Annotated in this window: 46 protein-coding genes and 1 pseudogene (1 of these 47 running past the window's edge); 14 read left to right on the top strand and 33 right to left on the bottom strand. The window is 43.8% G+C overall.

Features of this window, described 5'->3' with window-relative positions:
- Window positions 1-539 precede the first annotated feature (539 nt).
- The 8 genes from P0M11_RS12915 to P0M11_RS12950 all read right to left on the bottom strand — a co-directional run bounded on the left by P0M11_RS12915 (window position 540) and on the right by P0M11_RS12950 (window position 12,963).
- On the bottom strand, window positions 540-830 hold the full coding sequence (locus tag P0M11_RS12915) for a VanZ family protein (protein WP_345774367.1): 291 nt from the start codon (window positions 828-830) through the stop codon (window positions 540-542).
- A 55-nt stretch (window positions 831-885) separates the two neighbouring features.
- A complete protein-coding gene (gcvH, locus tag P0M11_RS12920) occupies window positions 886-1,263 on the bottom strand; it encodes a glycine cleavage system protein GcvH (RefSeq protein ID WP_275626031.1) in 378 nt (125 codons plus the stop codon).
- A gap of 116 nt (window positions 1,264-1,379) precedes the next feature.
- Window positions 1,380-8,396: a cell surface protein SprA gene (gene sprA / locus P0M11_RS12925; protein WP_275626032.1), complete on the bottom strand. Its 7,017-nt coding sequence runs from the start codon at window positions 8,394-8,396 to the stop codon at window positions 1,380-1,382.
- A 22-nt stretch (window positions 8,397-8,418) separates the two neighbouring features.
- Window positions 8,419-9,003, bottom strand: a complete 585-nt coding sequence (gene ruvA / locus P0M11_RS12930; RefSeq protein WP_275626033.1) for a Holliday junction branch migration protein RuvA — start codon at window positions 9,001-9,003, stop codon at window positions 8,419-8,421.
- A 110-nt stretch (window positions 9,004-9,113) separates the two neighbouring features.
- Complete coding sequence (locus P0M11_RS12935; protein WP_275626034.1) at window positions 9,114-9,389, bottom strand: hypothetical protein; 276 nt, start codon at window positions 9,387-9,389, stop codon at window positions 9,114-9,116.
- Between the two features lie 78 nt (window positions 9,390-9,467).
- Window positions 9,468-11,753 carry an NADP-dependent malic enzyme gene (locus P0M11_RS12940; protein WP_275626035.1) on the bottom strand — a complete coding sequence of 762 codons (2,286 nt, stop codon included), beginning with the start codon at window positions 11,751-11,753 and terminating at the stop codon, window positions 9,468-9,470.
- A gap of 21 nt (window positions 11,754-11,774) precedes the next feature.
- Entirely contained in the window at window positions 11,775-12,638 is an 864-nt protein-coding gene (locus P0M11_RS12945) for a BadF/BadG/BcrA/BcrD ATPase family protein (protein WP_275626036.1), read from the bottom strand.
- 82 nt (window positions 12,639-12,720) lie between these two features.
- Entirely contained in the window at window positions 12,721-12,963 is a 243-nt protein-coding gene (locus P0M11_RS12950; protein ID WP_275626037.1) for a hypothetical protein, read from the bottom strand.
- A gap of 210 nt (window positions 12,964-13,173) precedes the next feature.
- Between P0M11_RS12950 and P0M11_RS12955 the strand changes: the two genes are divergently transcribed.
- From P0M11_RS12955 to P0M11_RS12970, 4 genes are read left to right on the top strand one after another with little or no spacing between them, the layout of a single operon-like run.
- Window positions 13,174-13,632 (top strand): GtrA family protein, encoded by a 459-nt coding sequence (locus P0M11_RS12955; RefSeq protein WP_275626073.1) that lies wholly within the window; start codon window positions 13,174-13,176, stop codon window positions 13,630-13,632.
- A 31-nt stretch (window positions 13,633-13,663) separates the two neighbouring features.
- Window positions 13,664-14,395: a lysophospholipid acyltransferase family protein gene (locus tag P0M11_RS12960; protein ID WP_275626038.1), complete on the top strand. Its 732-nt coding sequence runs from the start codon at window positions 13,664-13,666 to the stop codon at window positions 14,393-14,395.
- A gap of 33 nt (window positions 14,396-14,428) precedes the next feature.
- A complete protein-coding gene (locus P0M11_RS12965) occupies window positions 14,429-16,198 on the top strand; it encodes an MFS transporter (RefSeq protein ID WP_275626039.1) in 1,770 nt (589 codons plus the stop codon).
- On the top strand, window positions 16,170-17,261 hold the full coding sequence (locus P0M11_RS12970; protein ID WP_275626040.1) for a DUF3810 domain-containing protein: 1,092 nt from the start codon (window positions 16,170-16,172) through the stop codon (window positions 17,259-17,261). Before P0M11_RS12965 ends, P0M11_RS12970 begins: the two co-directional genes overlap by 29 nt.
- A 386-nt stretch (window positions 17,262-17,647) precedes the next feature.
- Here P0M11_RS12970 and P0M11_RS12975 read toward each other — a convergent pair whose 3' ends face one another.
- From P0M11_RS12975 to truA, 4 genes are read right to left on the bottom strand one after another with little or no spacing between them, the layout of a single operon-like run.
- Complete coding sequence (locus P0M11_RS12975; protein WP_275626041.1) at window positions 17,648-17,866, bottom strand: hypothetical protein; 219 nt, start codon at window positions 17,864-17,866, stop codon at window positions 17,648-17,650.
- Entirely contained in the window at window positions 17,859-19,619 is a 1,761-nt protein-coding gene (locus tag P0M11_RS12980; protein WP_275626042.1) for an ABC transporter ATP-binding protein, read from the bottom strand. The genes P0M11_RS12975 and P0M11_RS12980 overlap by 8 nt, the downstream gene beginning before the upstream one ends.
- Window position 19,620: 1 nt before the next feature.
- Entirely contained in the window at window positions 19,621-19,959 is a 339-nt protein-coding gene (locus tag P0M11_RS12985; protein ID WP_275626043.1) for a hypothetical protein, read from the bottom strand.
- Window positions 19,960-19,962: 3 nt separating this feature from the next.
- Entirely contained in the window at window positions 19,963-20,703 is a 741-nt protein-coding gene (truA, locus tag P0M11_RS12990) for a tRNA pseudouridine(38-40) synthase TruA (protein ID WP_275626074.1), read from the bottom strand.
- Window positions 20,704-20,808: 105 nt separating this feature from the next.
- Between truA and lpxK the strand changes: the two genes are divergently transcribed.
- The 4 genes from lpxK (at window position 20,809) to P0M11_RS13010 (ending at window position 30,890) form a co-directional block, all read left to right on the top strand.
- Window positions 20,809-21,837 carry a tetraacyldisaccharide 4'-kinase gene (gene lpxK, locus P0M11_RS12995; RefSeq protein ID WP_275626044.1) on the top strand — a complete coding sequence of 343 codons (1,029 nt, stop codon included), beginning with the start codon at window positions 20,809-20,811 and terminating at the stop codon, window positions 21,835-21,837.
- A gap of 413 nt (window positions 21,838-22,250) precedes the next feature.
- On the top strand, window positions 22,251-26,087 hold the full coding sequence (gene rpoB, locus P0M11_RS13000; protein WP_158063368.1) for a DNA-directed RNA polymerase subunit beta: 3,837 nt from the start codon (window positions 22,251-22,253) through the stop codon (window positions 26,085-26,087).
- A 95-nt stretch (window positions 26,088-26,182) separates the two neighbouring features.
- Entirely contained in the window at window positions 26,183-30,448 is a 4,266-nt protein-coding gene (gene rpoC / locus P0M11_RS13005; protein ID WP_275626045.1) for a DNA-directed RNA polymerase subunit beta', read from the top strand.
- Between the two features lie 127 nt (window positions 30,449-30,575).
- Complete coding sequence (locus P0M11_RS13010) at window positions 30,576-30,890, top strand: DUF3467 domain-containing protein (protein ID WP_158063366.1); 315 nt, start codon at window positions 30,576-30,578, stop codon at window positions 30,888-30,890.
- Window positions 30,891-32,730: 1,840 nt separating this feature from the next.
- Here the strand turns inward: P0M11_RS13010 and P0M11_RS13015 are convergent.
- The 14 genes and pseudogenes from P0M11_RS13015 to dinB all read right to left on the bottom strand — a co-directional run bounded on the left by P0M11_RS13015 (window position 32,731) and on the right by dinB (window position 48,185).
- The gene (locus P0M11_RS13015) at window positions 32,731-33,045 is read right to left on the bottom strand and encodes a GIY-YIG nuclease family protein (RefSeq protein WP_275626046.1); all 315 of its coding nucleotides are present in this window, start codon (window positions 33,043-33,045) and stop codon (window positions 32,731-32,733) included.
- 456 nt (window positions 33,046-33,501) lie between these two features.
- Window positions 33,502-33,627: a hypothetical protein gene (locus tag P0M11_RS13020; RefSeq protein WP_275626047.1), complete on the bottom strand. Its 126-nt coding sequence runs from the start codon at window positions 33,625-33,627 to the stop codon at window positions 33,502-33,504.
- A 702-nt stretch (window positions 33,628-34,329) separates the two neighbouring features.
- Window positions 34,330-34,905, bottom strand: a complete 576-nt coding sequence (locus P0M11_RS13025) for a hypothetical protein (RefSeq protein ID WP_275626048.1) — start codon at window positions 34,903-34,905, stop codon at window positions 34,330-34,332.
- Window positions 34,906-35,121: 216 nt separating this feature from the next.
- Window positions 35,122-36,192, bottom strand: coding sequence for an NAD(P)-dependent alcohol dehydrogenase (locus tag P0M11_RS13030; protein ID WP_275626049.1), 1,071 nt, complete (start codon window positions 36,190-36,192; stop codon window positions 35,122-35,124).
- Between the two features lie 107 nt (window positions 36,193-36,299).
- Window positions 36,300-37,064 carry a TIGR03915 family putative DNA repair protein gene (locus P0M11_RS13035; protein ID WP_275626050.1) on the bottom strand — a complete coding sequence of 255 codons (765 nt, stop codon included), beginning with the start codon at window positions 37,062-37,064 and terminating at the stop codon, window positions 36,300-36,302.
- 3 nt (window positions 37,065-37,067) lie between these two features.
- A complete protein-coding gene (locus tag P0M11_RS13040) occupies window positions 37,068-38,324 on the bottom strand; it encodes a putative DNA modification/repair radical SAM protein (protein WP_275626051.1) in 1,257 nt (418 codons plus the stop codon).
- 136 nt (window positions 38,325-38,460) lie between these two features.
- Window positions 38,461-39,936 (bottom strand): alpha-amylase, encoded by a 1,476-nt coding sequence (locus P0M11_RS13045; RefSeq protein ID WP_275626052.1) that lies wholly within the window; start codon window positions 39,934-39,936, stop codon window positions 38,461-38,463.
- Window positions 39,937-40,009: 73 nt separating this feature from the next.
- Window positions 40,010-42,733, bottom strand: coding sequence for a hypothetical protein (locus P0M11_RS13050; protein ID WP_275626053.1), 2,724 nt, complete (start codon window positions 42,731-42,733; stop codon window positions 40,010-40,012).
- 79 nt (window positions 42,734-42,812) lie between these two features.
- Window positions 42,813-43,502: a hypothetical protein gene (locus P0M11_RS13055; protein WP_275626054.1), complete on the bottom strand. Its 690-nt coding sequence runs from the start codon at window positions 43,500-43,502 to the stop codon at window positions 42,813-42,815.
- Window positions 43,503-43,815: 313 nt separating this feature from the next.
- Window positions 43,816-44,613, bottom strand: a complete 798-nt coding sequence (locus P0M11_RS13060; RefSeq protein ID WP_275626055.1) for a molecular chaperone — start codon at window positions 44,611-44,613, stop codon at window positions 43,816-43,818.
- A gap of 61 nt (window positions 44,614-44,674) precedes the next feature.
- A complete protein-coding gene (locus P0M11_RS13065) occupies window positions 44,675-45,214 on the bottom strand; it encodes a hypothetical protein (RefSeq protein ID WP_275626056.1) in 540 nt (179 codons plus the stop codon).
- Between the two features lie 376 nt (window positions 45,215-45,590).
- Complete coding sequence (locus P0M11_RS13070; protein ID WP_275626057.1) at window positions 45,591-46,136, bottom strand: hypothetical protein; 546 nt, start codon at window positions 46,134-46,136, stop codon at window positions 45,591-45,593.
- Between the two features lie 21 nt (window positions 46,137-46,157).
- A complete protein-coding gene (locus tag P0M11_RS13075) occupies window positions 46,158-47,003 on the bottom strand; it encodes a helix-turn-helix domain-containing protein (protein WP_275626058.1) in 846 nt (281 codons plus the stop codon).
- Window positions 47,004-47,094: 91 nt separating this feature from the next.
- Window positions 47,095-48,185 (bottom strand): annotated as a pseudogene (dinB, locus tag P0M11_RS13080) (DNA polymerase IV).
- Window positions 48,186-48,303: 118 nt separating this feature from the next.
- Here dinB and P0M11_RS13085 point away from each other — a divergent pair.
- From P0M11_RS13085 to P0M11_RS13110, 6 genes are all read left to right on the top strand, one after another.
- Window positions 48,304-48,939 (top strand): Crp/Fnr family transcriptional regulator, encoded by a 636-nt coding sequence (locus P0M11_RS13085; protein ID WP_275626059.1) that lies wholly within the window; start codon window positions 48,304-48,306, stop codon window positions 48,937-48,939.
- Window positions 48,940-49,040: 101 nt separating this feature from the next.
- Complete coding sequence (locus P0M11_RS13090) at window positions 49,041-49,883, top strand: DUF5777 family beta-barrel protein (protein ID WP_275626060.1); 843 nt, start codon at window positions 49,041-49,043, stop codon at window positions 49,881-49,883.
- A gap of 6 nt (window positions 49,884-49,889) precedes the next feature.
- Complete coding sequence (locus P0M11_RS13095) at window positions 49,890-50,243, top strand: hypothetical protein (RefSeq protein WP_275626061.1); 354 nt, start codon at window positions 49,890-49,892, stop codon at window positions 50,241-50,243.
- Window positions 50,244-50,254: 11 nt separating this feature from the next.
- On the top strand, window positions 50,255-50,797 hold the full coding sequence (locus P0M11_RS13100; RefSeq protein ID WP_275626062.1) for a YceI family protein: 543 nt from the start codon (window positions 50,255-50,257) through the stop codon (window positions 50,795-50,797).
- Window positions 50,794-51,318 carry an ankyrin repeat domain-containing protein gene (locus tag P0M11_RS13105; RefSeq protein WP_275626063.1) on the top strand — a complete coding sequence of 175 codons (525 nt, stop codon included), beginning with the start codon at window positions 50,794-50,796 and terminating at the stop codon, window positions 51,316-51,318. The genes P0M11_RS13100 and P0M11_RS13105 overlap by 4 nt, the downstream gene beginning before the upstream one ends.
- A gap of 1 nt (window position 51,319) precedes the next feature.
- On the top strand, window positions 51,320-52,081 hold the full coding sequence (locus P0M11_RS13110) for a T9SS type A sorting domain-containing protein (protein WP_275626064.1): 762 nt from the start codon (window positions 51,320-51,322) through the stop codon (window positions 52,079-52,081).
- 99 nt (window positions 52,082-52,180) lie between these two features.
- Here P0M11_RS13110 and pyk read toward each other — a convergent pair whose 3' ends face one another.
- The 7 genes from pyk to dnaE all read right to left on the bottom strand — a co-directional run.
- Complete coding sequence (pyk, locus tag P0M11_RS13115; RefSeq protein ID WP_275626065.1) at window positions 52,181-53,623, bottom strand: pyruvate kinase; 1,443 nt, start codon at window positions 53,621-53,623, stop codon at window positions 52,181-52,183.
- Complete coding sequence (locus P0M11_RS13120) at window positions 53,616-54,086, bottom strand: IPExxxVDY family protein (RefSeq protein ID WP_275626066.1); 471 nt, start codon at window positions 54,084-54,086, stop codon at window positions 53,616-53,618. Before P0M11_RS13120 ends, pyk begins: the two co-directional genes overlap by 8 nt.
- The gene (gene rnc, locus P0M11_RS13125) at window positions 54,061-54,822 is read right to left on the bottom strand and encodes a ribonuclease III (RefSeq protein ID WP_275626067.1); all 762 of its coding nucleotides are present in this window, start codon (window positions 54,820-54,822) and stop codon (window positions 54,061-54,063) included. The genes P0M11_RS13120 and rnc overlap by 26 nt, the downstream gene beginning before the upstream one ends.
- A 9-nt stretch (window positions 54,823-54,831) precedes the next feature.
- Window positions 54,832-56,076 carry a beta-ketoacyl-ACP synthase II gene (gene fabF, locus P0M11_RS13130; RefSeq protein ID WP_158063350.1) on the bottom strand — a complete coding sequence of 415 codons (1,245 nt, stop codon included), beginning with the start codon at window positions 56,074-56,076 and terminating at the stop codon, window positions 54,832-54,834.
- A gap of 28 nt (window positions 56,077-56,104) precedes the next feature.
- Window positions 56,105-56,344, bottom strand: coding sequence for an acyl carrier protein (locus tag P0M11_RS13135; protein WP_002976354.1), 240 nt, complete (start codon window positions 56,342-56,344; stop codon window positions 56,105-56,107).
- Window positions 56,345-56,651: 307 nt separating this feature from the next.
- A complete protein-coding gene (locus P0M11_RS13140) occupies window positions 56,652-56,915 on the bottom strand; it encodes a hypothetical protein (RefSeq protein WP_158063349.1) in 264 nt (87 codons plus the stop codon).
- Window positions 56,916-57,059: 144 nt separating this feature from the next.
- On the bottom strand, window positions 57,060-57,671 hold the final stretch of the coding sequence (gene dnaE / locus P0M11_RS13145) for a DNA polymerase III subunit alpha (protein ID WP_275626068.1). 2,442 nt of this gene lie beyond the right edge of the window; 612 of the gene's 3,054 nt are visible here — the last part of the coding sequence; its start codon lies off the right edge, out of view; its stop codon occupies window positions 57,060-57,062.

The following is a 57,671-nucleotide window of genomic DNA, read 5'->3' on the forward strand; positions in this document are numbered from 1 at the left end:
CATCTTCTGTCGTTGTGCCTCTGAATTGCGAGTGCAAAAGTATAAACTATTTTTTAAATGACCAAATCTTTTTTAAGAAATTTTTAAGTCCGGATATTCACTGTATTGTTCAGCAAACCCCCTTCTTAACTAACCTCCTCTCTCAGATCTAACCCTTAAGTCTCTCCTGCGCTTCCCCCTTTCTCGTTACCTCGAATTGGGACTGCAAAAGTACAACTTAATTTTAACTACACAAGAAAAATATTAAATATTTTTTAACCCTGTATATTTATACTACTTCTGCTCCACTGTTAAGTGACTGCAAAGATATGGTAACAAAATCCCACTTTGCAAATAAATTAACAACATGAGACCGAATTGTGGATAAATATTTTCATTAAAAGCTTATATACAGACCTTTACAACATCGCAACAGTTTTCCACAAAGTGTAAATGGACTCATAACTTTAAAATTAACCTCTTAAAACCCCTTTAAATCCGCCCTCAGCAGATATAGATAACTATAAAAAATTCCGGCTGGAGCCGGAATCGCGTTATATCTAAAACTGTTTGGTTTTATTGAAGAGCAGCCGCCCGAGCAATACGCCCGCCGTGTCAGCGAGAAGATCATAAAGCTCCATAGACCTGCCCAGGTTCATCTGATCCTGCAGTATCTCTGTAAGCACTGCATAAATAAACATAATCATAAGGAAGTTACTGAACCTGGTTTTTGGAAAGGCTGCCATGAAGCTAAATCCCAGAACAATAAAGGTGGACAGATGAATGATTTTATCTATTCCCTGAAATACAAACCAGTAATCCACGTTCTGACTGCCCGGTCTTAAAAGCATATAAGTAAGAAATGCCCAATAAATGGGCAAAATCTTAACAAATATCTTTGAAACCTTATCCAAGTGTCGCCTGGTATTCCTCTGCTGTGATCAGAGAAGACTGATCCGCATCTCCGTCAATCTGAACTTTTATAATCCAGCCCTCACCATAAGGATCTGTATTAAGAAGTTCAGGCTGGTCTTCCAGGGCACTGTTGAACTCAGTTACCATACCGGAAACCGGCATATAAAGATCCGAAACCGTTTTAACTGCCTCTACACTGCCAAAAACATCACCGGAGCTCAATTCATCATCCACAGTATCAACATCAACGAAAACAATATCGCCTAGTTCGCCCTGTGCAAAATCTGTAATCCCAATGGTACAGGTATTACCTTCAATTCTAACCCATTCATGGTCTTTGGTGTACTTTAATTCAGCTGGTGTGTTCATCTTAAAAATTATTTCTCCAAAATTAATTAAAGATATTGAGAGCGGCAAGCAAAATCACAATAGCTGCAACGCAGGCAGGTGGACACCGCCCACCCGAACTCCTGCACACGCACCGATTAAAATCCGCCGGCGCCATCAAAAGTAAAGGTAGCCCGTATACCCGCACGTACCGTGGATAGCGGAAATGCGGTGGAAATCTTATACTTTGTCATCATCTGGTCGTAGAACAGCATCAGGTTAAGATTCTGCGAGGCATTATAGTCTGCTGTGATCTTAATGCTGAAGAGTCTCTGCCCGCCAGTGATCTGCGAATCATTCAAAAGAATATTGCTTATTCTGGTTCTGTTGTCCCTAAGCTGGAAATCGCCGCGGATATTAAGATCGGTATTCAGTTTTGATGCACCGCGACGGCGAACCGGTGGGCCACCCAAACGGAAATCTTTAATGATGTATCCAAAACCTACCACATAGTCTGTACCGGAATCTTCGGTCATGGTGTTATTCACCAATCCCAGCATAAACATACGGTCCCGGTTGTAATGCGCCCGTAACTGAATATTATTCCGCATGGTTAAATCTACCCCGATCAGTGGGGCAAACCTTTCCTCGTAACCAACCTGCGCAAATGTAAAAGGATTGACAAAGTTACCGTTCACGTCCCTTTGGGTTGGATCGTTAAAATAATCAATATTGGACTGGATACCCGTGGAAACCTGGGTCGCATTATAAGAATGAAGGATATCAAATTTAGCAAAATAGGAATTGATAAGGGGGAAATTGCGCAAACCGGAATACACCAGTCTCCAGTTAGGGAGCGGGAAACCGGATTTACGGGCATCACCCAACAAGCCGTCAGGGTTTCTTCCTTCTACAGCGGCCTGGAATGCCGGAATCAATACGTAGGCGTTTCCTAAACCATAACCGTCTTTAAATCCATCTGCAACAATTGGTGTGTTCATTTGCTGGGAAATGGCGCGTGCATTGGCGATCATGTTCCGGTAAATTTCATCTCCGGCCATAAAGGAAGTGTTAAACAATAATGCTGAATTACTGTAGGTGATAAAGTCATTCGCAAAAGCATAATCATGATATTGCCTTGTCAGATTTTGCGGGTCGTTAAATCCGGCCTGCGTAAAGTTACGCGTATAGTTATGTAATACGTTAAAATCTATACGCAGGTCACTAACCGGCATGAGCTGAAGATTGGCGGTGATATTCCGGTTACGCATCTGTATATATGGATCCGTCATATAACTGGATGTGCTGATCCAGCCGTTTTCCAAAGCGATCCTTCTGATGTCTGCCTGTGAACCCAAAAGGAAACCTGCTGTAGGTCCACCAAGTGTCTGGCCATAACCATACCAGTTTGGAGCAGAAAGCAGTCCTGGTAAAACAGTTCCGCTGTTCTCGTTGTAGCTGAAATCCAACTGTCTGATGGATGCCAGACCATATGCCAGACTTTGGCCTATATTAAGTTTGTTTTTGAATTTGTAATCCTTATACCTGAATCTCCTTTTCTCCCACTGGGCAGTATAGACGGTGTTTAGGGAATCAATTTCACGTCTTCTTTTCTGCATTGTAGTATTGATGTCGCGGAAGTATTTCAGTTTACTGAAGAGTTTAGGAAAATCCGCTGAGGCCGTGGCAACAACTGTATTGGTATTCTGGCCAATGGTGCCCAGACTCCCCTCGGGACTTGTTAGTAATGCAGTAGAGCGTGAGTTCCAGTTGTAGGTCATGCCATATCCAAGTTCGGCGTCAATGAAGTCAATGAAAGGCAAATATTCAAAAGGTAAACGGTAATTGGCCTGAATCCGGTGGTTGTAAAGAACAGGCCGGCCTGCGCGGAACATATTCTGAAAGATGGATTTATTATCCATTTGATTAACATCCAGATTATCATTCAGGGTACGCATCACTGAGTTCACTTCGAGTTTGAGAGATTTGGTAAAATTCCAACCCAGACCATACTGCCAGCCGAAATAGAAATTCCGGTTTTTCAGCACATCAAAATCGCTGCCCAGATTACCGTTCAGCAAAGCCTCAATATTCCTGAATTCAAGTTCATTGTAATTACGGTCAATGTCTGTACGGAATGACAGTCTAGTTGGAACAGGATTTATGTTGAATTCCTTCACCCATCTTAAATATTTGGCAGACTTAGCTGTATCACTGATCATCTTTTGGAACGGCCTCAGAACCCACGGTTTGAAATTGTAATTGTAGTCCAGATTTCCGCGCAGGTATTGTCTGTAATTATTCTTAGTATATATATCGCGGAAGTAATCGTCATTATAAACCATGGTAAGCGAGAGGTTCTCCACATCATACGGTCTTGGTTTCCGCTGTGGATTCATCCTTTCCTTACGCATATTCACGACACCTAAACTCCGCTGCTGAGTATAGGTGCGCGCAACATCCTTAAGCTGTTCCCTGTTTGCAGCTTTACTGAATTCCACATCATTGTCGAGCGGATTGTACTTCGGATCTTCAATGGTTTGGGAATAGGAATAATTAACCGGAATCTTGATACCCGTTTTTTCCGGAAGGAATTTATCCACGTTTACAGACGCATTAACATTGAATGCCGACTGGGTAGACTGTGTCCTTTCGGCGGGACGTGAATCTATATTACCAAAACCAATTGTAGAATAGGCAGCATTCGTATTCACCAGGGCAAAATCACCCAGGTTGAAATTCAAACTTGCATTTCCGGCATAGCCACCTTTATTCTCAATATCCGAAAGGCGGATTTCATTAACCCATAGGATAAGGTCTTTGCCTGTTCCCCTGATTTCATTACGCACACCGACCATAATAGTGGTAATTCCGCCCAAAGTCGGACGTCCTTTGATGAAGATTTTCTTATACTCATCTCCGTACTGCATGTACTGGTAACGGTCCATGATCTGTGCACCCGATTTGTCACGCAGGATCTTTGCATCCACAAAATTCTGCACCTCAAGATCCACTTCGTTTTCGGTGGGCCAAATATCCAGGGGTGAAACCGCTGTCTTAGGCGTGTACTTCAGCGATGCTTCATATTCATAGTAGTTGTCTGTAGCATCACTACCCATACGGATAAAGAACTTCGTGTTGGGATCCACTGTATTCTGGAAGGGATCTGCATCGTTCAGGTTCTGGGCATGAACAAAAAGTTTCAGCTTCTTGAACCTTCTAAGGTCCAGACTTGTATTTTTGAATACACCACGAGATTCATTGGAAAGACCTTTTACCTTCATATAAAGTGAGCCTTCGTTCTGACGCTGTGCACCTGCGTTACCGCTCAGCACCTGGCGGTCAATTCCCGGAGGCAATACGTAAGGTGGCTGGTTCAGTCCGTTTTCCTCCAGATTTACACTCCCAACTTCAAAGTTGGAATTGTTTACAAGTGTTGTTCCCTCATCGGTTCCGCCTCCGGTTAAAGTAGGGAAGATATTCTTGGTATACTTTCTCCAGTCCGAGCGGATCAGGTCAAACGTCCCCAACCTTATTGTGGAAGTCTCATCGAAACCGGTAAGCAGAAGTCTGGCAAAACGTACATTGTTGAGTACGGAAGGGTCATTATCACCGGCTGTACTCACATAGTCCGCTACAGGAATTCTCACGAGGTACCATTTTACATCGCTTGTAGTTCCGTTCTCAAAAGTAACGGGAACTGTTTTCTCGTCTACAATATGATTGGTCTGCCCGGCAGCAAGGCTGGCAGGATCCAGATTTACTTCGTATTGGTTGTAATACTCACTTTGGTCCAGGTTGAAATCACGGTTTACATCTTCCGCATCCGGTGTTTGGGAGGCTACTTCCAGTGAATTGCTTCTGGAATTCCCTTCAGGATTTCTGAAATACCGGTAACGTTCCCGAACGGACGATGCCAGGTTACCCGGAAACTGGTCATTAAGGTAGAAAACAAAATCGTCGGCAGCCGGATCCGGAAGGTTGGTCACAGGATTTATAAACGACGTCCCGAACATCAGTGATTCAGCACCGGCATCCAGGCCGTCCAGGCCTAAATCCTGCTGCGTTCTTTCAGTACCTTCTGTTGAAAAGGCATAAAGGATAGGCGGTTGCTTAGGCTGAACACCCAGATTTGAATTGGAAACGGTTGTGGGTGCAGATGGTGTAGGCAAACCATTTTCATACTGCATAAGGCCGTCTTTCAGTACATCTTCGGAAACGTTACCCAATTGCAGTAACATTTTGGGGTTTGCACCAAGATTATTGCCGTCGGCATAAGGGTCCATCATCCAGAATTCAACATATTCGATATTTGAGTTGATGAAATTGGAGACAGAAATGGGACGCATCAGTCCACCCCAGCGCTGCTGTGTGGTTTCGGGATTCGGATTGGCATTATAAGGTCCGCGTTCCTGTGGATAATAAGTGATGTCGAAAGTATTGGTGAAAACCTGCTCGCCGGCAACAAGATCTTTACTGTTAAAAAGTTCCTGTACACGCACGCGACGCGACGCATGGTTGGAAACTGCCTGGGCATCTATGCCGTTTGGAGCATCGCCACCCACTCCCCAGAATCTTGGATCTATATTGTACCACGTAACCAGACCTCTGCCGTACCCATTAAGCAACGTATTATTCTGTCCGGCGCCGGCAAAAACCGGATCCAGCTGATTCTTTTCAGGCTTTGAAGCCAGGGACCATGCTGAAGGTTCCTTTAAAGAAATTCTTGATGTGGTTTGTTCAAAATCGTCAATATAAGACTGGTTGTTTATGGCATTGTTCAGACCCGGAATAAGATAGGCCCCTTCCATTTTGAAGTTAAGGTTGGACGGAGCTTCAGTATTGACCAGAGGAATTTTATCGGCAAGTCGGGTGAGGAAAGGCAGCTGATTATTGTACATCAGATTAATGCCTGCCATTGTATTGTTCACGGCTTCCTGACCAAAATTGACCTTTTGGGTAAGTGGCGCTTCGGAATAATTCACTACCGTACCGCCCAGGATGAAGTTGTCGCTGAATCTTCTTTCCAAATTCAGTCCCAGGAAACGTTTGCGCTGGGTATTGAAAGTAAGCTGGTTCTCCAGTGAGATATTGATGGCCTGACCGCTTTGTTTAACCTGTTCGTTGATGATGGTTACCTGTCCGAGCATATAATCCACAGTATAGTCCGCCCCTTCTGTAAGCTGTACGCCATTGGCAGTAACTTTTACCGAACCCTGCGGCACATTTATAGCACCAAGTGAAATTCCCTGTCCCTGCGAACCCTTATATCTTCCTTCCATGGTATAACGCAGTGCCAGATTGCTTTGCGATGCTACCTGCTTTTGCTGTGTATACAGGTCGGTGAAAACATACTGAGGATCGTTGCTGCCCAGGACAGACGCAAGGTGGCTACCGAAAGGCTGCACCTTTGTAAAGATAACCCGCCCATCTTCCGGACGGATGGTGATATTGGGCACAAAATCGAAGATACCGTCGCCCAGCTGACCATTGCTGGACTGTAAATCGTTATTCAGGTTCAGCCGGTCCCAATTCATAAGTTTCAGCAGGTTGATGTCCTGAACCGGAGTATTGGGAAGATAGTTAACTTTTCCACCTGTCTGCGTGTCACGGTAGTAGATGTTCAGCATGAAATTGTCCGGGTCTACCTGCATACTTTCCAGCGAATACATGTTCTTCATCATCAGGTCCCACATTGGTGATGTTGTTTTCACATTGGTATTCGGCTTCAGCACTTTGGTAATCACCACGGGACTCTCCTCGGAGAATTCACCAACTTTATAAACCTGGTTGGAGCCGCTTACAGTATAGGAATAAGAGACAGCGAGAAGCTGATTGTCATTAAGTTTTTGATTTAACGAAACGTAACCCAACTGAGGATGGTAACGGAATTCGTTTTCGGACAGTCGGCGGGCTTTACGGTTAAAGATGAAATGCTCACCGTCCTGATAAGTTTCTGTGCCACCTGCGGCGTTTGGCAAGGCCTGACCGTTTATGGTATTGTAAGCAGTATTAACGTCTCTAAGACCCGGCCCAAGTCCGTTCACTGCCTGGTAAAGGTTGTTTTGTGAATTATCCGGCAGTCCGGAAATTCCATCTCCCAGGTCACGGATTCCCACGATACTTTTCTGATAGGACAGGTTGCCGTTGCCCTGATCCAATACCCAGGCTTCAATACGGTTGATGTTGATCCGGGAATTGATTTGCGGGTAATTCAGTAGGGCCTGATCATAGTCATTCAGGAAATAATGCCCCAGGAAATAGTGCTGGTTATCCTCATAATCAATCGCATTGATTTTAAATGTGCTCATTACACCACCGCCCTGTACAACGATATTACGTGCCTCGCCCTGCTGCTGGGAAAAGACCACGGTTCCGTAGGTCTTGCCGGCCTGGAATTCAGTTTTAATACCAAAAAGTGACTCTGACCCACGGATAAGACTGGTGGAAAGCGGCATATTCACATTACCGAACTCAACTCTTTTTATAAACTTATCTTCACCACCTGTAGTAGGATCATTCAATCCTTTGCTCTGCAGGTCTTTCCAGGTGCCTTTGGCCTGCCAAACAAGGTTCATCCTGTTCTCGAACGCAAAGCCGCTCTGGGTGTCATAGTTAGCCTTAAGCTGCAGGTTTTCACCTACTTTCCCCAGCAATCCCAGCTGTATACGCTGCTCAATGTCAAAAGCGAAACTGGTCCTGTTTTGAGGCAGAATCAGCGGATTATCAATTTTTTGGTAGAGGCCGCCCAAATCAAAAGAGGCGAAACCGGAAGGAATGATTTCAATCTTGTTTCCGCCAAAAATACTTTCGAAAATCTTATTCCGTACACTCAGCGTAGGCAGAATTCCCTGCCGGCGTGCTTCGTCCACATCCTTGCGGAACATGAGGCTGTAACGGTCGGACTTGTCACGGTAGTAGTCTCGGGAAGCCTGCATCATCATGAAATCCTGGTATTCCTTTGGCGTCATTACAAACGGCGGTCCGGTTACGATATCACCAATTTTGGGATACACATAGTACATCCCCGTCTTAATATCGTAAAAACCTTCGTAAACGGTAGGGTCCGGAAGTTCATATTCCGTCCGCACTGAGGCTTCATTTTCAGGAGTTTGCTGCGCGTAGGTTGAGAGGGAGAAACACAGAAAAAATACGGCGAGCAGTTTATAGAGCAAGAGGCTGTTTTTTACCAAAATATTAAATGTTTTTTAAAATTTGTTTTACCAAATCTTCTACGGAAAGGTCGGGATTTTGCTTAAGTATACGGTCTGCAATTTTTTCACTCATCTTCTTTGGTATACCCAAAACCTCTAATGCAGATAACGACTCGTCCTTTACTTTATTATCTACAAATGTAGAAATATTTTCACCTGAAACGTTGAATTTTAATACCTTATCACGCAGGTCTACAATAATCCTTTCGGCGGTTTTGGCACCGATCCCTTTCACTTTCTGAAGCAGCACACTGTTACCACTTTGAATACCGTTTGCAATCTCTTCCAGGCTGAGCGAAGAAAGCATAATAAGCGCCGAGGCCGGACCTACGCCGGTTACAGAAATGAGCAGGTTAAAAAGTTCTTTTTCTTCCTTGGTATAGAAGCCAAAAAGCAGCTGTGCATCCTCGCGGATGATCTGCTGAATAAACAGCAAGGTTTCGGCACCCTGGGTCATGCGGTGTGAAGTCTGAAGGCTGATACCGGTATAGTAACCAACGCCTCCAACATCCAGAACAGCGTAAGTGGGGGTAAGCTCCTGTACTAAACCTTTTAAGGAGTAAATCATGTTAAAAATTGAAGTATCCAAATATAGGAAAATGGCGACAAAGTAAAAATGCAGCCTGTTAAGCTGCATTGATTGATAATTTGCGATGTACAAGTATGCTGACAGTAATACTACATCAACATAATCAGGACGAATAATCCTCCGGCGGTAAGGACAGTCAGAACACTGCTCAAAAGTTGCCGTTTCGGTCTGGATGTTTCATTTCCATAACGGACAACTCCATAAAGTGCCCAGAACGCATATACCAAATTAACAGCTGCCAATAAGATTAATAATTCCGTGAATTTAAAAGTTTCAATTCTCCTTACAAGGCCCTGCGCAATATAGAGCAGCAAAGTCGTGAACTGCGATGCCGAAGAATGCTTCTTTAAAGTTTCTATTTCCATATCTCTGTTATACTGATACTGACATATATTGACAAAGATACTGATAAATATAAATACAGCAACAGACCTTCAACCCAATTATTTCGCCTCTCTGCGCTGCGCATCCAGCACGGCAATGGTGGCAAGGTTGACAATCTCGTCTACACTGGCGCGCATCTGAAGTACATGCACCGGCTGTTTCAAGCCCATCAGTATTGGACCTACCACCTGAGCCACTTTCATTCCGCGGATAATCTTATAAGCGATATTGGCACTTTCGAGATTAGGGAAAACGAAGGTATTGGCAGGTGTACTACCAAGTTTGGAGAAAGGATAGTCGGCCAAATGATCTGCGTTCATCGCAAAATCCGGCTGGATTTCTCCGTCAACAATCATCTTGGGATATTTTTCGTGCAGGATAGAGACCGCTTTGGATACTTTACGGGAGGTTTCTGAAATGGAGGCAAAATTTTCGTACGCCAGCATTGCGATCCGTGGTTCAATAGCAAAAGATTTCACGGTTTTCTCCGACATCCGGGCAATATTTACCAGATCTTCTGCGCTTGGATTGGCCTGAACCGATGTATCTGCAAAGAAAATCGGCTTCTTGCCAGACAGGATCATCATCATAGACGCGATCTTCTCTACCCCATTTTCTTTTTCAATCACCTTAAGAACAGGTCTAAGGACCGAAGTGTAGTTTTTGGAAAAACCGACGATTAGAGCATCGGTATCGTTATGTTTAAGCATAAGCGGACCGAAATAATCGCGCTGCCTTACATACCGCTTTGCTTTATATTCGTTCATTCCCTTCCGCTGGCGCAACTTCCAGAGGGTCTCACGGTATTTAATACGGTTTTCCTTCTGGTCATCGTCTATCGGATCCACGATGGGGACATCGAGGTTGATCCCGTAGGTTTCCATCTGTTCCTTGATGAATTTCTTGTCACCAAGCAAAATTGGATGCGCAATGCCTTCCTCGTAAAGAATTTGCGCAGCTTTCAGCACATTATATTCCTCTGCATTGCCCAATGTAACACGTTTCGGATTGGACCTGGCGCGGGTTTGCATCATCCGGATCAGCTTTTCGTCGCGGCCCATGCGGTCCAGCAGGCTGGTCTCGTAGTCCTCAAAACTTGCAATAGGCCTGCCGGCAACACCACTTTCCATCGCGGCCTTCGCAACTGCGATTGAAACTGTGGTAATGAGGCGGTTATCAAAAGGTTTAGGTATGAAATAAGATCTGCCGAAACTTAAATTACGTGAATTATAGGCCAGCATAACGGCTTCAGGCACAGGCTCTTTAGCCAGTTCAGCAATCGCCAGCACCGCTGCCAGCTTCATCGCTTCATTAATGGTGGATGCCTGAACATCCAGCGCTCCCCGGAAAATATAAGGGAAACCCAGTACATTGTTCACCTGGTTAGGATAATCGCTGCGTCCAGTGGCCATTATGACATCCGGGCGGGTTTGCATGGCAAGATCGTAGTCGATCTCGGGTGTTGGATTGGCCAAACCAAAAACTATAGGATTTACGGCCATTGTATTCAGCATCGCGGGGGTCATCACATCACCTTTGGAAAGTCCGATAAAGACATCGGCACCAACTAGAGCTTCTTCCAGTGTGCGCAAGTTTGTATTGGCGATAAAATCCAGCTTTTCCGGCGTTAGATTCTGTCTGTCCTGATGGATCACACCTTTGCTGTCGCACATCAGTATATTCTCCTTCCTCAGGCCCAGTTCCAGATAGAGTTTGGTACAGGCAATAGCTGCGGCACCGGCCCCGTTTACCACCAGCCTTACCTCATCTATCTTCTTCCCGGCAATTTCGAGGGCGTTGATCAGAGCTGCGGCGGAAATGATGGCCGTTCCATGCTGGTCGTCGTGCATCAGTGGGATGTCCAACTCATCTTTCAGGCGCTGTTCTATATAAAAAGCCTCCGGAGCTTTAATATCTTCCAGGTTGATACCGCCGAATGTGGGTGCGATGCCTTTCACGATATCGATAAATTTATCGGGATCCTTTTCATTGATCTCAATATCAAAGACATTGATATCTGCAAATATCTTGAACAGCAGGCCCTTACCTTCCATGACAGGTTTAGACGCTTCGGCACCAATATCTCCAAGACCCAGAACGGCGGTACCGTTTGATATTACGGCTACAAGATTGCCTTTTCCGGTATAATCGTATACTGCCTGAGGATTCTTCTCAATTTCCAGACATGGAACCGCTACTCCGGGCGAGTAAGCCAACGATAAATCACGTGCGGAAGAATGTGGTTTGGAAGGGATTACTTCTATTTTCCCTTTAGGTTCTGCTCTATGGTAATCCAGGGCTGCCTGGTTAAAGTTTTTTTCGTCTCTGTTTGTTTTGATTGACATTCTGAAGATTTTAACAATATATTAATGAAGTTCCGGCAGAAGGTATTTTTTATGATACGCTACCAGACTTTCTATGGGTTTCTGCACCACGGTCCCTACCCTAAGATTAAGTTCGGCGGCGGCGGCGCGCAGGATATCCTCATAATAAAAGGCTATTGAACCTATGAAGTTAATCTCCGAACTGTTTGCCTCTTCGTAAGGCAGGACCTGGTAATCCAGAAAATTTTTCATTTCGTCGAAAACCATATTCTGGAAATAGGGATGTGATTTGTTTTCCACGACGAATTTGTTGAAATCAGCCAGATACGCATTAGCGCGCGGGCTGTGATACATATGTTTAAGCGCATCCTCAATGGTGAGTTGATAGCGTTCCGAAAACTTGATATGAAGGTCATGCGGGAGTTTTTTCATGAAGAAGCGCCTAAGCAGGTGCTTGCCCATTGCGCTGCCGCTGCCCTCATCACCAATCAGGAAGCCAAGGGAAGGCAATTCCCGCCTTACCACATTTCCGTCAAAGTAACAGGAGTTGGAACCCGTACCCAAAATACAGATAATCGCGGGCTTGCCGTTGTAGGCAGCATAGGCAGCTGCAGTGAGATCTTCCTTAACCACAATTTCAGCATTACGGAATACTTTCCGAAGCTCCCGGTCAACCACGGCGGCATTTTCGGCCACGCCGCAACCGGAGCCATAGAAAAAAACCTTCTGCATACTGTCTTTAACAGTGAGAAGGTTTTGGTTTCTCTCAATTTCCGGAACAATTAGTTCGGGACTGATTATATTCGGATTAAAGCCTGTAGTTTCGGTTTTCAGGAACAAGTTTCCAAATTTATCCAAAACGACCCAGTCGCATTTGGTAGAACCGCCATCAACAATAGCTATCATATTTCATCTTTTAGGAAAACGAAGCGCTAAAATAGGAATAAATTTATGATGTAGCAGTATATTGGATACCGAAGCGCCTACTTCATCCCGCGCGTTCCACCAACCATGACTCAATTTCATCTTCCAGAAAAGTTGTCTGCAGTTTAAAAGAATTAATGAAATCATCGGGAATACTGACACCTTCTGTAGTTTCATGCTTCCAGAGTTCTTCAGAAAGAAGTTCGTACTCATCGAACACTCTTTTGAAACGTGGATTGGTCTTTTCCAGCACAGCAATTTTGTCCTGCTGGCCCCGGAATTTTCTGTATGGATTGGGATTTTTCATTTCAGTCAGTCTTACTAAATTAATTAATGATGAAAGGGAGAGCCAAAGGCAGGCTTGGCACATGCTTTCAACACATTGAAAGCAAGCTTGTTACAAAGTACGCTCCATTATGAAAAAATAAAGTTAGAAAGAAATGGAACGCAAAAAAATAGTTTAACACAATTTTAAAACATTTAACATTATATGTAAATTTGTACTTTTCCAATTATGATGAAGCAACTGCTGTTGAAACAAAAACAGGTATTATCGTTTATTTTTGCAGGAGGGGCAAGTGCAGTTGTAGAAATCGGAAGTTTTAAGGTTTTCAGTCTTTTTCTGCCTCAAGTCCTGGCCTGGGAAGAGAATATTTTTGGCATCCACTACCCGCTCAGTAACATCCTCTCCACTACCTGCGGCATTTTCTTCAATTACTTTCTGAGTATATGGTTCGTGTTCGAAAGGGGTAAACATTCCAGGAGACGGGAGTTTGCTTATTTTATGTTTGTGTCCTTTTTCTCAACACTTCTCAGTTTAACAGTCTTCCAGATATTCTACTATTTTGTGTTCCGCGATAATCTGAATCTGGGCTTCTACACCCTCAGTCCTATTATGATCAGTAAGATTTCGGCTATTGGACTGGTATCCATCATCAACTATACCCTAAAAAAAAGGGTGATCTTCAACGGATAAAATTCCTATTTTTGACCCTTTACGCGAAATTATGACCCATATCCTCAATTATATATGGCGCGCCTGGTTTATCCTGCTGGCCTTTGTTTTCATCATCTTATTCTGCATCCCGGTTCTTCTGCTTTCCATCCGCGAAAAGGATTTTAAATATGCCTATGTATTTATCTGGCTTTTCTGCGTCATTGTCTTTTTCGGGATGGGCTTCCGCTACAGCCTCATCAGAAAAACAAGCGAAAAACTGGACAGAAACCGAAACTATATCTTCATTGCCAACCATACCTCAACTATTGACATCATGCTGATGACCGTACTGCACAAGCATCATCCGGTCTGTTTCATTGGCAAGGCGGAACTTGCAAAAATTCCCATTTTCGGAATTCTGTACAAACGGATCGCCATCCTGGTAGACAGAAAAAGTCCGAAAAGCCGCGCTGATGTCTACCGTCGCGCTGCCGAGAAGATGAGCCACGGCCAAAACATCGTTATTTTCCCGGAAGGCGGTGTAGCCGAAGATCCAAATATTCTGCTGGACGAATTTAAGGACGGTGCATTTATATTATCCACCAAACATGATTTCCCCATCGCAGTGTACACATTTGCCGGTTTAAAGGAAATGTTTCCCTTTGACAACGGAAAAGGGCATCCCGGTAAAGTAACTGTATATCTGAACAAGATTATGGAGCCAACCAGCGTGAATGAAATGAAGCCGGCCTGTTTCCGCGAAATTAAAAGCACCCTGGAGCAGCATTATTCCAAACAATAAAAAATTATATTTGTTAAAAGAAACCTTAACTCTATGTCTGCAAAAAACCAACCTACCAATTATCCAGCACTGTACACCCTGATTCTGGTGTTCTTTTTCTGGGGATTCATCGCTGCCGGAAACAGCATTTTCATTCCCTTCTGCAAGAACTATTTCTCGCTGGACCAGTTTCAGTCGCAGCTTATTGATTTTGCCTTCTATACCGCCTACTTTCTGGGCGCCCTTGTACTTTTCATAGGCAGCACACTGAAGGGTTTTGACATCATTGGACGGTGGGGTTTCAAAAACAGTATCGTGTATGGCCTTCTGCTTTCGGCAGTGGGTGCTGCTATTATGATATTTGCGGTGAAGAGTAATGTCTATTACGGTATGCTCATTGGTCTTTTTGTAGTTGCACTGGGATTTTCCATTCAGCAAACCGCTGCAAATCCATTTGCCATCTTACTGGGAGACCCTAAAACAGGTGCCAGCCGCCAAAATCTGGCGGGTGGGATCAATTCCTTCGGTACATCCATCGGTCCCATCATCGTAGGTCTGGCGCTCTTCGGCACCACCGCCACTGTAGATGACGACCAGATCAAACACCTGGCCCTGGATAAGGTAATCCTACTGTATACGGCCGTGGGTGCGCTTTTCCTGATCGCAGCCGGGATTTTTTACTTCTCAAAGAAGTTGCCTGCAGGAATCATCAATGAACCGATGGAGAACGCCGGAAAAGCCAGAACGAACCTCATCATTATGACTTTACTGGTGATTATCTGCTTTATCCCAGTTTTCGCAAGTTATAACTCAGATTCAGCAAAGAGAATTGAAGTACTTAACACCGAGATCACAACCCTGAACAGCAGCATTGCTGCACAGCCAAGCGGAGATGACCGGGAAGCCACAGCGAACGCGATTGCTGTAAAAACTGCTGAGATGGAAGCGATCAAACATCCGCTGGAAAGAACCAGGATGATTTACCTGACAGGGGCGCTGCTGGCTGTGGTACTTTGCCTTGTTTTTGCCAATGTAAAGTCCAAAAAGCAACCCGAGGGCTGGGGCGCAATGAAATACCCACAACTTGTTTTGGGTATGCTTGGAATTCTGGCGTATGTGGGAGTTGAGGTGGCGATAGGAAGTAATTTGGGAGAACTGTTAAGTTTGCCGGAATTCGGCGGACATCAGTCTTCAGATCTGGCGCCCTACATTTCCATGTATTGGGGAAGTTTAATGATCGGCCGGTGGACCGGAGCTATAAGTGTATTCAACTTAACCAAGCAGCAGCAAATCGCTGCTACCATCGTAGTCCCGCTGATTGCCTTTCTGGTAATCATTGGCATCAATACCATTGCCGAAAAGGATATGTCGCACCTGTATTATTATGTCATCTGCGTATTTATACAAATAGTCCTTTTCCTGCTTACCAAAAATAAACCTGCACTAACTCTGATCATATTCGGTGCATTCGGTATAACAGCTATGCTTATCGGGTTGTTTACCACGGGTAATATAGCCATCTATGCGTTCCTGTCGGGCGGACTGGCCTGCAGCATCATGTGGCCCTCCATCTTTGCACTGGCCATTACAGGACTTGGCAAATACACAGCACAGGGTTCCGCATTTTTAGTAATGATGATCCTGGGTGGCGGTATCATTCCACCGCTGCAGGGTAAACTTTCCGACATCATCGGTATTCACAGCTCCTACATTATCCCGGTTTTATGCTTTGTCTATATTACCGTCTTCGCCTATCTGGCTAAGAAAGCACTGCACAAACAGGGTATAGATGTTGATGATCTGGAAACAGAACGTGCGCACTGACAGCAGAAAGACATATCATAAAAAAAGGTTCTGGGCAGGTATTTTACTTGCCCAGGCTGTTCTGTTTTACCTGCTTTCGAAGTCAGACAGGATGGTTTCACTGTTCGAGCGGTTTTTTGCCTGGCAAAAGGATGTCCATCAGCGGATTTTTGCAGGTGCAGGATTTTCAGTAGGCGATGCATTATATATTACCCTTGTAATAGCGTTTGGGCTGATCCTGTATGGTCTTGGCCGGAGAAGGCTGAGAAATCGTTCAGTGCTGTCCCTGCTTATACTGCTCAATCTACTTTACTTCACCTATCATATATGGTGGGGCATGCTTTACTTCCAGAAGCCCATCAGCGACCAATTACCGGAAGTGGAAATCACAGATGAAAAACTTAAGAAGTTAGCTTTACGGTATCTTGAACTTTCCCGCGAAAGCAAGCTTGAAGTAAAAGAAGACCGGAATGGTGTTTTTAAGATTTACGACCCCGTAAAAATTCAGCATACAATTGTTAAATTTCAAAATGAAGGCGTGCTATATAATATGGTGAATAATGGGGATTCAGTCTTATCCTTTAAGCCCAGTCTCTTCAGCCGCATAATAAGTTATACGGGAATTCAGGGATATTACAACCCCTTCACAGCCGAAGCTCAGTATAATCCGGAACTGCCTTCCACCTACCTTCCATTTACGCTGGCACACGAGCATGCCCATCAAACCGGATTTGCTCGCGAACAGGAGGCCAACTTCATAGCCTTCCTGACGGGAAAGCACTCCGGTGATCCCAACCTTAGATACAGTACTTATTATTATGTGCTGAAGTCTTTGCTGAATGCCCTGGTGGAATCCGATCCGGAATTTGTGAAAGAGGTCTTGCGGAATTATTCTCCCGGTATGAAACGCGACCGTATGGCAGAACTGATGTTCAGGAAAAAACATGAAGGCTGGCTGGAGGAATTCTTTGGGATGACCAATGACCTGTTTCTTAAATCGAACCGACAGGATGGTGCCGTAACCTATTCCTATTTTGTGAATTTGCTGGTACGTTATGAAGAAACGAACGCGCTTAAACGCTAAAAAAAGAACCGCTTCTTGCGAAGCGGTTCAAAAAACACAAATGATGAAAAAAAATTTATTGCCTCTTCGGAGTACAAGCCTCCTGAAAGCCCTGTAAAAGTATAACTATTTGTGTAATCCACCAACTTTTATTTAATTGATTTTTGCTTTTGTTTAACATCCCACTATCTATCAATCAATTACGGTAGCTGTATTTTTTGGGAAAATGCATTTTTGTTGTTTAAACATTACTTACAGTTCTAAAACACATAAAAAAGGATAAAAAAACCTAAATTTTTTTTGATTGAATGTAATTTCGAAAAAATTGCAAATTTTAGGACGAACAGTTCCTGGGTTCAGAAGAAGCCAAAGAACCACAACCGAATAAATACAGAGTGTAGAGTACCCTACTTATTATACGCCTCCTTAAACTGCTGAAGCAGTTCCTCCAGCCTGTGCCTGTGCATAAAGACTTTTTTTACCTCATCATAACGTGGTGAGCGGTATTGGATCTCATGAAAATCCATGCTGCCATTACCTACTTTTACAATGTTCAGGACTTCAATATTGAGTTTTTTAAGTTCGTTTTTGAATTCCTGGAATTCATCAAAAATACTTTTATCCATCTTCTGATCTTTCTATTTCTTCTATTTCGTGCTTCAGCTGGGATTTGTAAAGTGTCGCGTAATAACCATTCTGACGAAGCAAATCCATATGTTTTCCTTCTTCCACAATTCGTCCGCCATCCATCACGATAATTTTATCGGCCTTTTCTATTGTCGACAGACGGTGTGCAATAATGATGGAGGTCCGGTTTTGGGTAATTTTTTCTGTAGCCCGCTGTATCAACTTCTCACTTTCGTGGTCTATGGATGAGGTAGCTTCGTCCAGAATAAGGATTTTCGGATCGGACAAATAGGCCCGGACAAAAGACAGCAATTGCCGCTGACCTAATGAGATCGAAGAGCCACGTTCGCTAACTACATAATCATAACCACCAGGCAGGCTTTCAATGAAGTCGTGCACGCCTACTTCTTCAGCCACCTTGCGGATCTGCTCCATTGTTATGGTATCATCGCCAAAGGAAAGGTTTTCGAAAATACTGCCGTGGAAAAGGAAAACATCCTGAAGTACCACTCCCACATGACTCCTCAGGTTATAAAGTTCGTATTCTTTCAGTTCAATATCATCAAGCAGAATCTTACCGGAATTGATATCATAGAGCCGTGTGATCAGGCTGATAATTGTTGATTTACCAGCACCGGTGGCGCCTACAATGGCAACGGTATCGCCGGGATTTACTTTAAAGCTGATACCCTTCAGGACTTCCTGTTTATCGTCATAAGAAAAATGAACATTCTGAAATTCAATGCGTCCATCAAAATGATCTTTGGACACCTTACCCTCATTGGGCATCGCATCATCTTCATCCATAATTCCCAGAACCCTTTCGGCACCCACTATTCCGCGCTGGATATTGTTGAACCTGTCGGCGATCTGCCGAAGTGGGCGTATCAGCATGGAGATAAACTGTATAAAAGCGATTACCTTACCCGCTGTAATGGTTACATAACCACCATAGAAAAGGATAAAACCAATGAAAAGTGAAGAAATAAGTTCCACCACAGGGAAAAAGAGCGAGAATATAAATACCGTCCGGAGCAGCGCAGCTTTTAGAGTGATGTTGATTTCGTCAAATTTCTTAAACTCGGCTTCCTGACGGTTAAAGACCTGAACCAGCGTCATTCCGCTAAGTCTTTCCTGCACAAAGGAATTCTGGTTGGAGGTCCAGGTGCGCTCATCGCCAAAGGCTTTCTTCAGTCTTTTCTGAAAAAACCGGGTAATTACCACCATCAGAGGAAGAATGGCCAGCGAGATATAACTCAGATTAACATCAACCTGAAACATCATGAACAGTACAAATACAATCCGGAGTATATCTCCAAAAACCATCAGGAAACCGTCTGTGTACACGGTAGCAATAGTTTCCACATCGCCCACTGCACGGGTTACGAGCTGTCCAATAGGCGTCCTGTCGAAAAAGGCAGTACGAAAGTAAATCAGCTTTTCATAAAGCCGCTCCCGGATATCGCGAATGACATTCTGGGAAATGAAATTGGAGAAATAAACCAAAAAGAAATTGAGTAGGGATTCACCAAATACCAAAGCAATCAGGATGTAAATATGCTTCATCATCTGCTCCCGGTCGCCCAGGGCAATGATGTCAGTATCTACGATTTGCATAGTTAGGTATGGCCGGTAGGTAGAAATTACCGACAGGACTACCGAGATAATCAGTGTGATGATAAACCACGACCGAAACTTCATCCCGATCCGGAACAGTCGCTGTATGATTTGCCACGTGGTCTGCTTCTTCATTTTATGCCTCAGACTTACCAATTTCGTTAATTTCGGACATAGGTGCCGCCCTCTCTTTTCTAAACTTTTTCTCTAACAATAAATAGACACCGTACACAGCTCCTATGGATATAATCCAGCCCACAAAATCCACCAAAGTATAACTTGTAAAGGTATTTTCATAAACGGTGTCTGGATATGCAATAGCCATGTATAGTCCATACACAAAGCCAATGACGAACTGCGATCCTATATACACACCAATGCCCAGAAGACCATAGTGCCACTTTACTTTTTTGAATTTTCCCGCCAGTGAGGAATAAAAACGGTAGGCAGCGAAAATAATTAAGATTCCAAGCATTTATTAATTTTTGAAGTTATAACCCACCTCTACCAGGAAAAGTCCCTGTGGCGGTGCGGATGTTCCGGCCAAATTACGGCTTTTGCCATCTATAATCTTATGAAGTTCCTGTGGCGGAATTTTACCGGCACCAATCTCGACCATGGTACCCACGATAGCACGCACCATATTTCTTAAAAACCGGTCGGCCGAAACCGTGAATTTAAGTCCTGAACCATTCTGTTCCCAGAATGCCTTAAATATTTTGCAGTTATTGGTCTTATTGTCGGTATGCAGTTTCGCAAAACTTGTAAAATCTTCGTACTCGAAAAGAATTTTGCAGGCTTCATTCATTGGTTCAATATCAAGTCTGCGTCGCCACAATTGCCAGGCGGAATCCTGCGTGAAGGGATCTTTTTCTGAAGCAATATAGTATTCATAGGTTCGGTACGTAGCACTGAACCGGGCATGAAGGTCATCTGCTACGGGGAAAATCCTTTTTACTGAAATATCCGGTGCCAGAAAACTGTTGAGCCGGTAAGGCAGGTCGGCTGGAATTATACTTTCGGTATTAAAATGTGCAAACATCTGCTTTGCGTGCACTCCCGTATCCGTTCGGCCGGCACCTGTGGTTTTTACCGGTTCACGCAGCATGGTACTCAGTGCTTTTTCAAGTTCCTGCTGAACTGAAATTTCATTTGGCTGGATCTGATAACCGAAAAAGTTTTTACCGTTATAGGCGAACTCAATAAAATACCTCAAAATCTAAAATTACGATGCAAAAATATAGAAATCATTCTAAATCATATACGGCAAAAGTCATGGGTTAATTAGTTAAAGAACTCTTAAAATTGTCTATTTTTGCCCGGTATGAAAAGATGGTACCTCTACCCTTTTTCCCTGCTTTACCACCTTGGTACGGGAATCCGCAATACCTTATATAATATAGGCCTCAAAAAGTCGACACGCTTCCGCACTCCTATCATCAATGTAGGCAACCTGTCTGTAGGCGGCAGCGGGAAATCACCTATGGTAATGTATCTGGCCGATTTGCTTGCCAAAAACTACCGCACCGGAGTACTGTCACGCGGATATGGGCGGGTGACCAAAGGTTACGCCATCGTAAATTACGAAAGCAATTATAAAATGGTGGGTGATGAGGCCATGCAGCTTTTCGAACGTTTCAGGAACCGTTTTGTAATAGGTGTTTCGGAAGAGCGCGTTCCCGGCGCAAAGAAGATCATTGAGGACATGGACCTTGAAGTGCTGGTCCTGGACGATGCCTACCAGCACCGCGCCATCAAAGCAGGTTTCAATATTCTGATGACGGATTATAATGACCCTTATTTCAAAGATTATATCCTGCCGGCTGGCGACCTGCGCGAAAGCCGAAGTGGAGCATCCCGGGCGCAGATCATAATTGTTTCCAAATGCCCAGCTGAACTCACCGACGAAAAAAGGCAGTATTACATCTCCAGAATCCGCCCTCAGCATTATCAAAAGGTATTTTTTTCATCCATCTCGTATGATGAGCAGGTATTTTCACTGAATAAGTCGATTCCTGATAACAACCTGGCTTATTACGACATACTACTGATTACAGGTATTGCCAATCCGAAACCACTGACCGAACATTTGGCTAAATTTTCACAGCGGGTAACCCATCTTAAATTTAAAGACCATCATGATTTCTCTGAAGATGACATCAAGAAAATAATGTCTGAATATAAAAAACTGGGCGAGTATCGGCTGATCCTGACTACCGAAAAGGATTTTGTAAGGCTGAAGACTTTCGATCTGCTCAGGGATCTCGTATTTTACTGGCCTATCAATGTGGTTATAGACAAAAGGGAAGACTTTAACCAGGCTGTTCTGAATTATATCAGATCCAATTCATAGCTGCTGATGATCTGGAGCTTTAGACGGATACAGAACATTCACAATATTTTAACGCTCTAAAGGTTTGTACATTAGATAATTAAACCGTACATTTGCAATCCTTTTGAAGTTATCCGTTGTTCCAAAAGCCTTAAAAACATATCCATTATTAACTCTTTCGCCAGTGGTGATGGGGTTTTCGGCGTTTTAGGTCTTTTGAAATTTCGGATTTCCGAATTTAGGAAAGTAAAAAATATTTTGCACTACTCCGTGAAAAGATATACCGGTGTTGCAATTAGTAAGAGCCGGGAAATGCCCGGGAGCCAGTAATTGTAACGGATAACTTAACCTCCCCGCTTCTCCTGCCAAACTTACTAAATATTTTTTGTGAACAACAAAATATTTTTTAACCCAACACTTTTTTTTATTACTTTATGAGTAAATCTAAAGCTACAAAAAACACTGCGGAATTAGCTGTTAAGGAAAGAATTAACTTTTCTACAGCAAAGGGCCGTGTGGCAGCACCTGATTTCCTGGATGTGCAGATTGCATCCTTCAAGGATTTCTTCCAGCTGGACACGCTTCCGGAATCCCGTGTGAGTGAAGGTCTGTACAAGACTTTTCAGGAAAACTTCCCAATTACCGATTCCCGTAACCAGTTTGTACTGGAATTCCTGGACTATCTGGTAGATTCCCCGCGTTATTCAATTGACGAATGTGTGGAAAGAGGTCTTACCTATTCTGTTCCGCTGAAGGCGAGACTGAAGCTTTACTGTACCGACCCGGAACATGAAGATTTCCAAACGGTTATCCAGGATGTTTATTTGGGGCCTGTACCTTATATGACTCCGTCCGGTTCCTTTATCATTAACGGTGCCGAGCGTGTAATTGTAACCCAACTTCACCGTTCACCGGGTGTGTTCTTCGGACAGACCTACCACGCGAACGGAACCAAACTTTACTATTCCAGAATTATCCCTTTCAAAGGATCATGGATGGAATTTACTACGGACATCAACAACGTAATGTATGCGTACATTGACCGTAAGAAAAAATTGCCTTTAACTACCCTTCTCAGAGCCATCGGTTTTGAATCTGACAAGGACATTCTTCAGATCTTCGACCTTGCTGAAGAAGTAAAGGTTTCCAAAGCAGCACTTAAGAAAGTGGAAGGACGTACCCTTGCCGCAAGAGTTCTGAACACCTGGTTTGAAGATTTCGTTGACGAGGATACAGGTGAGGTGGTTTCCATCGAAAGGAATGAGATCATCCTGGACAGGGAGACCGTTCTTGAAAAAGAGCATATCGATATGATCCTGGAAGCGGGTGTGAAATCCATCCTGATTCATAAGGAAAACTCCAACGAGTTCTCCATTATCCAGAATACACTTCAGAAAGATCCTACCAACTCCGAAAAGGAGGCTGTGGAATACATCTACCGTCAGCTGCGTAACGCAGATCCACCAGATGAGGAAACTGCAAGAGGTATTATTGAGAAACTTTTCTTCTCCGAACAGAGATATTCTCTAGGTGAAGTAGGACGTTACAGACTGAACAAGAAATTGGGTCTTAACATTCCTGACACTACTGAAGTTCTTACAAAAGAGGACATCATTGCCATTGTAAGACACCTTATTGAACTTGTAAACTCAAAGGCGGAGGTTGATGATATTGACCACCTTTCCAACAGAAGGATTAAAACTGTAGGCGAGCAGCTGGCAGGACAGTTCGGCGTGGGCCTTTCCCGTATCGCCAGAACTATCCGCGAGAGAATGAACGTTAGAGATAACGAGATCTTTACGCCTATAGACCTTGTAAACGCGAAAACGTTAACTTCGGTTATCAACTCTTTCTTCGGTACCAACCAGCTTTCGCAGTTCATGGACCAAACCAACCCACTATCGGAAATTACGCACAAGCGCAGACTTTCCGCACTGGGACCTGGCGGACTTTCCAGAGAGCGTGCCGGCTTCGAGGTTCGTGACGTGCATCATACGCACTATGGCCGTATCTGTCCGATTGAAACTCCTGAAGGACCAAACATCGGTCTGATCTCTTCCTTGGGAATTTATGCCAAGATCAATAATTTAGGATTCATCGAAACTCCATACAGAAAAGTGGAAGGCGGAAAGGTAAACCTGAAGTCTGAGCCTATTTATCTGAATGCTGAAGACGAAGAAAATAAAGTTATCGCACAGGCTAACGTGGAACTTAGCGACGAAGGTACTTTTGAAACAGATAGAATCATTGCCCGTTTGGATGGTGACTACCCTGTTGTTGAAGGTAACCAGGTAGACCTGATTGATGTTGCACCGAACCAGATCTCAGGTATTTCGGCATCACTTATTCCATTCCTGGAGCATGACGATGCGAACCGTGCACTGATGGGATCCAACATGATGCGTCAGGCTGTTCCTTTGTTGAAACCTGAAGCTCCGGTTGTTGGTACAGGTCTGGAAAAGCAGGTTGCCAAGGATTCACGTATCCTGATCAATGCAGAAGGAAACGGTGTTGTTGAATATGTTGATGCAGACAAAATCGTGATTAACTACGAAAGAAGCGAAGATGAAGATATCGTAAGCTTCGACTCTTCTGTGAAGACCTATAAACTGACCAAGTTCAGAAAGACCAACCAAAGTACAACCATCACCCTGAGACCTAACGTAAGAGTAGGCGAAAGAGTGGAAAAAGGACAGGTTCTTTGCGACGGTTACGCAACCGAAAACGGTGAGCTTGCACTTGGACGTAACCTTACAGTAGCATTTATGCCATGGAAAGGATACAACTTTGAGGATGCCATCGTTATTAACGAGAAAATCGTTCGTGAGGACTGGTTTACTTCCATCCACGTGGACGAATATTCACTGGAAGTCCGTGATACCAAACTGGGTATGGAAGAGCTTACAGCAGATATCCCTAACGTTTCCGAAGAGGCTACCAAAGACCTTGATGAAAACGGTATGATCCGTATTGGTGCTGAAGTGAAGCCCGGTGACATTATGATTGGTAAGATTACGCCAAAAGGCGAATCCGACCCGACACCGGAAGAAAAATTACTTAGAGCTATCTTCGGTGATAAAGCCGGTGATGTGAAGGATGCTTCCCTGAAAGCTGACTCTTCTCTTAGAGGTGTTGTTATCAACAAAAAGCTTTTCTCCAGAAACATCAAGGATAAAAAGAAAAGAGCTGAAGAAAAGCTGAAGCTTGAGGAAATCGAAAACAGCTACAAAGCGAAATTTGATGACCTTAGAAATACACTTATCGAAAAACTGGGCTCACTGGTAAACGGTAAAACTTCCCAGGGGGTTAATAACGACCTGGAAGAAGAAGTGATCGGTAAAGGTGTTAAATTCACCCATAAACTGCTTACCTCCATTGAAGATTATGTGAACATCAGTGGTGCAGGCTGGACAGTTGATGAGGAGAAAAATGACCTTATCCGCAAGCTGATCCATAACTATAAGATCAAGTTCAACGATATCGCAGGTATCAAGAACCGTGAGAAATTTGCAGTTTCCATAGGTGATGAACTTCCTGCAGGTATCATGAAGCTTGCTAAAGTTTATATTGCCAAGAAGCGTAAGCTGAATGTGGGAGATAAGATGGCAGGCCGTCACGGTAACAAGGGTATCGTATCCAGAATCGTTCGCGAGGAGGATATGCCGTTCCTGGAAGACGGAACACCTGTGGACATCGTACTGAACCCACTTGGGGTACCTTCGCGTATGAACATTGGCCAGATCTACGAAACGGTACTTGGATGGGCCGGTAAAAAACTGGGCCTTAAGTTTGCCACACCAATCTTCGACGGTGCTTCGCTGGAGCAGATCACGGAATATACAGACCAGGCCAACCTACCAAAATACGGAAGTACTTACCTGTATGACGGCGGTACCGGCGAGAGATTCTCACAACCGGCTACAGTGGGTATCATTTACATGCTGAAACTGGGTCACATGGTAGACGACAAGATGCACGCACGTTCCATCGGACCTTACTCCCTTATTACGCAGCAGCCATTAGGTGGTAAAGCGCAGTTCGGTGGTCAGAGATTCGGTGAGATGGAGGTTTGGGCTCTTGAAGCATTTGGTGCATCCAATATCCTTAGGGAAATCCTGACCGTGAAGTCGGATGACGTAATTGGTAGAGCAAAAACATATGAAGCCATTGCCAAAGGTGAGGCTATGCCTGAACCGGGAATTCCTGAATCATTCAACGTATTGCTGCATGAATTACAGGGTCTGGGTCTGGATGTAAGACTTGAAGAATAAATTTTAAATTTTAAATTATGAATTGAATTGTTTCCACGTGGGAGCAGTTTGATAATCAATCTAAAATCTAAAATCTATAATCTAAAATTTCAAAAATGTCAAATAAAAATAAATCAAGCAGATTTAATAAAATCACCATCGGTCTTGCATCACCGGAATCTATCCTGCAGGAATCCAGGGGAGAGATCCTGAAGCCCGAAACCATTAACTACAGAACCCACAAGCCTGAGAGGGACGGTCTGTTCTGCGAGAAAATATTCGGTCCTGTAAAGGATTACGAATGTGCCTGCGGAAAGTACAAGAGAATCCGTTATAAGGGTATCGTTTGTGACCGTTGTGGTGTTGAGGTGACGGAGAAAAAAGTACGTAGAGAGAGAATCGGACATATCAACCTGGTAGTTCCTATTGCTCACATCTGGTACTTCCGTTCTTTACCGAACAAAATAGGTTATCTTTTGGGTATGCCGTCCAAGAAGCTGGACATGATCATCTACTACGAAAGGTATGTAGTTATTCAGCAGGGTATTGCCAAAAAAGCCGACGGTTCTGATTTCGAACCAATGGAATTCCTTACAGAAGAGGAATACCTGGATGTTCTGGAAACCCTGCCGCCGGATAATCAGTATCTGGACGATTCTGACCCAAATAAATTCCTGGCGAAAATGGGTGCCGAGGCCGTGGAAGAGCTTCTGAAAAGAATCAAACTGGACGAACTTTCCTTTGACCTGAGACACAAAGCACATAACGAAGGTTCCAAGCAGAGAAGGACCGAAGCCCTTAAGCGTCTGAATGTGGTTGAAGCTTTAAGAGGAGCAAACACAAGAATGATTAACCGTCCCGAATGGATGGTAATGAGAGTTCTTCCTGTTATACCACCGGAGTTGAGACCATTGGTTCCACTGGATGGAGGACGTTTCGCAACTTCTGACCTTAATGACCTTTACAGAAGGGTGATTATCCGTAATAACCGTTTGAAGAGACTTCTTGAGATCAAAGCTCCGGAAGTTATCCTTCGAAACGAAAAAAGGATGCTTCAGGAATCTGTGGATTCACTTTTCGATAACACCAGAAAATCTTCTGCTGTTAAATCGGAATCCAACAGACCACTGAAATCCCTGTCTGACTCACTGAAAGGTAAGCAGGGACGTTTCCGTCAGAACTTGCTTGGTAAGCGTGTGGATTACTCGGCACGTTCGGTAATTGTTGTAGGACCAAACCTGAAACTTCACGAGTGCGGTATACCTAAAGATATGGCAGCCGAGCTTTACAAACCGTTCATCATCAGAAAACTGATTGAAAGAGGAATTGTAAAGACGGTAAAGTCAGCTAAGAGAATCATCGACAGAAAAGAACCTGTTGTTTATGATATTCTGGAAAATGTTATGAAAGGCCACCCGGTTCTTCTGAACAGGGCACCTACACTTCACCGTTTGGGTATCCAAGCGTTCCAGCCAAAAATGATCGAAGGAAAAGCAATTCAGCTACACCCATTGGTAACCACAGCATTTAACGCGGATTTCGATGGTGACCAGATGGCGGTACACTTACCATTAGGCCCGGAAGCAATTCTGGAAGCTCAGCTTTTAATGTTGGGATCCCAGAACATTCTGAACCCTGCCAACGGTTCCCCTATTACGGTTCCGTCCCAGGACATGGTTTTGGGTCTGTATTTCATGACCAAAGAAGCCCACTCAACGGACGAAGTGAAGATCAAAGGTGAAGGACTTGCCTTCTATTCACCGGAAGAGGTTGAAATTGCGTATGCTGAAGGTCAGATTTCACTTAATGCGAAAGTAAAATGCCGTCTTCCTGTTAAAGAGAACGGTGAGATCGTCACAAGACTGATAGATACTACCGTAGGTAGAATTCTGTTTAACCAGATCGTGCCAAAACAGGTAGGTTTCATCAACGAACTTCTTACTAAGAAGTCGCTGAGAAATGTGATCGGGCGTATCCTGGCCGATACTGACTTCCCGACCACCGTGAAGTTCCTGGACGATATGAAAGACCTGGGTTACGAAAACGCCTTCCGCGGTGGACTATCGTTTAGCCTTGGTGACATCGTGATTCCGGAAGAAAAGAAAACAATGGTTGCACAGGCCGTTGAAAATGTAGATGAGATTAAGGCCAACTATAATATGGGTCTTATTACAGATACAGAAAGATATAACCAGGTAATTGACGTTTGGACCAACACCAACGCCGGACTTACCGAGATGATCATGAGCAGGATGAAAACCGACCAGGGCGGGTTCAACTCTGTGTATATGATGCTTGATTCCGGAGCAAGGGGTTCCAAGGAGCAGATCCGTCAGCTTTCAGGAATGAGAGGTCTGATGGCGAAACCGCAAAAAGCCGGTTCTACAGGTGCTGAGATTATTGAAAACCCAATTGTGGCGAACTTTAAGGAAGGTCTTTCCATCCTTGAGTATTTTATCTCCACCCACGGCGCACGTAAAGGTCTGGCAGATACCGCTCTTAAGACGGCGGATGCCGGTTACCTGACGCGTAGACTTGTGGACGTGGCTCAGGATGTAATCATCACTCAGGACGACTGTGGTACTCTTAGAGGTACTGAAGTTTCTCCATTGAAGAAAAATGATGAGATCGTTGAAAGAATTTCCGAGAGAATCCTGGGTAGGGTTTCTCTGCACGATGTGTATCACCCGGAAACTGACGAACTTCTGATCCATGCTGATACCATCATCAACGAAGCTTATGCTAAACTTGTTGAGGATGCCGGTATTGAGACCATAGAAGTGAGATCTCCGCTGACCTGCGAAACCAAGAAAGGAATCTGCGCCAAGTGCTACGGACGTAACCTGGCAACAGGTAAGCCGATTCACATGGGCGAAGCGGTAGGTGTAATCGGTGCACAGTCTATTGGTGAACCGGGAACTCAGCTTACTCTTAGAACCTTCCACCAGGGGGGAACTGCGGGTAACGTATCCGAAAATCCATCCATCGTTGCACGTAGAGACGGTATCGTTGAAATGGATGAAGTAAGAACAGTTACTTCTGAAAATGAGGAAGGCAAAAAAGCAGAAATCCTTGTTTCACGTTCTACTGAATTCCGTTTGGTAGCCGACAATGAACTTAGAACTCCGCTTATGATCACCAACATCCCTTACGGATCCGAATTATTTGTGAAGCCGGGCGATAAAGTGAAGAAAGGCGATGTAATTGCGAAGTGGGATCCCTATAATGCGGTAATTATTGCAGAATCTGCCGGTAAGGTAGAGTACGAAGATATTATCCAGGGTGTATCCTTCCAGCTTGAGATTGACGAACAAACAGGATTTGAGGAGAAAGTAATCTCTGAATCCCGTAACAAGAAAGCGGTACCAACACTTAAAGTAGTAGATGCCAAAGGTGTTGAGCAGCGCGCTTATAACCTTCCGGTCGGTGCCCACCTTATGGTAAACGATGGTGAGAAGATCAAGGCCGGTAAGGTTATGATCAAGATCCCAAGAAAATCTGCGAAGGCGGGTGATATTACAGGGGGTCTTCCAAGGGTAACTGAACTCTTCGAAGCACGTAACCCATCCAACCCGGCGGTAGTAACTGAAATTGACGGTGTTGTATCTTACGGTAAGATCAAGAGAGGTAACCGCGAACTTATCGTAGAAGCCAAAACCGGTGAAAGAAAGATTTATCTTGTTAAACTTTCCAAGCAGATCCTTGTACAGGAAAATGACTTTGTAACTGCAGGGTCACCACTTTCCGACGGTTCTGTAACTCCGGATGACATCCTGAAAATCAAAGGACCTACAGCCGTACAGGAATATCTTGTGAATGAAATCCAGGAAGTTTACCGTCTGCAGGGTGTAAAGATTGACGACAAGCACTTTGAGATCATCGTACGTCAGATGATGACTAAGGTAGAAATTGTGGACGGTGGCGACACCCAGTTCCTGGAGGGAGCACTGGAACACAAATTCGACTTCCTGGAAGAGAACAACCGTGTATTCGGACTGAAAGTGGTTACGGACGCCGGCGATTCCAAGGAACTGAAGCCGGGTCAGATGATTACTGCCAGAGAGCTCAGAGACGAGAACTCCAAACTGAAGCGTGAGGACCTTGCTCTTGTTGAGGTTCGCGATGCACTGCCAGCCACGGCAACTCCGGTTCTTCAGGGAATCACGAGAGCGGCACTTCAGACGAAGTCCTTCATGTCGGCAGCATCGTTCCAGGAAACTACAAAAGTTCTGAACGAAGCAGCAGTCTCCGGAAAAGTGGATTACCTGACAGGTCTGAAAGAAAACGTAATTGTAGGACACAGAATTCCTGCAGGTACAGGTCTTAAGGACTATCAGAATGTAATCGTAGGCTCCCGCAAAGAGTTTGAGGATATCAATTAATATAGAAATTAGAGGTTAGATTTTAGACATTAGACAATTTGTAAACATTGTGTACAAAGTCGAAACTAAAATTTAACCTCCAATATCTAACATCTAAAGTCTAACAACAAAAATCTAAACTAATAAAATGGACAACAACCAAAACCAAAATCAGGACCCAAACAACATCAACATTAACCTTAACGAAATGGTAGCTGCGGGTGTATACTGTAACCTGGCACTTGTAAACCACTCTCCTTCCGAGTTTGTACTGGACTTCATCCAGCTTATGCCGGGTGTACAGCAGGCAAATGTAAGATCAAGAGTGATCCTTGCACCACTTCACGCTAAGAGAGTGCTTACTGCGCTTCAGCAAAACATCGCAAACTACGAGCAGCAGTTTGGCGAAATCAAGGAAGTTGAGCCTTTCGTATTGGGACAGAACAATAACGTTCAGGCATAATTAAATGCTGAAACCACTTTGTCAAAGTTTGGAACTTTGACAAAGTTTAACAAGGCTAATTTATAATTCCCGGTTCAGTAATGAGCCGGGATTTTTTATGCTTTCAGGAGCCGGGAACCTGCTCTCCGCTGTATCTTTTTTGGTGACTTCGTGCCTCAGCCACCAAAAAAGGATGCCGCTGCGATCAGGGCTATGGGCTGCGGATTCCCGATACAACTTTGTCAAAGTTCCCAACTTTGACAAAGTTTATCCAAAATCAATAATTCAAATAAAAAAAACCCGCACCGGCAACGGTACGGGAATCCTCTCATCATTTGTGTTTCATGGTTATTGAATGAGAATTTTAGAAATCAACTGGTCAAATAGATAATACAGCAAATAAGTGCACCACCCCAACAGAAAAAGATTGTAAACCCGTTCCGTAAGCCGGTACCCTACATAAAAGCGAAATGCACCCCAGGTGTAGGTAAACAGAAGATTTATCACTGCCAGGACTACCATTATCAGCAGATCAGAATGATCAGATAGTGACAATATGTTAACTGAATCAGCCGCAACCGCTATAAGCAGCAGTATACTGAACAGTGCTGTTAAAATGGAGACTTCCTGAAAACCTTTATCTGATGGACGCGTTATTTCCTGCATTTTTCTTTTTTTTAAAGTACTAATTATACTACAAATATAGGTGTGTATACCGCCAAAGTAAGTCGGTTTATATTGACTTAAATTTTAATAAAGTTCTGCACTACTGCGTAGAACTATGCGGTCTTGAGACCTGTAGAGGGATGATAAAGCATCTCAGGGCTCGCAACCTACCGTTCGGATTTTTGAAGACTGACAAATGACCGCACAGTTGTCATGCTGAAAGCATCTCCGCGCCGATAAAAGAACTTCTGGATTCCTCCGGAATGACAAAAGACTGTTTCTGCGCAGTGATTAACACCTACTTTAAAAAGCGGAGCCATCGGCGGAGATTCCTGCGGAATGACAAAAGCGCGCACCAAGTGCCAACCAATGCTTTGTCATGCTGAAACCGTGGTTAGGCGTAGCCAAAGCATCTCCACAGTAAATACGAGCCCGTTAGATTCCTGCGGAATGACAAAAGTGTGCATGAGATGCTGATTCCACTGCTTTGTCATGCTGAAAGCATCACCGCACATACCATCATCCTATCCCCATTCATCCGGAATGGCTATACTCAGCAGTGCTTTAATCCGGTTTTGTCATGCTGAAAGCATCTCAACAGTAATAAGTGTCCGTCCAGATTCCTGCGGAATGACAAAAACGCGCTTAAGGGTTAATCGCTCGCACTGTTGTCATACTGAAAGCATCTCAACAGTAATTAAAGTCCACTATAGATTCCTGCGGAATGACAAAAGCATGCGTCACATGCTGATTCCACTGTTCTGTCATACTGAAAGCATCTCAGCAGTAAATAAAGGCCGGTTAGGTTTCTCCGGTATGACAAAAGTGTGCGCCAAGTACTAACCATTGCTTTGTCATGCTGAAACCGTGGTTAGGCGTAGCCAAAGCATCTCAACAGTAATTAAAGTCCGCTGTAGATTCCTCCGGTATGACAAAATTGTGCGGCAAGTGCTAACCATTGCTTTGTCATGCTGAAACCGTGGTTAGGCGTAGCCAAAGCATCTCAACAGTAATTAAAGTCCGCTGTAGATTCCTTCGGTATGACAAAATTGTGCGCCAAGTGCTAACCATTGCTTTGTCATGCTGAAACCGTGGTTAGGCGTAGCCAAAGCATCTCAGCAGTAAATAAAGGCCGGTTAGATTTCTCCGGTATGACAAATAAGTTTTGTTCCAATTAGCTTGCTTTAAAACACGTTTAATACGATTGGAAACTTTCATTTAGAAATTCCATGTTGGGATTAACCCTCCTGATCAATGCAAGCTTTGAAGTGCGCCGTAAATTCTTAATCTCTTTCTCACGGGCAATACCTTCCTGGATCCACGTAAACTTTTCATAATAGATCAAATAAAAGCACTTATACTTAGCGGTAAAACTGCAAGGATTTAAACATGACGTGTGCTGAGACAACCTTACACCAAGATTATTTGTTACCCCAGTGTACAGGACCGTTCGGTTCTTGTTGGTAAGTATATACACATAGTAAGTGTGCCAGCCATTATCACGTTCCATAGTCAATTTTTATTTACTAGACTCATTAAACAACTAAACTTAATCCAGCACGTCTGCTATTTAGGTGTACGATACGTGCTAAATACATTGCTCTGTCATGCTGCAAGCATCTCCACGCTGATAAAAGAACGTCTAGATTCCTGAGGAATGACAAAAGCGCGCACCAAGTGCTAACCATTGCTTTGTCATGCTGAAACCGTGGTTAGGCGTAGCCAAAGCATCTTCACAGTAAATACGAGCCCGTTAGATTTCTGCGGAATGACAAAAGTGTGCGTCACATGCTGATTCCACTGCTTTGCATGCGGAAAGCATCACCGCACATACCATCCAATCCCAAGTCATCCGGAAGGGTTATACTCACTATTGCTTTAATGCGGTTTTGTCATGCTGAAAGCATCTCAACAGTAATAAATGTCCGTTTGGATTCCTGCGGAATGACAAAAGCGCGCTTAAGTGTTAATCGCTGGCACTGTTGTCATGCTGATGCATCTCCACGCCGATAAAAGTCCGTCTGGATTCCTGCGGAATGACAAAAAGAGGGGACAGCGCGTGACAATACTGCTCATTCCACTGCTTCGTCATGCGGAAAGCATCACCGCACATAGCATACAATCCCTAGTCATCCGGAAGGTCTTTACTCAGCATTGCTTTAATGCGGTTTTGTCATGCTGAAAACATCTCATCAGCTATCAAAATTGCCCGTTCAGATTCCTACGGAATGACAAAAGCGCGCTTAAGGGTTAATCACTGGCATTGTTATCATGCTGAAAGCATCTCATCAGCTATCAAAATTGCCCGTTCAGATTCCTGCGGAATGACAAAAGCACGCTTAAGGTTTAATCGCTGGCACTGTTGTCATGCTGAAAGCATCTCCACGCCGATAAAAGAACGTCTAGATTCCTGAGGAATGACAAAAGTGTGCATCAGATGCTGATTCCACTGCTTTGTCATGCTGAAAGCATCACCGCACATACCATCATCCTATCCCCATTCATCCGTAATGGCTATACTCAGCATTGCTTTAATGCGGTTTTGTCATGCTGAAAGCATCCAAACAGTAAATAAGAGTCCGTTAGATTCCTCCGGAATCACAAAAACGCGCTTAAGGGTTAATCGCTCGCACTGTTGTCATACTGAAAGCATCTCAACCGTTTTTAAAAGTCCGTATAGATTCCTGCGGAATGACAAAAGTGTGCGCCACATGCTGATTCCAATGTGATGTTTGGCTGAAAGCATCGATGCCGTATAATGAAAGCCTTTAGCGTTGCAAGCAACAATCTAGCATTACTGCTTTACTGATCCCTTTAGTTCATACTTTTTTCCATCCCACTTATACAGCGGAAATTCGAAACCGGGGCCACCAATAAGAAGGTCGCGGTAACCGTTAGTCCTTGTCTTGAGTATTTCAACAACTCCCGGAAAACCCAAATGGCTGTCGTAATTTCCTGTTTTGGAATTTTTCACCAGCAGCGTACAGCTGGTACCGGCATATCCGCTCCAGAAACTGTTCCCCCACTGAAGGATGATCTCCTCTGTTCCATCGTCGTTAAGATCGGTTACGGTAACGTCTACGTGAAATGGCGCTTCCTCCTCATCCTTAAAAGTGAACAGATTTTTATCTGATTTGGAAATAACGAATGCAGATGCCTCTGCCGCCTTATTTTTATCGGCGACAGAGAGTTTGGAGGTTACTCCCCGGAAAAGTTTCTCGGCCACGGGAGTAAGCTTAGCCTGACCGGCTTTTGCCACATAATTTATCCGTGCGGAAAACTGAGGATCGGTTAGCTCCAAATGTTCCGCAGAATGTGCTGCCGATACTGTGCAGAACATGAGAGGTAAGATTAATTTTGTTTTCATCATGCGTATGTTTTCAACAAAATTAAAATTAATACCGATTCCGAAATCAGGAAAAACCCCTAATTAATTGATTAGCTAGTGATTATTAGTAAGAACAGCCGACAATTGCTGCTCATAAGCTGGCTTTGCTTTTAGCAAATTTTATAAAAAAAAGTCGGAAAAAGCGAGTGCTTCTTCCGACGCCGTATTTACTGTCTTCAGACAATTTCCGCATTAATTTTAACTTACCTGTCTCTTCAGGCTTTGCATATCAATTACGAAACGGTAGCGAACATCGCTTTTCAGCATACGTTCATAGGCTTCATTAATGTCCTGCATCTTGATCATTTCAATTTCCGGGAGGATGTTTTTCTCACCACAGAAATCCAGCATCTCCTGCGTTTCCTTAATTCCGCCAATAACCGAACCTGCCACCGACTTACGGCCTAAAATAAGCGGAACGGTATGAAGCATGTCTTCCATTTTACCCAAATAACCCACGAGTACTAACGTTCCGCTGATGTTAAGCGTAGCGATATAGGGATTGATATCATGGTCATAAGGCACCGTATCGATTATCAGATCAAACTGACCCGCAGCGTCCTTCATCTCATGTTCGTAGGTTGAAATTATTACAGCATCCGCACCCAGATCCAACGCGTCCTGAATTTTATCCGGCGTCCGGGAAAAGAGGGTTACTTCGGCGCCCAAACCTTTAGCAAGCTTGATAGCCATGTGTCCAAGACCACCCAAACCAACAACCGCCACTCTGCTGCCTTCTTTTACATTCCAGTGCTTCAGTGGTGACCACGTAGTGACTCCGGCACAAAGCAATGGAGCTACGGCTTTCAGGCCCAGGTTTTCCGGAATATGCAGACCGAAGGCTTCGTCCACCACAACAGATTCCGAATAACCGCCATAGGTTCTCTGCCCATTAATGAACGGATCCTTACTGTTATAGGTTCCGGTAGAACCATTAAGGCAGTACTGTTCCAAATCCTGCCGGCAGCTGTCGCATTCGCGGCAGGAATCTACCAAACAGCCCACACCTGCAAGATCGCCTACCTTAAATTTTGTGACTTCAGATCCTACCGCGGTTACCCTTCCAATAATTTCATGTCCGGGAACAGCGGGATAAACCGTACCTCCCCAGTCGTTGCGGGCCGTGTGAAGATCACTGTGACATACGCCGCAGTACATGATTTCAATTTCAATGTCAGTAGGGGTAACTTCCCGGCGCAGGATGGTCATCTGCTCCAGATCTTTATCTTTAGCCTCCGTACCGAAGGCTTTTACTTCTTTAGTATTCATTATTGTTGATTGTTAATGTGATTTATCTTCAAAATTAACGAAAGGAGAAACAGACCTCTATTAATTATTTCTTAAAGTTTCAATAAAAATATTCTGCATAACATACATTATCCTTTTTCGGTGAGGTATTTCCAGTATCGCTTTGGCACATGCTGAATATGCAGCTTCATATTTTTCCTTTCAATGATGTTGGTTTTGATAAAATAGCGTTGCCATAACTGCTGATATTTCCTCTCCTTTTCACTGTATAAATCTGAAGGATTCTTAAGCATGCCCAATTGCTCTGCCTCTGGATAAAAGAAAGTGGTAGCATTAAGGTCGTACACTATGCCGAACTGACGCCTCAAATCATAAATCATCCATTTCTGATCGGCATAACGGTCCTTAAAGAAACGGAAACCTACAGGGAGAACATTGAAGTCGGGTTCCACTTTTGCAAAGAACATTCCATCCTCCAGTTCTTCAAAACGGACAAAAGCATGCAGCCGGTGGATTTCGCGGCCCATACTTTTGCAGATTTTGGCAATGTCCATAATATCGCTGTCGCCAAAATTCTGAAGAATATCTGCTCCGGGATTTTTCACAGACTGCCTCACAGCTGAAAGTATCAAATCGCCGGCTTCGGGTCTTTCCGAAAGATAGACAAGTAACAATTGCCTAACTCCACTTTTGCCCAGGACATTTTCCATTTTTTTTATAACCCTGTCAGCTTTAGACTGATCAGTCATTACCGTATGTACCTCATCAAAAAAAGCATAATGTTGATGATGTTCTTCGCCAATGATGCGCGCCGGTTCGTAACGGTATTCAAAAACCTCAAAAACCGCGGTCATCAAACCCTCAAAGGAACCGTCATGGACAAGCGTGGTCATGCTTTAGAATAAAGTTAGCTGTTGGGAAAAGGGATTCTGATATTTGGATGTCATACCGCTCAGCAGAATTTTTCTGAGATTCTGATCATCTATGAATTTGCTGAAGACATTGGAACTGTCAAATTCAACAAAATATTTAGCCCGGTTCACCGCAACACCCATTTTCCGGAGCTGATCCATCCCCAACTTCTGGAATTTACGGGCCATCAGAATCTTACCTGCTGATTTGGTGCCTATGCCAGGAATACGCAAAATCATTTCTTTTGAAGCTGTGTTAATGTTTACCGGGAACTGCTCACGGTGTCTGAGCGCCCAGGCAAGTTTAGGATCTACTTCCAGGTCAAGGAAAGGCTGTTCCGGATCCAGAATTTCGGTTGCTTCAAAACCGTAAAACCGCATGAGCCAGTCGGCCTGATAAAGCCGGTTCTCCCGCTGCATTGGAACCTGGGAATGGATGGATGGAAGACGGCTGTCCTCCAGGACCGGCACATAACCTGAATAATACACACGTTTCATGTTAAAATTCCGGTAAAAATGATCGGCCACCTTGATGATCTTAAGGTCCGTTTCATTGGTAGCCCCTACAATCATCTGAGTAGATTGACCTGCAGGAGCAAACCTGGGAACTTTCCGGAAGATTTTCTTTTCTTCTTTATAGAGAACCAACTCGTTCTTCACAAAAGTCATTGGTTTAATCATTTCCGAATGCGACTTGTCCGGCGCCAAAAGTTTCAAACCTTTTTCGGTTGGAATTTCAATATTAACGGAGAGCCTGTCGGCATACAGGCCGGCCTCTTTCATGAGTTCGTCGCTTGCTCCCGGAATGGACTTAAGGTGAATATAACCGTTGAAATTATGTTCTAAACGAAGTTTTTTTGCCACCCTAACCAACCTCTCCATTGTGGTATCCGAATCTTTGAAAATTCCTGAACTCAGAAAAAGTCCTTCTATATAATTCCGGCGGTAAAAACTGATGGTGAGGTCTACGACCTCCTCCACCGTAAAGGCAGCTCGCTTTACGTCATTGGTCTTGCGGGAAACACAATAAGCGCAATCATAAATGCAGTGGTTAGTCAGCAGAATTTTGAGCAGCGATACACAGCGTCCGTCTTCCGTATAGGTGTGGCAGATGCCGGAGGCGTGACTGTTACCCAAACCGCCCTTATTCTTACGGTTTCCACCGCTGGATGAACACGAAACATCATACTTGGCTGCATCTGCAAGTATCTCCAGTTTCTCCTGTATGCGTTCAAAATTCATATTATTATGTTAAATGAATACACAAAAATAGTAAATAATCTCGCACTAAAATAATAATTAGTAAAAGATTATACCATTTAAAGTAAGTGTGAAAAACTATTTACTATTAGGCATTCAGTACAGGGAATACACCGTTTCAGACAGGTACCCAAACACTTACATTTCCGGCAGGGACAGGGAAACTTCCCCAGCCGTTTTCGTCGATAACAACCTCTTGCGGAAACCAACCAAGGTAATCACGGAAAGGTTGACCGGCATATTGAAGTCCCATTTCCATAGGTTTTTCATAAGCCTCTTTGTTACTGAGAACCACAGCGCAGCCGGGATGTTCGTCATCACCTTCGCGCACCCACCCCAGACAGTTGGCATCTTCAAAATAGTCGCGTTGTGTACCGTACGCATAAAGTTGTCTGGCTTTAAGCAACTCCTCAATTTTCTCCACCTTATTCAGAAATATTTCCTGCTCATTGCCCTCTTTGTCAACATCTGTATAGTGCGCGCCAAAAAGATCCGGATAAAAAATGCAGGGATAGCCATCTTTGCGCAACAGAATAAGCGCATAGGCAAGAGGTTTGAACCAATGCTCCACCGGTGCTTCCAGTTCCTGCAACGGCTGCGTGTCGTGATTGTCCACTACCGTTACGGAAAGCAGGGGATTTGCAAGTGTAAGTGTATCATCAAACAGGGTGCGGAGGTCATAATCGGCACCCTGCAGTGACGCGACATGCAAGTTGTGATGCAGCGACGAATCGAAGAGACTCATACAGCCTTCAGTGGCTTCAATATATTTCAGCTTAAGATCCAGTGCGCCGGGTGCCCAATATTCACCCACGGCAAAAATATTCTTTCCCGTATTAGCCCGCAGTGTGTAAAGCCATTCCTTATAAAAATCCGGTGACTGGTGCTTCACAGCATCGAGCCGCACACCATCGAATCCGATCTGGTCATGGTACCATTTTCCCCAATGGTTCAGTTCGGCGCGGACAAAGGGATTGCGGTGTTCCAGGTCATTATGCATCAGGAAATCATAATTGCCCAGCTCATCTGAGATAATCTCTTCCCAGCCGTCACCATGATCATGGATGATCTGATAGATGCCGGGTTCCTGTCCCTCGGCATAATCCACACCGGAGAAACACTGGAAATCCCACTTGAAATCGGAGTAAGTTTCGCCCCTTCCCGGAAACGTAAATTTGGTATAACTCTCAATTTCTATCGGTTCGGAGAGTATTTCATGTCTGTTTTCTGGATTGACACGCATTGCGTGAAATTTTTCCTTTTCGTCGCCTCCTGCTTTGTGATTGAGTACAATATCGGCGATTATGGAAATCCCTTTGCTTTTCAGTACGCTGCAGGCGTCCAAATACTGTTCTTTGGTTCCGTATTTTGTAGCGATGCCGCCTTTCTGGTCAAATTCGCCTAAATCAAAAAGGTCGTAGGGATCGTAGCCCACCGAAAAGCCACCACCGGCAGCTTTGTACGCAGGCGGAAACCAGACTGCCGATATTCCAAGTTCTGCAAGATAATCTGCAGCCTGTACGGCTTCGGTATAAAGTGTGGAGTCACCGGCGGAATACCAGTGGAAAAACTGGATCATTGTTGCGTTCATCATTACAATCTGGATGCATCAAGTTAGCAAAAATACTCCACTTTGAAAGTTCGGAAAATGGTGTAGCTGCACACTGTCAGTCTGAGCTTCCGAATCTTTTAATCTCAACTTTCTTTTCGCGTACCTTAAGAATAAAATCTTCCAGGTTTGTTGTAGTCGCGGCCTCCACCTTAATCTCGTCAAAACTGCTTTCGGTATATACGTTCTTCTGGAAGGCCTGATTTTCCAGTGAAACGTGATACTGGCCTACCGGCAAGTAGGCATTGTATTCTCCCAGAGCATTTGTATAAAAAGTAAAAGTCTTTCCGGCAGCAGTTCGGAATATCACAGGTATTCCGGCGACATGCTCCTGAACCTCGTACTGAAATTTTGAAGTTTTCTCGTACCTGATCCGGCCCTTTAAAACACCAGTTTTAACCAGTGGCAGAGCTATGAATTCCTCTTTTTGTTTCAAATCAATTTTTTGATTTTCGCTGTACCACTCGTTCTCATTCGACTTTATTGCATACTCACCGTAGGGCAGTTTGCGGTATTTGATATAGCCGTCGTCGCCGGAGATAAACAGAATGTTGTTGATCTTCACCTTCACACCGTTTGCGGGCTTGTCAGTTCCGGGTTCGTAGGTACCGTTATTATTATGGTCAAAAAAGGTGAATATGCGGATTGTGCCGTTTTTATATTTTACCGTTTCGTCGCCGATAGTGGGCAGGTCCTGAGAAATGCCTAATTGGTAATAAGAATTTGCGCTTCCAAATCCACTCCGGGAAAATTTATTATAGCTATAACTGCCGAAGAGTCTTGTTGTGCGGAGCATCTGGTAATCCAAATTAGAACTTAGCGCGAAGCTTTCCCCATTTTGAGAGTCAACGTTTGCAAATGCGCTAAGGTTTAAGTTCAGCTTGTTGTTCAACAATGTCAGCCGGTATGAGGTAACTGCAGAAAATTTCTCTGAATCAGTATTTAATGCCCCGTTGCGGTTGCCTTCATAAAGCAAGAAGTTTCCGTACTGATAGTTGCCGCTTAAGGTAAGGTTCCTGTGCTGCCAGCTTGCCTGATAGCTGTAAATATGCTGCGGTTCTGAAATATTTCTGTATAAGGATAGCCCCTGCGCATGGGTCAGCGTAAAGCGGTTTTTCTGGTCTTCAGTATTGTAGTTGAGAGTTGCAGTCAAAGATGCTGAATTGAAACTCACCAGTGAACGTGTGAAATTGTCGCCAAGAAATACATCAGACTCCTCTGTAGAAATTTGTGAGATTACATTAACATTAAAACGCTTAGCCACTGTAAAATTAGCACCTAACTCTGCGCGGTGCCGCTCGGAGAAAGAATTAAAACGGAATAGTGGCTCAATATTCTGCGGGTTGTAGCGGTTAAAACCATAGGCACCGTAGACGGAAAACTTATCGTAACTGCGGCTTACGCGCTGTTCGGATACAGCGCTTCCACGCCGTATACCGGGATAGTAACCCGTGCTGTAATAATTAGCGGAACTGAAGGTAAATTTGTCCCAGTTTTTCCTGTAGTTGAATCCCGCAGCCAAAGATGGCTCCATCACTTCCGGGTTTGAAACCGCACGGGTCTGTCCATAAGCCAGATCAATATCATAGACTGTATTTTTCTGATTGCTGAATGAATAGCCGCCTTTCACAATGAAACTTTTTTGGAAAGGGTCCGTATCCCAAATAACTTCACCATCCAGTTTTTCGCGTGCGGTAATTTGATGAACAGTCTTTGCGAACGCCGAATATCCGCGTGGGAAATAGCTAAGCTGGAACGGATCAAAAATATTATAGCTCTTTTCCACCACTCCGGCCGTGATTGCAGTTCCCTTTTCATTTTGCGGTGTGTAAAAAAACTGTGCCCCACGACCATTTAGGGTAATTTCCATATCTGAACCATTCAGGTTTCCCAGCTGCATACCCAATGACTTATTCTCTATCTTTAGCCAGGTATTCTGAAACATAACCGGGGTATCCAGGTTGGGCCAGTAGGTACCGTTCAGGTTTACAGTAGCTTTCGTATTACCTACATTAATCTCGGACCTGAGATCCACATTATGAGAGGCAGAAAATTCTTCAAATGGATTGCTGGTACTCCAGGCAATTCGGTTTGCATTGCTGCCCCGGTAAACATTATTTTGAAGAGGATCAATAAACCTCCGGTTCCCAAGCGCATTTTGCACAGTGACCGTGGCGTTCCCAAAAAATTCTTTATTGGCGTTGGTTCCCGCTACATTTACTGTGAAGATCTCCATCCGCAGGAGATCACGGTCAACAATTCTGGAAAACTCTACCTTCTGGCTTGTAAATGGTGCAAGTATTACTTTTTTCCGGAGGGTTATCTCGCTTCCCGCATACTGAGGGAAGGAGGCGAAAATATCAGCTTCTTCGGTCTGATTGCCACCATTAAAAACGCGGGCAGAAATATTCAGGGAATCGCCTGCCCTGTAAATAAGTACCTGAGTCACGTCAGCAGAAAGCCGCAATTGCCGCTTAGGAGCTATTGTAAGCGTTGTTCCCCAATGAGCCACAACGTGTGCAGATGAATCCCGCAGTTGTAAGGAAATAATTGAGGAGCCGGCGGGCAGACTCTTTTCAATGAAAATCTTCAGGGGTATGAACTGTGTTTCACCCGGTTCCAGCTTCACTACAGCATCAGAATTCAGCAGACGCACCCCGTCTCCGGTCTGAACAATTAATCGCAGATCCTGGGCCTTGTTGGTGCCATTTTCAACCCTGGCCATCAGGCTGCGCATTTCGCCGTTTGCAGCAGCAATTACACTGTCGGTCTCTATACTCACACCTTTGCTTTGAGAATAGACAAGCATCATCCCTAAAGAAAGAAAAAGGCAGAATATGGATCTGAGTAAAGACAAAATACTATTGTGGAATCATTGTAAATACCACGGTACCAGAATACTGTTCGTAAGATTTATTGAAAAAAGTGTTGTCTCCAGCCTGAGTAGAGTAAGTAGTATCGAAGAACTTTGTGGCTGTATGCGCGCTGCTGGTAAGGATATTTTGCTGCGAACCTGAAAGATTCACATTTCCTGTTACCGCTCCGCTTTGATTATCCTTCACACTTAACTTAACAGCACTTACGGGCAGCGTATGGTTACCACTGTTGGTGAGGTTGCTGTTCAGCGTATTTACACGGACTACATACGGAGTATTGGAGAAAGTAGAAAATGCTTTTGTCTGCGTTTTGGAGACGCCATTGGCATAATCGCCGGCAGTTTTAAATTCCAGGAGTACATTTTTGGCATTCGCGTCAAACTGTATGCCGTAAGGGGGTGTTTGAGGTGGGGAATCATCTGGATGCACCTGCATATCGAAACTTACGGGCTGCCAACTAATCCGTTCATTTTTACGGTTAAAAAGCTCAATAATGAGGTTAACTCTATAATTACTCCATGATTTATATTGCTCGAGATAAGCTCCACCCTCCGCTGAAACATTATATTTTAGAATAAAGGAAGACTGCCCATTAGTCTCTAAGCTGTAAGGAGAATTCTGTACAAAATAGGAATTAGCAGTAGAAAAGGGAAGCTGGTTAGTATTTAATCCCATATTTTGCGCAGTGGGAGGAACATTATAAACAGGATAGGGCGGAGAAGCTTCAATGCTGTTAAACCTAAATTTTAACCGCTCTGCAGGAAAATTATTTATGCCATTAGTTATTGTTCCGGTTACGCGATAGGTTAACGACCAAAAATTCACCTGGTTACCATTAGACCTATCCAAATGGAACTGTATATGAATTAGATTGTTAGTAGTCGCACCATTATAGCTAGAAACTGGTAGAAATCCTGTGTTATGAGGATTAAGTATAATCTGAGCAGGGAGCGTCGTATATAAGAGCAATACCAGTAAAAAAAACAATCTATTCATACACAAAGCCCAACTCGGCCATTTTTATCGTATCATCATCTCCGTACGAAATGACGGATGAAGCGGTATATTTCCCGGGTTTAAGTCCTTTAGGTAAGGGAACTGTAACTTTTCTTTTATCTGCAGGAAGGGTATAGATGATCTGGTCTTCCAGTTTATGCTTAGTGCCCGTATTTAGATTAACCAGTTCGGTGATTACCGTGCCATCGGTCCAGATGTTGCCCGTGTTTTCCAGAGCCAATTCTAAATTCTTGGTTTCTTTATTAAAACGATAGTCTGTGAATTCAATACTTGGATTTGCCGGCGTATCATATCTGTGATAGATTTTTATTCCGGACTGCATACTGACCTTTACGACAGCTCCTCGTTCATTAAAAGAATCCACTGGATTAGTCTGCGTTACGAATATGAGTGACGTGTGAATATCGCTGGAACCTTTACGTTGTGGAACATTTAGCATTATTTCCATCTCATGCGTCTCACCTGGCAACACTGTGAAATAGGATTGTGGTTTTACAGAAATCCACGAACTCGCAGAATTTTCGAGAGTACCGGGATCTCCTACTAAATTGTTGCCAGCGGTATCATATTGCCAGTCGCTTAGCGAAACTGTCAAGTTTAAAGGTGCATTCTTACTCGTATTGGTGACCAGAATTTTCTTTGAAATTATTTCGCCAGGGTTACTAACTACATAAGTTCTGGGTGGACTTACACTTAATCCGGTCTGCCCCTGAACCGTCACAAACGGAACTGCTAAAAAAAACAGTATGTATTTGAATAGATTTATCATATAATTAAAAAAGACAATTTAAGAATTTCTTAAATTGTCCTTAAATATAAATTTAATCTTATTACTCTGCAACTATGGAATAGGTTACATTTGTCGTCAATGTTGTAGCAGTGCCGTTATTAAGTAGATTAACGTACGCGTCTGAGCCTGCTCCGGTATACTTAACGTTGATGCCACCTACGCCCGCTGTATCGCTGCCTCCAATTACCTGATCGGTAGTTGATAAGGAAATTTCCGAACCACTAAAAGCAACTAAAGGACTATTGGCCCCCACAGTTCCTTGTGTCGCATGTATTTTTATTGCTGTAGCTGGATCATCTAATGCAATTGACTTTCCGTTTCCGTCTGTTAAATTAGCATCAGCTTTAACCTTCACCTTGAATTTTCCTGTACTGAAAACTGTCAAATGATTATTTTTAGTCTCTGAAACTCCCAGTGCGTAATTTTCTTGAGTTACATAATCCAGCACCACCTTATCATCATTTACTACGATAGATTGCACTGGATTAAGTTTAACTTTAAGCTCGGTTTGACCAGTTGCCTGCGCATTAGCTGCAAAAAGACCCCCTAAGAACATTGCGAATAAAATTGACTTTTTCATATTTGTTTGATTTTTTAAAATGTGTAATTTTTAGTGAGGTTATATACCTCTCTTTTTGGTACAGCAAAGATATATCACTGATTCAAAGTAGGTTTTATGAAAAAATTCAAAAAACATATGTAAATGTCCTGTCAATCAATAAAGTGTAATACGTTTGTTATATGCACTTATGTAAGCTTTATTTTATTGATTATTCAATAATAACAGGATTTTCGTTAAATCTTTTCGAAGAGTTTTCTGTGCGCCCGTTATTCCAGCCGTAGATACGGCTGTTTTCTTCTGCAAATATCCGTACTTCCGATCCGGCAGAATACACAAAATGCCCCCAGGACTGGAGGCATTCAATTATTTCACAAAAAGTTTACTGCAGAAATATTTACTGAGGCAGTATGCTGTAGACCACCTGTGTGGTATATACGGTAGGATTCTGTGTTTTGGTGTAATGGTTTATGAATTTATTATCGCCTTTGGCAGCATAAGTTACATCAAAGGTTTTATGAGCAGCACCCTGCAAGGAAGTGATGAAGGCGGTATCCGAGCCGGACAGATGTACGGGTGAAGATGTAAATGATTCCATACCATTGGAAGTTCCCGTGGCGGCAGTCACGGTAATATCGCCCGCATCAATAGATTTGCTGGTGGCAGTTGATGTAAGGTTCTGGGCAGAGGTACGCACATTTACAATGAAACCACCGGTACTGTAGATCTTCAAATGATTTTCCTTATTCAAACTGACTCCCTGGCTGTAATCTTCCCTGGTTTTATATTCGAGGTTGACGCTGTTGTCCGAACCGCCCACCTCAATGGTTTGCACAGGATGCAGAACAATATTCAGCACGGCGGAAGAAGCATTTTGGGCAGTAGCTTTTTTAGATAAAAATGCAGTTATCAGGATAACGCAGGCAGTAACAACCTTCTTCATAGATTTCGCAATTGATTTTACTTAGGATTTCACCAACCTAAGATTTGGTATCTGGCTCACTGCATGATCGCGGAACTCACGCGGTGAACTGCCTGTGTGTTTTTTAAAGAAGTTACTGAAATTACTCTCTTCGGAAAAACCAAGGTCCTGGCTGATGTTCTTAATAGGTATCTCCGTTCCCCTCAGCAGTTTCTTTGCCTTTTCCAGAGCTTTAGCTATAATGAAGGATTTGGTTGTACATCCATAGACCGTCTGCACGGCATTGTCCAGCGTTCTCTTGCTGATGTTCAGCTTATCGGCGTAATACACAGCGGTAAAATTAAAGGAAGACTCGTTAAGCAACAGAAAGATAAATTTATTCGCCATCTCTTTTTCATAACTGTCTTTCCGGTAATGATCCATTTTTGGATCGTATTCCATAAGGGTACGGATCAGGATAAACTCCAGAAAGTTGATGAGCAGATTTTTGGCGAAAAGTTTATTCATCACCTTTTCCTGAGTCGGGAAATAATAATACTTCATAATGGACTCAAAAGGCATAAAATTATTGGGAACGGCCCACCCAAGCGGGTTACGGAAAAAGATACCTCTCTTTATGTGGCTCAGGAATTCCAGGCGGTCTACAAAGAGATCAACTTTAAACCACATCAGGATTGCTTGACGGGTTTCGCTCATGAACTGAATAGGACTGTCCGGCGGAATATAATAGAATGTTTCCGGAGGCAGATGCACCTCATTGTCAAAAATAAGCAGATGTACATTCTCAGTAGCGGTATACAGAATGGAGTAACCGGCAAAGTTGATCATCCGGTCCTCATCCTGTATATCGCTGAGGGCACTGAGGCCCCAGTCTCTTAGAGTCTTCATTTAATGTGTTTTCAAGGGGTATATTTCTTTTCAGAAATAATAATATAAATATATCAAAAAAATGATGTACTAAATATCTTTATTTGATGATTTATGTTAGATAATCCTCAAAAGGTATTTTAAGCTGCACCGATACTTGCTTTTTACTCCCGTTATTCAGCCCGGAAACAGAAAGTCCCAAAAGGCGAACAGGCCGATCAAATGGTCTTAACTGCCACATTTGCAAGGCAATATTATAAATATGTTCATAATCACAAAAGAACCTTTCACAGGATCTGGAGCGTGTATACAGACTGAAATCGCTGTACTTAATTTTAAGCGTTTAAGCGTCTTTCCTTTCAGCATTTTCTTTATAAGGCGTGTTTCCAGCTCTTTACCAAGGTTCTTCAGCTGCTCAAAAACGGCATCTTCATCTACAAGATTCTCCCAAAAAGTTTCTTCAACTCCTACACTTTTAGCAATTCGCTCCGGTCTTACGGGATGATCATGTATTCCACGTACGACATCATAATAATATTTTCCGGCCTTACCGAAAAGTTCGGTCAGTTGCTCCAGCGATTTTGCCTTAAGGTCTGCACCTGTAAATATATTTAGGCTGTGCATCCTGTTGGCGGTTACTTTACCAATTCCATAGAACTTCTCAATCGGCAGTTTCTCCATGAAGGCCAGTACCTGAGTGGGATGAATGGTTTTCTGTCCGTTCGGCTTATTGTAATCTGAGGCCACTTTCGCCAGGAATTTGTTAACCGATATGCCCGCAGAAGCAGTTAAACCGGTACGCTCAAGAATTTTCTGTCTGATTTCCCTCGCGATGGAATTTGCGGACTGGATTCCCATCTTATTTTCAGTAACATCCAGGTAGGCCTCATCCAGCGACAGAGGTTCTACCAGGTCCGTATATTCATAGAAAATCTGGCGGATCTGACTTGAAATCTCTTTGTATCGCTGGAAGCGGGGCTTCACCACAATCAGGTGGGGGCATTTTTGCAGCGCCAACCGTCCCGGCATTGCAGAGCGGATACCAAACTTTCGGGCTTCGTAACTGGCGGCAGCTACCACACCGTAGCGGCCACCGCCCACACAAACAGGTTTGCCTCTAAGTTCGGGCTGGTCATACTGCTCCACAGAAGCGTAAAACGCATCCATATCTACGTGGATTATTTTGCGTTCAAAACCATTCATCAAACAAAATTAACAATAACTGCGCTTTTTCCTTCAGTTACAGACCGTTCTGCTTCCCGAACTATTTCTGGCAAAAGCTGTTTAAGAAAACAAATTATTAATAATTTTAAATAAAAAAATGAGCGGCTATCACTCTATAGAAGATCAGTTTAAGTTTGTCGGCCCGGAATTCCTGGAGGATTTCAGGTTAAATACTGTAATCAGGAGTTACGATGCCCACACCCAAATCATTTCCGAAGGTCAGCTGGTCCGGTATCTGCCTGTTGTAATAAGCGGACTTGTAAAGGTCTATTCGGAAAAGGACGAACGTGAACTTCTTTATTATTTTCTGGAACCGGGACAAAGCTGCATCATCACCTTCGCGTCTATTTTTAAGGATGGACACAGTACTGTGTATTCGTGCACCGAAGAAAAAAGCGAACTGCTTCTTATTCCCATACAGCATTTAAGCAGATGGATAATTCAGTATCCTGCCCTGAACATCTACTTCTACCAAAATTTTGAGCTTCGGTATACGGAAATGATGGAAAGTGTGAATAAAGTCATTTTTTACAGACTGGACAGGCGGGTCCTGGATTACCTTGAATATAAAATAAAACTCACGGGCAACAATCCCGTAAAGGTTTCCCACCGGGAAATTGCTTCCAGCCTGGGAACTGCCCGGGAAGTGGTAAGCCGGATACTGAAAAAATTTGAACATGAGGGCTGTATCCGTCAAAGCACTGCAGGAATCGAAGTGAGGAAACAGTTGTGACTTTAGTCACTTTTTTTCTGTTTTACATCTTATAACTTTGAGTAAAGGATGAGCTGATCATCACTTCAGCGTCTATAGTTGACTGATGTAAATTTATTTTTATGGCCGTTAAATTGATTATTTTCCTTTCACTTTTACTCTGCATGACAGTGCACTCACAGGAAGATTTGCTCAGTGGGATTGATACGGCTACTGTACAAAATGAGCACCTGCCAAGTTTCAAAGCACTGCAAATCGTTACAGGACAGTCCACAAAAATGGCCGCAAAAAAGGAGTTCTATGTTGATATTTCGCATAGGTTCGGATCGGTAAGCGCTGGATTCAAAACTTTTTTCGGACTCGATCATGCCACAACAAAACTTGGTGTTATTTACGGACTTACAGACGGGCTCTCCATACATGCTTCCCGGCATACCTATCAAAAAACTTATGAGTTGGCGGTGAAGTACAGGCTCATGAAACAGGCAGGAAACGCACCGTTTGAGATTGTGGGCTATCATGCAGCGGATATTAACAGCGAACTTAATGACAACACCTATCCGTTCCTGAAATTTGGAGACCGGATGTCCTATGTAACACAGATTTTGGTGTCACGAAGATTTTCCGAAAACCTGAGTCTTCAGTTAAGCCCCGGTTATGTACATAAAAACCTGATTAATCCTGGCATTGAAGATGGCGACCTGTTCTCAGCAGGTTTGGGTGGCCGCTATAAACTTTCCCGAAGACTTTCCCTAAATGCGGAATACTTCCTGAATTTCGACAACCATAATTATTATAAAAATCCATTATCGCTGGGGCTTGACATTGATACCGGAGGTCACATTTTTCAGTTGGTATTTACAAATTCGCAGCCCAATACTGAGACCGGCTATTTAACCAATGCTACGGGTAATTGGGCAAAAGGTGAGGTTTTCTTTGGTTTTAATCTATACCGTGTTTTTTAATTAGTCATGAGAAAGCACAGACTCTTTTCAAATTTACTGCTGGCCTCTCTCCTGTACTCATGCGAGACCAGGACTTATGAAGATATTTCAGCCGAGGTAATTCTGCCGGAAACAGTGTCATTTGCCAAAGATGTTAAACCCATTATTGATAACAGCTGTATCGTCTGTCATTCACCGGGCGGAATTTCCGGCTTTTACCCTTTAACAGATTATAACAAGGTGAAAAATGCAGCAGACAATATACTGGACAGGATACAGCGGCCCACTGGGGACCCTCAAAAAATGCCGCAGGGAGGAGCACTTTCTCAGCCGGATATTGACCTCATCAAAAAATGGAAAACGGATGGTTTACAACCTTAAAGAAAATTAAAATGAAAGAGAAAACGTTCATAATATTCTTGCTGGCAACGACACTCTGCTTTAGCCAAAAATATGCTACCAAAACAGGGAGGGTACATTTTGAAGCTTCCGTACCGCTGTTTGAAGATGTAGATGCTACCAATAATAATGTAGTAACAGTAATGAACACCGCCACGGGCGAAGTGGCCAGCGTAGCACTGATAAAGAATTTCAAATTTAAAACACCTTTGATGGAAGAACACTTCAACGAGAACTATGCAGAGTCGGCAAGGTATCCAAAAACCACATTTTCGGGAAAGATATCAGGTTTCAGTATGGCTGAGCTATCATCTGCTCCACGCCCCTGTACCGTAGAGGGAACACTTACCTTTCATGGTGTGAGTAACAGGGTGAACTCCTCTGCAAATATCTACAGTCGCGACGGAAAAATTTATCTCTCAGGGAAATTTACCGCGAAACCTGGCGATTATAAGGTATCGATCCCTACAATGCTTACAAAAAAAATTGCCGAAAAAGTAAACATAGATTATCATTTTGAACTTGCTAAACAATGAACAGAAACATCCTTTTCCTATTTGCCCTGCTGGTCTCGCTTTCAGTAACCAGCCAGACGAAAAACGCTTTCGATATCGCCAGAACCGGTACAGCAGCTGAAATGCGTGAACTCCTGAAGTCGAACCCGGATGCTTTAAACAAGGCGGACAGCCGTGGATTCACGCCCCTCATACTTGCCTGCTACCGGGGAAATGTGGAGGTGGCTAAATTCCTGATCGAAAACGTAAAAGACCTTAACTATAAAAGTCCGGAAGGGACTGCACTTGCGGCACTGAGCATTAATTACCACCCTGAGCTTACCGAAATGCTGCTGCGCAATAATGCGGATCCGGACATTGCGGACTCCAATGGTACTACACCCCTGATCTGGGCGGTAAAACAGGGAAATGAAGACCTGGTTGCGTTACTTATTAAATACGGCGCAAAGAAAGACAAAGCCGACAATTTGGGAGTTACTCCTTTTGAATACGCCATGCAGATTAAGAAACCAAATATCATCAACCTACTTAAAACCAAATAACATGAAGAAAAAATTACTGATTATTGCATGCGGCCTGGCGGCTTCATATGGGTACTCCCAATACAGTTCTCCAACTGCGACAGTTGGAGCCATTGGAATGACCGTAAAAGTGCAGACTACACCCGCCTTTGTTACGCTTACCGTTACAGGTCCCAGTAACTCCTTCTTGGGCGTGGGGGCAAGTTTTAGCGGCAATGGAATGGAAGCCGGCGCCGACGGATTTATCTATAATTCAGCAGCAACGCTAGACTATACCTTCCATGGTATTGGAGTCACTCCAACTGCCGATCCCGTGCAGGACTGGGCTGTCCTAAGTAATACCACCTCCGGTTCCACCAGAACTGTAGTTGCAAGAAGAAGCCTCGCCGGCGGACCCGGTGATATACCTGTACCTAACGGACCCGGAAATATAGAGCTTTTCTGTGCCCGTGGAGACGGTACAATGGTGCTTTCATACCATGGTCCAAACAACAGAGAGTATGTTACGCTGCCAATGGCATTTGACCCATCACTGGGTACGGCTGAAAATGCTCCTAACCAAGAGTTCTCCGTATTTCCTAATCCCACAAATGGAAAACTGCAGTTCAGCCACCCACAAGATATAAGAGGTATAAAACTGTACGACCGCACGGGCAGACTTGTGTTGGAAACCAAACTGAAAGGAGACACTCTGGACCTAAACGAAACTGCTGTAGGCACCTATTATCTGGAGATTGAACTGGACAGTGGTCAAAAAATGTACGAAACCATTATCAGGAAATAAACACTTTATTTACCAAACAGCACTTATTAACCAAAAGCCACCCCCGTCGGGGTGGCTTCTAATTTAGGGGATTGCCGCCGCATTTTAATCTCAAAATTTCTAAATGGTGGTCAGTCGCAGGGTATTGGTCTTGCCCCCTTCACCGGCCGGTGTTGCGTTCAGGTTGATCACGAAATCGCCCTCCTCCACATAACCGAGTTTACTCACCATTTCATTTACCTGCAGGATCGTTTCGTCAGTAGACTTTTGGGAATCGTAATAGTAGGCGCGCACCCCCCAAAGTAAATTCAGCATGGTAGTCACTCTTCGGTTGGAACTGAAAACAATGATGTGCGAATTGGGCCTGTGTGCAGAAATCTGGAATGCTGTATATCCGGAATGGGTATGTGTAATAATGGCCTCCACATCCGTACTTTTGGCAATACGGACAGCCGCCAGACAAATCCTGTTGGTTATAAAACGGGTGTCTATACAGTTAAACTCCTTTTCTATTGGAGAATTTTTCTGAATATAGAAGTTAGTATTTTCAATATTCTTAACAATTTTAGTCATATTCTGTACTACTTCCACCGGATAGCGTCCCACGGAAGTCTCGCCGGAAAGCATTACCGCATCGGCACCGTCCAGAACAGAGTTGGCCACATCATTTACCTCAGCACGCGTGGGCGTTAGGCTTGTAATCATGGTTTCCATCATTTGGGTAGCAATGATCACCGGTTTGGCATAATTACGTGCCTTTTCTACAAGCATCTTCTGGATGGCCGGAACTTCTTCCATAGGTACTTCCACACCCAGGTCACCACGTGCCACCATAAGGCCGTCGCACTCCAGCAGGATCTGCTCAATATTCTTTACACCTTCAGGCTTCTCTATCTTAGCGATGATGGGTGTCTTAACCTGATTTGGATGCTTAGCCAGCAACAGTTTAAGGTCAATGATGTCCTGTGCATGCCTCACGAAGGAGAGTGCTATCCAGTCCAGTTCCAGGTCCATCATAAAATTGGCGTCCTGAATATCCTTCTCTGTAAGCGCCGGTAATGAAACATTTGTATTTGGAAGGTTTACGCCTTTCTTTGAGCTCAGCGGTCCACCCTGAACGGTCACGGCTTTCACAATATCCACTTCATTTGTTTCAATAACCTGAAGCACGAGTTTTCCGTCATCAATAAGGATGCGTTCACCGGGTTTCACATCTTTTGGAAAATCCTTATAGGTCATGTACACCGTCTTGGAGTCACCTTCCATTTTCACATTGGTAAACGTAAGAATGTCTCCCGGGTTAAGATATGAACCTTCCTTCACAACCCCTACGCGGAGCTTGGGGCCCTGCAGATCGCCCAAAATACCTACGGAAGAACCCAATTCCTGATTGATCTCACGTATAAGTTTCACATTATTGCGTACGATCTCATAGTCTGCATGGGAGAAATTAATCCGGAAAATATCCACGCCTGCCTTCACCATGTCAGTCATGATTTCTTTGGTTGCCGTTGCCGGACCCAAAGTCGCTATTATCTTGGTCTTCTTTAAATATTTATTCATAATACTGAAGTGTATGGAAGAGTTTCTCATCGAAACCCAATGGAATCTCCTGCAGCTGAAAGCACAGGTTTTCAGGCAGTAAAATTAAGGAAAAATCGGCACATTTGTCAGGGGATGTCAGGATATAATCCGAATCAGGATATTCCTCAAGCAAAAACTTTACTTCCTCCTCGCCGGCAAAAAGTTCTGTAACTTCCTTTTTCTGTACACTAAAAACGGACTTATTGCTGATAAAACGAAAACACGTGCGGCTCTCCCTGCTGTAACCCCTGAAAACAGAGAAGTGGTAGGTATAGAAAACACCTTCTACTATTAAATCGTCTATCCTTTCAAAGCAAAAACTATTGATCCTGTTAATATGGAAAAAAAATTCATGATCAGGAATTCTCTTCACCAACCTCACCAGGGCGATCAACACATCGTCCTCCTCACAGTTATCAAGTGTTAGTTTTTGCAGGTCCAATTATCTTTTCTTTCTTATTTAAAACGTAAAATGCGCGCTGTGCTGCTTTTTCTTCAGCTTTTTTCTTGGAGGACTCTACAGCATTCGAAATTTTGTCGTCTCCAATCCAGACAGTGCATCGGAAAACAGTGGTTTTGGCCTGGGTCTCTTCGCAGGTATCATAACGGATATTCATCTTGCGTTTCTGGCTCCATTCCAGCAGAAGACCTTTATAGCTGACTATCTTATTTTCCAGCTTATTGATCTCTGAAGGCGTCAGAAGGCGCTCCAGTACAATACTTTCGCACATGGTATATCCCTGATCCAGGTACACGGCCCCTATAAGCGCTTCAAACAGGTTTCCCGAGATATTTTCACTCAGAGTACAGGAATTTCCGTTAATCAGGAATTTGGTAAGCCGAAGGTCCTCTCCCAGCTTATTGAGATTTTTCCTGTTTACGATCTTGGATTTCATTTGGGTAAGATAACCCTCATTTGCCTGGGGATATGTAGTGAAGAGATGGCAGGAAATAATGGACCCTAAAATAGAATCGCCCAGAAATTCCAGACGCTCATAATTTTTAGGTTCGGAATTCTTGGATGAACCCTTTAAAGAAAATGCCTCGCGGTACAGACTTATGTTCTGGATTTCGCAGCCAAGGATACGGCTGATTTCCGAACTTAACCAGTAGTCTTTTTCCGAAAGTACTTTTTTTCTTTTTTTTAGGAATTTAGGCAGATATTTCTGTAACTCCATGGAGCAGTATTACAGTTTCTTAAAGAGGACACAGGCATTGTGACCTCCAAAGCCAAATGTGTTACTCATTGCTACGTTCACCTCTTTCTTTACAGCCGTATTAAAGGTGAAATCCAGGCGGCTGTCAATATTCTCATCATCCGTGAAATGGTTGATGGTTGGCGGTACGATACCGTGTACAATAGTCCCAAGGGCTGCAATAGCCTCAATTACGCCGGCAGCACCCAGCAGGTGTCCGGTCATTGATTTTGTTGAGTTGATCTGAATATCATAAGCATGGTCGCCCAGGAGTTTGGAAATAGCACTGGACTCCGCTATATCGCCCAGCGGAGTTGACGTACCGTGCATATTGATATGATCCACCTCGTCTGCCGAAATGCCGGCGTCTTCCAAGCAGTTTTTCATTACCATATGTGCACCCAGTCCCTCAGGATGTGGGGCGGTCATGTGGTAAGCATCCGCACTCATACCTCCACCTTTCAGCTCGGCATAAATTGTAGCGCCCCTTTTCATGGCGTGTTCGTATTCCTCCAGAACGATACATCCGGCCCCTTCGCCCAGTACAAAACCATCGCGGTCTTTATCAAAAGGTCTGGAAGCTGTTTTAGGATCATCGTTGCGTGTGGATAGTGCCATCATGGCATTAAATCCGCCTACACCGCTGGCAGTAACTGCAGCTTCGGATCCCCCGCATACAATGACATCCGCTTTACCCAGCTGGATAAGCATTTTGGAATCAATCAGAGCGTTTGCAGAAGAGGCACAGGCAGAAACTGTGGTGTAGTTGGGTCCGTGAAAACCGTATTCAATCGAGATGTGTCCCGGAGTGATATCGGCAATCATTTTTGGAATAAAGAAAGGATTAAAACGTGGAATTTCAGTATTGGCCCAGCCCAGAACTTCATGTTCAAAAGTTTCGAGCCCACCTATACCGGAACCCCAGATTACCCCGATCCGGTTTTTGTCTACGTTATCTTCAATAATACGGGAATGAGCTACAGCCTCGCGGGCAGCTACCATTCCGTACTGAGTATTGCGGTCCATCTTCTTGGCTTCTTTCTTATCGAAGTGATTCAGTGGATCCCAATTCTTGATTTCGCAGGCAAACTTGGTTTTGAAGTTTGTGGCATCGAAAAGAGTAATAGGAGCAGCACCACTCACACCTTTTACAAGGTTTTCCCAGTATTCGTTCGCATTGTTGCCAATAGGCGTTAAAGCTCCAAAACCGGTTACTACTACTCTTTTCAATTCCATAAATTTAATTTTTCTGTTAAAAGAAATATTATTTGTTTACTACTTCTTCAATATACGCGATAGCGTGACCTACAGTAGTAATTTTTTCAGCCTGATCGTCAGGAATCTGAATGTTGAATTCTTTTTCGAACTCCATGATAAGTTCTACAGTATCTAAAGAATCAGCCCCCAAATCGTTTGTGAAGCTAGCTTCTGGGGTAACTTCCGTTTCTTCAACGTCAAGCTTATCAGCGATGATAGCTTTTACTCTTGATGCAATGTCTGACATAGTAATTTTATTTTTTATGTTGTTAATGCTGCAAATATATAAAATTCTATTTCAACTTATACTTTTTTTATTGCTTAAGGAAACTTGAGGGCTTAGAAAGCCCATACTGAAGCCCTGTTTTTCCGCACATCGGGTACAGCACTGCCTGGTTCACTCTATGAGTATTGTTTTTCTCCGAAACCTAGGACCTAGGCATACCGCAGGACAGGCCACAATAGACAAAATGCCGCCATAAGGCAGCATTCCATTTTTATAATTAAAAAAGGTTACGAAATATTAATCCTGCGAAGGTACAGAAGCCGCAGGGCTATTTTATAGATATTTTGCCACTGAAGGGAAAGTGCGCGGTATAGAAAATCTGGTTGTCTTTTACCGTTTCAAAACCCTCATTCATGTAAATATAACGGTCTCCCTGCCGCATGTACAGATAGACTTTCTTGCCACTGTTGATCTTGGTCTTTCCCAGGGGAATGCGGAGCGAATAGCTGTTCACAGATGGATTCGGTACCCAATCCTCGTGGGTAAAGAAGTGGGCAAACTTTTTCCTGGCAAATAATTTCAGAGTCATCATGGGGTTGCGTTTTGTTCAAAATTACAGGTTTATCACTGCACATACAATCCCCATTTTCTGCTATTTTTTTAGTGGGCAACCATTGCTGCAACTCATTGAAAAGCAACATGTATGCAGTTTATTACTACCTCTGCCTACGGTGGACTATACCATCTTGTTTCTGGGCAGGCCAATCTCACTTTCCTGGGGGTAGGGCTGTCGCCAAGTCATACTTACATCCTCGTTAATTTTCCGGTGTACTTCGTATGCTTTTTCCTTGTCCAAAGCATACCTTGGATCCGGAATAAAAGGCATCTTGGCCATTTTGAGCACGGTGATGGTGGGAAAATGAAAATCCACCTCCACCTGCCCCAGAAGAAGATAGCAGCCACCGCCCTGGAAGGGATATTTCTGGAGGTTATCGGGGAAATGGGCTGTATCGAAGTATTCGCCTTCCGCATCAATCCAGGTCCCGAAAAACATAGTACCTTTTTTGGTGGGAACATGCTTTCGGGAGATGAGATAAGCAATCATCTTCACCTGTTTTTTGTGGTACCTCACCAAGTCATTCGCCATAATCCGGCCCCGGAATTTGGTCTGAAGCAAATCAAAAGGGCTGCAGGTTACAGGGAAACCCAGTATTTCAATTTCATCAAAGGCGTCTTCAAACTTATCCCTTTGCAGTTGGGGCAGGCTGTATTTTCTGGGAGGTTCTTCCAGCAGTGACTGCATGCGGCACTCCGGCTTATAGGTAGAGAGAATTAAGCGTGCTTCAAT

It is taken from the genome of Kaistella sp. PBT33-4 (assembly GCF_029194425.1).
Classification (GTDB): Bacteria; Bacteroidota; Bacteroidia; order Flavobacteriales; family Weeksellaceae; genus Marnyiella.

Coding starts and splice junctions, on each gene's coding strand:
- P0M11_RS12940 (WP_275626035.1), bottom strand. CDS start 11,753: ATGTCAATCAAAACAAACAGAGACGAAAAAAACTTTAACCAGGCAGCC.
- P0M11_RS13135 (WP_002976354.1), bottom strand. CDS start 56,344: ATGTCAGACATTGCATCAAGAGTAAAAGCTATCATCGCTGATAAGCTT.
- P0M11_RS13035 (WP_275626050.1), bottom strand. CDS start 37,064: ATGACCACGCTTGTCCATGACGGTTCCTTTGAGGGTTTGATGACCGCG.
- P0M11_RS12985 (WP_275626043.1), bottom strand. CDS start 19,959: ATGCTTGGAATCTTAATTATTTTCGCTGCCTACCGTTTTTATTCCTCA.
- pyk (WP_275626065.1), bottom strand. CDS start 53,623: ATGAATAAATATTTAAAGAAGACCAAGATAATAGCGACTTTGGGTCCG.
- lpxK (WP_275626044.1), top strand. CDS start 20,809: ATGAAAAGATGGTACCTCTACCCTTTTTCCCTGCTTTACCACCTTGGT.
- fabF (WP_158063350.1), bottom strand. CDS start 56,076: ATGGAATTGAAAAGAGTAGTAGTAACCGGTTTTGGAGCTTTAACGCCT.
- P0M11_RS13085 (WP_275626059.1), top strand. CDS start 48,304: ATGAGCGGCTATCACTCTATAGAAGATCAGTTTAAGTTTGTCGGCCCG.
- P0M11_RS13140 (WP_158063349.1), bottom strand. CDS start 56,915: ATGATGACTCTGAAATTATTTGCCAGGAAAAAGTTTGCCCACTTCTTT.
- P0M11_RS13055 (WP_275626054.1), bottom strand. CDS start 43,502: ATGGGATTAAATACTAACCAGCTTCCCTTTTCTACTGCTAATTCCTAT.
- P0M11_RS13025 (WP_275626048.1), bottom strand. CDS start 34,905: ATGATGAAAACAAAATTAATCTTACCTCTCATGTTCTGCACAGTATCG.
- P0M11_RS13045 (WP_275626052.1), bottom strand. CDS start 39,936: ATGATGAACGCAACAATGATCCAGTTTTTCCACTGGTATTCCGCCGGT.
- rnc (WP_275626067.1), bottom strand. CDS start 54,822: ATGGAGTTACAGAAATATCTGCCTAAATTCCTAAAAAAAAGAAAAAAA.
- P0M11_RS13100 (WP_275626062.1), top strand. CDS start 50,255: ATGAAAGAGAAAACGTTCATAATATTCTTGCTGGCAACGACACTCTGC.
- rpoB (WP_158063368.1), top strand. CDS start 22,251: ATGAGTAAATCTAAAGCTACAAAAAACACTGCGGAATTAGCTGTTAAG.
- P0M11_RS12975 (WP_275626041.1), bottom strand. CDS start 17,866: ATGGATAAAAGTATTTTTGATGAATTCCAGGAATTCAAAAACGAACTT.
- P0M11_RS12955 (WP_275626073.1), top strand. CDS start 13,174: ATGAAGCAACTGCTGTTGAAACAAAAACAGGTATTATCGTTTATTTTT.
- P0M11_RS13030 (WP_275626049.1), bottom strand. CDS start 36,192: ATGAATACTAAAGAAGTAAAAGCCTTCGGTACGGAGGCTAAAGATAAA.
- P0M11_RS13015 (WP_275626046.1), bottom strand. CDS start 33,045: ATGGAACGTGATAATGGCTGGCACACTTACTATGTGTATATACTTACC.
- P0M11_RS13010 (WP_158063366.1), top strand. CDS start 30,576: ATGGACAACAACCAAAACCAAAATCAGGACCCAAACAACATCAACATT.
- P0M11_RS13110 (WP_275626064.1), top strand. CDS start 51,320: ATGAAGAAAAAATTACTGATTATTGCATGCGGCCTGGCGGCTTCATAT.
- P0M11_RS13090 (WP_275626060.1), top strand. CDS start 49,041: ATGGCCGTTAAATTGATTATTTTCCTTTCACTTTTACTCTGCATGACA.
- P0M11_RS13040 (WP_275626051.1), bottom strand. CDS start 38,324: ATGAATTTTGAACGCATACAGGAGAAACTGGAGATACTTGCAGATGCA.
- P0M11_RS12945 (WP_275626036.1), bottom strand. CDS start 12,638: ATGATAGCTATTGTTGATGGCGGTTCTACCAAATGCGACTGGGTCGTT.
- P0M11_RS12970 (WP_275626040.1), top strand. CDS start 16,170: ATGATCTGGAAACAGAACGTGCGCACTGACAGCAGAAAGACATATCAT.
- gcvH (WP_275626031.1), bottom strand. CDS start 1,263: ATGAACACACCAGCTGAATTAAAGTACACCAAAGACCATGAATGGGTT.
- P0M11_RS13095 (WP_275626061.1), top strand. CDS start 49,890: ATGAGAAAGCACAGACTCTTTTCAAATTTACTGCTGGCCTCTCTCCTG.
- P0M11_RS13105 (WP_275626063.1), top strand. CDS start 50,794: ATGAACAGAAACATCCTTTTCCTATTTGCCCTGCTGGTCTCGCTTTCA.
- P0M11_RS13075 (WP_275626058.1), bottom strand. CDS start 47,003: ATGAAGACTCTAAGAGACTGGGGCCTCAGTGCCCTCAGCGATATACAG.
- P0M11_RS12915 (WP_345774367.1), bottom strand. CDS start 830: ATGCTTTTAAGACCGGGCAGTCAGAACGTGGATTACTGGTTTGTATTT.
- P0M11_RS13020 (WP_275626047.1), bottom strand. CDS start 33,627: ATGACGAAGCAGTGGAATGAGCAGTATTGTCACGCGCTGTCCCCTCTT.
- P0M11_RS12980 (WP_275626042.1), bottom strand. CDS start 19,619: ATGAAGAAGCAGACCACGTGGCAAATCATACAGCGACTGTTCCGGATC.
- P0M11_RS13070 (WP_275626057.1), bottom strand. CDS start 46,136: ATGAAGAAGGTTGTTACTGCCTGCGTTATCCTGATAACTGCATTTTTA.
- P0M11_RS12950 (WP_275626037.1), bottom strand. CDS start 12,963: ATGAAAAATCCCAATCCATACAGAAAATTCCGGGGCCAGCAGGACAAA.
- P0M11_RS12960 (WP_275626038.1), top strand. CDS start 13,664: ATGACCCATATCCTCAATTATATATGGCGCGCCTGGTTTATCCTGCTG.
- rpoC (WP_275626045.1), top strand. CDS start 26,183: ATGTCAAATAAAAATAAATCAAGCAGATTTAATAAAATCACCATCGGT.
- P0M11_RS12935 (WP_275626034.1), bottom strand. CDS start 9,389: ATGGAAATAGAAACTTTAAAGAAGCATTCTTCGGCATCGCAGTTCACG.
- P0M11_RS12965 (WP_275626039.1), top strand. CDS start 14,429: ATGTCTGCAAAAAACCAACCTACCAATTATCCAGCACTGTACACCCTG.
- P0M11_RS13060 (WP_275626055.1), bottom strand. CDS start 44,613: ATGATAAATCTATTCAAATACATACTGTTTTTTTTAGCAGTTCCGTTT.
- ruvA (WP_275626033.1), bottom strand. CDS start 9,003: ATGATTTACTCCTTAAAAGGTTTAGTACAGGAGCTTACCCCCACTTAC.
- P0M11_RS13065 (WP_275626056.1), bottom strand. CDS start 45,214: ATGAAAAAGTCAATTTTATTCGCAATGTTCTTAGGGGGTCTTTTTGCA.